This is a genomic window from Pseudomonas sp. B21-028, assembly GCF_024749045.1.
Taxonomy (GTDB): domain Bacteria; phylum Pseudomonadota; class Gammaproteobacteria; order Pseudomonadales; family Pseudomonadaceae; genus Aquipseudomonas.
In genome coordinates this window covers 1,776,321-1,832,664 of record NZ_CP087184.1, presented here as the reverse complement: position 1 = coordinate 1,832,664, position 56,344 = coordinate 1,776,321, and the positions used below count along the sequence as shown (strand labels likewise).

General features: G+C 61.9%; 59 protein-coding genes and 1 pseudogene (2 of these 60 only partly in view). 10 read left to right on the top strand and 50 right to left on the bottom strand.

Features of this window, described 5'->3' with window-relative positions; genetic code table 11:
- The 3 genes from LOY35_RS08365 to LOY35_RS08355 form a co-directional block, all read right to left on the bottom strand.
- A protein-coding gene (locus LOY35_RS08365) for a rhodanese-related sulfurtransferase (protein ID WP_258631907.1) crosses the window boundary here: on the bottom strand, positions 1-161 show its 5' portion. It extends 781 nt beyond the left edge of the window; the window shows 161 of its 942 coding nt (coding positions 1-161); the start codon lies at positions 159-161; its stop codon lies beyond the left edge, outside the window.
- A gap of 347 nt (positions 162-508) precedes the next feature.
- On the bottom strand, positions 509-808 hold the full coding sequence (locus LOY35_RS08360) for a BolA family transcriptional regulator (RefSeq protein ID WP_041024552.1): 300 nt from the start codon (positions 806-808) through the stop codon (positions 509-511).
- Positions 809-820: 12 nt separating this feature from the next.
- Positions 821-1,348, bottom strand: coding sequence for a DUF2059 domain-containing protein (locus LOY35_RS08355; RefSeq protein ID WP_258631906.1), 528 nt, complete (start codon positions 1,346-1,348; stop codon positions 821-823).
- Positions 1,349-1,516: 168 nt separating this feature from the next.
- Between LOY35_RS08355 and LOY35_RS08350 the strand changes: the two genes are divergently transcribed.
- A complete protein-coding gene (locus tag LOY35_RS08350) occupies positions 1,517-2,911 on the top strand; it encodes a class II fumarate hydratase (RefSeq protein WP_258631905.1) in 1,395 nt (464 codons plus the stop codon).
- Positions 2,912-3,035: 124 nt separating this feature from the next.
- Here LOY35_RS08350 and LOY35_RS08345 read toward each other — a convergent pair whose 3' ends face one another.
- Complete coding sequence (locus LOY35_RS08345) at positions 3,036-3,998, bottom strand: DMT family transporter (RefSeq protein ID WP_258631904.1); 963 nt, start codon at positions 3,996-3,998, stop codon at positions 3,036-3,038.
- A 200-nt stretch (positions 3,999-4,198) separates the two neighbouring features.
- Here LOY35_RS08345 and LOY35_RS08340 point away from each other — a divergent pair, with 200 nt between their 5' ends.
- Complete coding sequence (locus LOY35_RS08340; RefSeq protein ID WP_258631903.1) at positions 4,199-4,396, top strand: DUF6316 family protein; 198 nt, start codon at positions 4,199-4,201, stop codon at positions 4,394-4,396.
- Positions 4,397-4,585: 189 nt separating this feature from the next.
- Here LOY35_RS08340 and LOY35_RS08335 read toward each other — a convergent pair.
- Together LOY35_RS08335 and pap are read right to left on the bottom strand one after the other, a co-directional pair.
- Positions 4,586-5,769: pseudogene (locus tag LOY35_RS08335) on the bottom strand (thiolase family protein).
- A 105-nt stretch (positions 5,770-5,874) separates the two neighbouring features.
- Positions 5,875-7,368 (bottom strand): polyphosphate:AMP phosphotransferase, encoded by a 1,494-nt coding sequence (gene pap, locus LOY35_RS08330; RefSeq protein ID WP_258631902.1) that lies wholly within the window; start codon positions 7,366-7,368, stop codon positions 5,875-5,877.
- 121 nt (positions 7,369-7,489) lie between these two features.
- Here pap and mnmC point away from each other — a divergent pair, with 121 nt between their 5' ends.
- The 5 genes from mnmC to LOY35_RS08305 all read left to right on the top strand — a co-directional run bounded on the left by mnmC (position 7,490) and on the right by LOY35_RS08305 (position 14,953).
- Positions 7,490-9,478 carry a bifunctional tRNA (5-methylaminomethyl-2-thiouridine)(34)-methyltransferase MnmD/FAD-dependent 5-carboxymethylaminomethyl-2-thiouridine(34) oxidoreductase MnmC gene (mnmC, locus tag LOY35_RS08325; protein WP_258631901.1) on the top strand — a complete coding sequence of 663 codons (1,989 nt, stop codon included), beginning with the start codon at positions 7,490-7,492 and terminating at the stop codon, positions 9,476-9,478.
- A gap of 272 nt (positions 9,479-9,750) precedes the next feature.
- Complete coding sequence (locus tag LOY35_RS08320; RefSeq protein ID WP_258631900.1) at positions 9,751-11,523, top strand: N-acetylglutaminylglutamine amidotransferase; 1,773 nt, start codon at positions 9,751-9,753, stop codon at positions 11,521-11,523.
- Positions 11,524-11,526: 3 nt separating this feature from the next.
- On the top strand, positions 11,527-13,272 hold the full coding sequence (gene ngg / locus LOY35_RS08315) for an N-acetylglutaminylglutamine synthetase (RefSeq protein ID WP_258631899.1): 1,746 nt from the start codon (positions 11,527-11,529) through the stop codon (positions 13,270-13,272).
- Positions 13,273-13,348: 76 nt separating this feature from the next.
- The gene (locus tag LOY35_RS08310) at positions 13,349-14,539 is read left to right on the top strand and encodes an osmoprotectant NAGGN system M42 family peptidase (RefSeq protein WP_408981192.1); all 1,191 of its coding nucleotides are present in this window, start codon (positions 13,349-13,351) and stop codon (positions 14,537-14,539) included.
- 186 nt (positions 14,540-14,725) lie between these two features.
- Positions 14,726-14,953, top strand: a complete 228-nt coding sequence (locus LOY35_RS08305; protein ID WP_024778700.1) for a YheU family protein — start codon at positions 14,726-14,728, stop codon at positions 14,951-14,953.
- On the opposite strand, the gene csrA is transcribed toward LOY35_RS08305, so the two are convergent.
- From csrA to LOY35_RS08290, 3 genes are all read right to left on the bottom strand, one after another.
- Complete coding sequence (gene csrA, locus LOY35_RS08300) at positions 14,954-15,142, bottom strand: carbon storage regulator CsrA (RefSeq protein ID WP_055128366.1); 189 nt, start codon at positions 15,140-15,142, stop codon at positions 14,954-14,956.
- Between the two features lie 150 nt (positions 15,143-15,292).
- Positions 15,293-15,625, bottom strand: a complete 333-nt coding sequence (locus tag LOY35_RS08295; RefSeq protein WP_258631898.1) for a YnfA family protein — start codon at positions 15,623-15,625, stop codon at positions 15,293-15,295.
- A 57-nt stretch (positions 15,626-15,682) separates the two neighbouring features.
- A complete protein-coding gene (locus LOY35_RS08290) occupies positions 15,683-16,498 on the bottom strand; it encodes an SDR family oxidoreductase (RefSeq protein ID WP_258631897.1) in 816 nt (271 codons plus the stop codon).
- Positions 16,499-16,771: 273 nt separating this feature from the next.
- On the opposite strand from LOY35_RS08290, the gene LOY35_RS08285 reads away from it, so the two are divergent.
- Complete coding sequence (locus LOY35_RS08285; protein ID WP_018606531.1) at positions 16,772-16,924, top strand: DUF3309 family protein; 153 nt, start codon at positions 16,772-16,774, stop codon at positions 16,922-16,924.
- Positions 16,925-16,979: 55 nt separating this feature from the next.
- Here LOY35_RS08285 and LOY35_RS08280 read toward each other — a convergent pair whose 3' ends face one another.
- The 12 genes from LOY35_RS08280 to ccmA all read right to left on the bottom strand — a co-directional run bounded on the left by LOY35_RS08280 (position 16,980) and on the right by ccmA (position 27,917).
- Positions 16,980-19,073 (bottom strand): LTA synthase family protein, encoded by a 2,094-nt coding sequence (locus LOY35_RS08280; RefSeq protein WP_258631896.1) that lies wholly within the window; start codon positions 19,071-19,073, stop codon positions 16,980-16,982.
- 390 nt (positions 19,074-19,463) lie between these two features.
- Positions 19,464-20,339 (bottom strand): polyamine aminopropyltransferase, encoded by an 876-nt coding sequence (gene speE / locus LOY35_RS08275; protein ID WP_258631895.1) that lies wholly within the window; start codon positions 20,337-20,339, stop codon positions 19,464-19,466.
- 190 nt (positions 20,340-20,529) lie between these two features.
- Entirely contained in the window at positions 20,530-20,937 is a 408-nt protein-coding gene (locus tag LOY35_RS08270) for a hypothetical protein (protein ID WP_258631894.1), read from the bottom strand.
- Between the two features lie 14 nt (positions 20,938-20,951).
- Positions 20,952-22,154: a c-type cytochrome biogenesis protein CcmI gene (ccmI, locus tag LOY35_RS08265; protein WP_258631893.1), complete on the bottom strand. Its 1,203-nt coding sequence runs from the start codon at positions 22,152-22,154 to the stop codon at positions 20,952-20,954.
- Positions 22,147-22,620, bottom strand: a complete 474-nt coding sequence (locus LOY35_RS08260) for a cytochrome c-type biogenesis protein (RefSeq protein ID WP_258631892.1) — start codon at positions 22,618-22,620, stop codon at positions 22,147-22,149. The genes ccmI and LOY35_RS08260 overlap by 8 nt, the downstream gene beginning before the upstream one ends.
- On the bottom strand, positions 22,617-23,153 hold the full coding sequence (locus LOY35_RS08255; protein ID WP_258631891.1) for a DsbE family thiol:disulfide interchange protein: 537 nt from the start codon (positions 23,151-23,153) through the stop codon (positions 22,617-22,619). The genes LOY35_RS08260 and LOY35_RS08255 overlap by 4 nt, the downstream gene beginning before the upstream one ends.
- Positions 23,150-25,138, bottom strand: a complete 1,989-nt coding sequence (locus LOY35_RS08250) for a heme lyase CcmF/NrfE family subunit (RefSeq protein WP_258631890.1) — start codon at positions 25,136-25,138, stop codon at positions 23,150-23,152. The genes LOY35_RS08255 and LOY35_RS08250 overlap by 4 nt, the downstream gene beginning before the upstream one ends.
- Before the next feature lie 3 nt (positions 25,139-25,141).
- Positions 25,142-25,597 carry a cytochrome c maturation protein CcmE gene (gene ccmE / locus LOY35_RS08245; RefSeq protein WP_024778689.1) on the bottom strand — a complete coding sequence of 152 codons (456 nt, stop codon included), beginning with the start codon at positions 25,595-25,597 and terminating at the stop codon, positions 25,142-25,144.
- Positions 25,594-25,770, bottom strand: coding sequence for a heme exporter protein CcmD (gene ccmD, locus LOY35_RS08240; protein WP_042729135.1), 177 nt, complete (start codon positions 25,768-25,770; stop codon positions 25,594-25,596). Before ccmD ends, ccmE begins: the two co-directional genes overlap by 4 nt.
- Positions 25,767-26,522, bottom strand: coding sequence for a heme ABC transporter permease (locus tag LOY35_RS08235; RefSeq protein WP_047701622.1), 756 nt, complete (start codon positions 26,520-26,522; stop codon positions 25,767-25,769). Before LOY35_RS08235 ends, ccmD begins: the two co-directional genes overlap by 4 nt.
- Positions 26,523-26,616: 94 nt before the next feature.
- Positions 26,617-27,285: a heme exporter protein CcmB gene (gene ccmB, locus LOY35_RS08230; protein WP_003183957.1), complete on the bottom strand. Its 669-nt coding sequence runs from the start codon at positions 27,283-27,285 to the stop codon at positions 26,617-26,619.
- Positions 27,282-27,917, bottom strand: a complete 636-nt coding sequence (gene ccmA, locus LOY35_RS08225; RefSeq protein ID WP_258631889.1) for a cytochrome c biogenesis heme-transporting ATPase CcmA — start codon at positions 27,915-27,917, stop codon at positions 27,282-27,284. The genes ccmB and ccmA overlap by 4 nt, the downstream gene beginning before the upstream one ends.
- A gap of 198 nt (positions 27,918-28,115) precedes the next feature.
- On the opposite strand from ccmA, the gene LOY35_RS08220 reads away from it, so the two are divergent.
- On the top strand, positions 28,116-29,687 hold the full coding sequence (locus LOY35_RS08220; protein ID WP_258631888.1) for a flagellar hook-length control protein FliK: 1,572 nt from the start codon (positions 28,116-28,118) through the stop codon (positions 29,685-29,687).
- Positions 29,684-30,013 (top strand): EscU/YscU/HrcU family type III secretion system export apparatus switch protein, encoded by a 330-nt coding sequence (locus LOY35_RS08215; protein ID WP_258631887.1) that lies wholly within the window; start codon positions 29,684-29,686, stop codon positions 30,011-30,013. Before LOY35_RS08220 ends, LOY35_RS08215 begins: the two co-directional genes overlap by 4 nt.
- A gap of 94 nt (positions 30,014-30,107) precedes the next feature.
- Here LOY35_RS08215 and LOY35_RS08210 read toward each other — a convergent pair whose 3' ends face one another.
- The 29 genes from LOY35_RS08210 to fliH all read right to left on the bottom strand — a co-directional run.
- Positions 30,108-30,500, bottom strand: coding sequence for a DUF2802 domain-containing protein (locus tag LOY35_RS08210; protein ID WP_258631886.1), 393 nt, complete (start codon positions 30,498-30,500; stop codon positions 30,108-30,110).
- Positions 30,501-30,986, bottom strand: a complete 486-nt coding sequence (locus LOY35_RS08205; protein ID WP_024778681.1) for a chemotaxis protein CheW — start codon at positions 30,984-30,986, stop codon at positions 30,501-30,503.
- A gap of 70 nt (positions 30,987-31,056) precedes the next feature.
- Positions 31,057-31,929, bottom strand: a complete 873-nt coding sequence (locus tag LOY35_RS08200; RefSeq protein WP_258631885.1) for a CheW domain-containing protein — start codon at positions 31,927-31,929, stop codon at positions 31,057-31,059.
- A gap of 80 nt (positions 31,930-32,009) precedes the next feature.
- Positions 32,010-32,801 carry a ParA family protein gene (locus LOY35_RS08195; protein WP_258631884.1) on the bottom strand — a complete coding sequence of 264 codons (792 nt, stop codon included), beginning with the start codon at positions 32,799-32,801 and terminating at the stop codon, positions 32,010-32,012.
- A gap of 49 nt (positions 32,802-32,850) precedes the next feature.
- On the bottom strand, positions 32,851-33,735 hold the full coding sequence (motD, locus tag LOY35_RS08190; RefSeq protein WP_258631883.1) for a flagellar motor protein MotD: 885 nt from the start codon (positions 33,733-33,735) through the stop codon (positions 32,851-32,853).
- A 15-nt stretch (positions 33,736-33,750) separates the two neighbouring features.
- Entirely contained in the window at positions 33,751-34,491 is a 741-nt protein-coding gene (locus LOY35_RS08185; RefSeq protein ID WP_041022218.1) for a flagellar motor protein, read from the bottom strand.
- Positions 34,491-35,615 carry a chemotaxis response regulator protein-glutamate methylesterase gene (locus LOY35_RS08180; protein ID WP_258631882.1) on the bottom strand — a complete coding sequence of 375 codons (1,125 nt, stop codon included), beginning with the start codon at positions 35,613-35,615 and terminating at the stop codon, positions 34,491-34,493. The genes LOY35_RS08185 and LOY35_RS08180 overlap by 1 nt, the downstream gene beginning before the upstream one ends.
- Before the next feature lie 48 nt (positions 35,616-35,663).
- A complete protein-coding gene (locus LOY35_RS08175) occupies positions 35,664-37,946 on the bottom strand; it encodes a chemotaxis protein CheA (RefSeq protein ID WP_258631881.1) in 2,283 nt (760 codons plus the stop codon).
- 24 nt (positions 37,947-37,970) lie between these two features.
- Positions 37,971-38,759 carry a protein phosphatase CheZ gene (locus LOY35_RS08170; protein WP_258631880.1) on the bottom strand — a complete coding sequence of 263 codons (789 nt, stop codon included), beginning with the start codon at positions 38,757-38,759 and terminating at the stop codon, positions 37,971-37,973.
- 18 nt (positions 38,760-38,777) lie between these two features.
- Positions 38,778-39,149 carry a chemotaxis response regulator CheY gene (locus tag LOY35_RS08165; RefSeq protein ID WP_003183998.1) on the bottom strand — a complete coding sequence of 124 codons (372 nt, stop codon included), beginning with the start codon at positions 39,147-39,149 and terminating at the stop codon, positions 38,778-38,780.
- 166 nt (positions 39,150-39,315) lie between these two features.
- Positions 39,316-40,059, bottom strand: coding sequence for an RNA polymerase sigma factor FliA (gene fliA, locus LOY35_RS08160; protein WP_024778673.1), 744 nt, complete (start codon positions 40,057-40,059; stop codon positions 39,316-39,318).
- The gene (gene fleN / locus LOY35_RS08155; protein ID WP_003184001.1) at positions 40,056-40,886 is read right to left on the bottom strand and encodes a flagellar synthesis regulator FleN; all 831 of its coding nucleotides are present in this window, start codon (positions 40,884-40,886) and stop codon (positions 40,056-40,058) included. Before fleN ends, fliA begins: the two co-directional genes overlap by 4 nt.
- A 115-nt stretch (positions 40,887-41,001) precedes the next feature.
- The gene (gene flhF, locus LOY35_RS08150; RefSeq protein ID WP_258631879.1) at positions 41,002-42,351 is read right to left on the bottom strand and encodes a flagellar biosynthesis protein FlhF; all 1,350 of its coding nucleotides are present in this window, start codon (positions 42,349-42,351) and stop codon (positions 41,002-41,004) included.
- Between the two features lie 11 nt (positions 42,352-42,362).
- Positions 42,363-44,492, bottom strand: a complete 2,130-nt coding sequence (flhA, locus tag LOY35_RS08145) for a flagellar biosynthesis protein FlhA (RefSeq protein ID WP_258631878.1) — start codon at positions 44,490-44,492, stop codon at positions 42,363-42,365.
- A gap of 247 nt (positions 44,493-44,739) precedes the next feature.
- Positions 44,740-45,879 carry a flagellar biosynthesis protein FlhB gene (gene flhB / locus LOY35_RS08140; protein ID WP_258631877.1) on the bottom strand — a complete coding sequence of 380 codons (1,140 nt, stop codon included), beginning with the start codon at positions 45,877-45,879 and terminating at the stop codon, positions 44,740-44,742.
- Between the two features lie 3 nt (positions 45,880-45,882).
- A complete protein-coding gene (gene fliR / locus LOY35_RS08135) occupies positions 45,883-46,665 on the bottom strand; it encodes a flagellar biosynthetic protein FliR (RefSeq protein ID WP_258631876.1) in 783 nt (260 codons plus the stop codon).
- Between the two features lie 4 nt (positions 46,666-46,669).
- Positions 46,670-46,939, bottom strand: a complete 270-nt coding sequence (fliQ, locus tag LOY35_RS08130; RefSeq protein ID WP_139647212.1) for a flagellar biosynthesis protein FliQ — start codon at positions 46,937-46,939, stop codon at positions 46,670-46,672.
- A gap of 21 nt (positions 46,940-46,960) precedes the next feature.
- On the bottom strand, positions 46,961-47,710 hold the full coding sequence (fliP, locus tag LOY35_RS08125; protein ID WP_258631875.1) for a flagellar type III secretion system pore protein FliP: 750 nt from the start codon (positions 47,708-47,710) through the stop codon (positions 46,961-46,963).
- Positions 47,710-48,120: a flagellar biosynthetic protein FliO gene (gene fliO / locus LOY35_RS08120; RefSeq protein WP_258633508.1), complete on the bottom strand. Its 411-nt coding sequence runs from the start codon at positions 48,118-48,120 to the stop codon at positions 47,710-47,712. Before fliO ends, fliP begins: the two co-directional genes overlap by 1 nt.
- A gap of 27 nt (positions 48,121-48,147) precedes the next feature.
- On the bottom strand, positions 48,148-48,606 hold the full coding sequence (fliN, locus tag LOY35_RS08115; RefSeq protein ID WP_041020352.1) for a flagellar motor switch protein FliN: 459 nt from the start codon (positions 48,604-48,606) through the stop codon (positions 48,148-48,150).
- A gap of 72 nt (positions 48,607-48,678) precedes the next feature.
- Positions 48,679-49,647, bottom strand: a complete 969-nt coding sequence (gene fliM, locus LOY35_RS08110) for a flagellar motor switch protein FliM (RefSeq protein WP_003184019.1) — start codon at positions 49,645-49,647, stop codon at positions 48,679-48,681.
- A gap of 9 nt (positions 49,648-49,656) precedes the next feature.
- Positions 49,657-50,160, bottom strand: coding sequence for a flagellar basal body-associated protein FliL (gene fliL, locus LOY35_RS08105; RefSeq protein ID WP_258631874.1), 504 nt, complete (start codon positions 50,158-50,160; stop codon positions 49,657-49,659).
- A 201-nt stretch (positions 50,161-50,361) separates the two neighbouring features.
- Positions 50,362-51,723 (bottom strand): flagellar hook-length control protein FliK, encoded by a 1,362-nt coding sequence (locus tag LOY35_RS08100; RefSeq protein WP_258631873.1) that lies wholly within the window; start codon positions 51,721-51,723, stop codon positions 50,362-50,364.
- Positions 51,724-51,825: 102 nt separating this feature from the next.
- Entirely contained in the window at positions 51,826-52,170 is a 345-nt protein-coding gene (locus LOY35_RS08095) for an Hpt domain-containing protein (protein ID WP_041020349.1), read from the bottom strand.
- Positions 52,171-52,201: 31 nt separating this feature from the next.
- Positions 52,202-53,908: a SpoIIE family protein phosphatase gene (locus tag LOY35_RS08090; protein WP_258631872.1), complete on the bottom strand. Its 1,707-nt coding sequence runs from the start codon at positions 53,906-53,908 to the stop codon at positions 52,202-52,204.
- Positions 53,909-53,917: 9 nt separating this feature from the next.
- Positions 53,918-54,298 carry an STAS domain-containing protein gene (locus LOY35_RS08085; RefSeq protein WP_258631871.1) on the bottom strand — a complete coding sequence of 127 codons (381 nt, stop codon included), beginning with the start codon at positions 54,296-54,298 and terminating at the stop codon, positions 53,918-53,920.
- A gap of 103 nt (positions 54,299-54,401) precedes the next feature.
- On the bottom strand, positions 54,402-54,851 hold the full coding sequence (fliJ, locus tag LOY35_RS08080) for a flagellar export protein FliJ (RefSeq protein WP_258631870.1): 450 nt from the start codon (positions 54,849-54,851) through the stop codon (positions 54,402-54,404).
- 6 nt (positions 54,852-54,857) lie between these two features.
- Positions 54,858-56,216, bottom strand: a complete 1,359-nt coding sequence (fliI, locus tag LOY35_RS08075; protein ID WP_144928253.1) for a flagellar protein export ATPase FliI — start codon at positions 56,214-56,216, stop codon at positions 54,858-54,860.
- On the bottom strand, positions 56,206-56,344 hold the 3' end of the coding sequence (gene fliH / locus LOY35_RS08070) for a flagellar assembly protein FliH (protein WP_041020345.1). Its footprint extends 692 nt past the window's final position; 139 of the gene's 831 nt are visible here — the last part of the coding sequence; the start codon falls outside the window, past its right edge; the stop codon is at positions 56,206-56,208. Before fliH ends, fliI begins: the two co-directional genes overlap by 11 nt.

Here is a 56,344-nt window from a genome sequence, read left to right as displayed (position 1 = left end):
CGGGTGCCGGAGACCGTGCCGTTGATGCCTTCTTCGGCGATCAGCAGGGTGCCTTTGATACCGTTATCGAGCATCGCCTTGAGCAAGGGCTCACGCAGCTCGACGTAGTCTTCCAGGGTGACGAACTTATACAGTGCCGCCACGACAATGGGTTGTGTCATGGGTATTTCTCCAGGTGGCTACCCTCGTAAGGGGTGAACCGGATGCAAAAAAACGCGCCCTTGCAGGGCGCGGTGCGGATTCTAGCAAAAAACATTGGCATTGCAGGACTGGGATGCCCCGGCTTGATACAAATCTCTGTGGCGAGGGGATTTATCCCCGCTGGACTGCGAAGCAGGCCCAACGGCAACGACTCAATCGGAGCTGATACATCGGGTGGCTGGATTTAGGGCTGCTTCGCAGCCCAACGGGGATAAATCCCCTCGCCACAGATAAATCCCCTCACCACAGATAAATCCTCTCACCGCAGATAAATCCCCTCGCCACAAAAGCACACGACTCCCGTCAATCAGTGCTTGCTGCCACCAGCACAGGTCGGCGAAGCCGGGGCGGCGTCGATCTGTGCCCACTCCTCGGGGGTGTAGGTGTGCAGCGCCAACGCATGGAATTCGCCCATCAGCTCACCCAGCGTGCCGTAGACCTTCTGGTGGCGCTTGACCCGATTGAGCCCCTCGAACTGTCGGCTCACCACCACTGCCTTGAAGTGGGTCTGTAGCCCACGGCTGTGCATGTGGCTTTCATCCAGCACTTGCAGGTGCTCGGGCTGCAGGAGGCCGAGCGTTGATTCGATGCGTTGTTGCATGCTCATACCTGGCTCCGCTTACGGCTTTTTCTTGGCTGGTGCAGGCGCAGCGGATTTCGGCTCGAGCTCGGCGGTCATGTCCGCCAGTAGCTTGTTCACCACCGGCACGGCGCTTTCCAGCTTGGCCTGGGTCAGTTGGGCCGACTGCTGGGTCAGCTGGGGCATTTTCTCCAGGACTTTCTTGCCCAGGGGCGACTGGTAGAAAGCCACCAGATCCTTGAGCTCCGACTCGCTGAAGTTGGTAGTGTAGAGCTTGACCATGTCCGGTTTGAGCTTGTTCCAGCCGATGGCCTGGTCAAGCGCGGTGTTGGCCTTGGCCTGATAGGTTTCCAGAGTGGCTTTCTTCGACTCGGGAGCCTTGGTCTGTTCGAAGCGCTGGGCGAACATCTGTTGCACCTGCATGTACACCGGGGTGCCCAGTTTGTCAGCGTGTGCCAGGGTCAGGAACGCTTCGGCGCTGGCATTGTGACTGGCGGTATCGGCGAGAACAGGGCCGCTGGCACACACCAGAGCAACTGCGGTACAGATGGCGCGAAGACGGGTCATCGAGTTTCCTTATCTAACTGGCGAGGTAGAACCCCAAGGGCGACCATTCTGCGCCTAACAAACGCCAGGCCTCAACCCCGGTGCTTATCAGTCCCGATTGACGGACGGAACCGGTACCGCCCGACAGGGCCTAAACTGCGCATTCAGACCTATCAGGAGTTTGACCCAATGAGCCGTATCGAAACCGACAGCCTTGGCCAGGTTGAAGTCCCGGAGGACGCCTACTGGGGCGCCCAGACTCAGCGTTCCATGATCAACTTCGCCATCGGTAACGAACGTATGCCGCTGTCGGTGCTGCATGCCCTGGCGCTGATCAAGAAAGCCGCCGCGCGGGTCAACGACCGCAATGGCGACTTGCCCGCCGACATCGCCCGGCTGATCGAACAAGCCGCCGATGAAGTACTGGCCGGCCAGCACGACGATCAATTCCCGCTGGTGGTCTGGCAGACCGGTAGCGGCACCCAGAGCAACATGAACGTCAACGAAGTGATCGCCGGGCGCGCCAACGAGCTGGCGGGCAACCCCCGCGGCGGCAAGACCCCGGTGCACCCGAACGATCACGTCAACCGCTCCCAGAGTTCCAACGACTGCTTCCCCACGGCCATGCACATCGCCGCCGCCCAGGCCGTCCATCAGCAATTGTTGCCGGCCGTCAGCGAATTGTCCGGCGGACTGGCGGAACTGGCGGCGCGCCACATGAAACTGGTCAAGACCGGCCGCACCCACATGATGGATGCCACGCCGATCACCTTTGGCCAGGAACTGTCAGCCTTCATTGCCCAGCTCGACTATGCCGAACGGGCGATCCGTGCCGCGTTGCCGGCGGTCTGCGAACTGGCCCAGGGCGGCACGGCGGTCGGCACCGGGCTCAATTCGCCCCACGGTTTCGGCGAAGCGATTGCCGCAGAACTGGCAGCGCTGTCCGGTCTGCCGTTCGTCACCGCGCCGAACAAGTTTGCAGCGCTGGCGGGGCACGAGCCCCTGACCACGCTGTCCGGCGCGCTGAAAACCCTGGCCGTGACCTTGATGAAAATCGCCAATGACCTGCGCCTGCTGGGCTCCGGGCCGCGAGCCGGCTTCGCCGAAGTGAAATTGCCGGCCAACGAGCCAGGCAGTTCCATCATGCCCGGCAAGGTCAACCCGACCCAGTGCGAAGCCTTGTCGATGCTGGCTTGCCAGGTCATGGGCAATGACGTGACCATCGGCTTTGCCGCCAGCCAGGGCCATCTGCAACTGAACGTGTTCAAGCCGGTGATCATCCACAACCTGCTGCAATCGATCCGGCTGCTGGCCGACGGCTGCAGCAACTTCCAGCAACACTGCATCGCCGGGCTCCAACCCGATGGCGAGCAGATGGCGGCGCACCTGGAGCGCGGGTTGATGCTGGTGACGGCGTTGAACCCGCATATCGGCTACGACAAGTCCGCCGAGATCGCCAAGAAGGCCTACAGCGAAGGGCTGACCCTGCGCGAGGCAGCGTTGCAGCTGGGCTACCTGACCGATGAGGAGTTCGATGCCTGGGTGCGGCCGGAAAACATGCTGGAAGCCGGTAGCCAGGGCTGAGTCCTGGTTGACAGGGAGCGAGCCTTCGCGAGCAGGCTCGCTCCCACAGGGGATCTTCAGGGTATTCAAATCCTGGGGTCGACCGGGGCTCCTTGTGGGAGCGAGCCTGCTCGCGATAAGGCCGCTATCGCCCTAAAGCCAACCGCTCACGCCGGGCCCTCAGCCCGGCCATCAGCGAAGGCCCCAACGCCACCAGCGCCGACCCCACCACCACCAGCACCGCCCCGCCATACCCCAACAGATTGATCTGCTCGGCATGCACATAGTCGGGCCACCACCACGCAGCCACGGCCACCGCCGCGAAGGTCACCAGCGGCGTGATCGCCAGGGTCGCGCTGACCCGTGAGGCTTCCCAGTGGGCCAGGGCTTCGGCAAATGCGCCGTAGGCAATCAGGGTGTTGAGGCAGCAGGCAAACAACAGCCAGCCTTGCAGCGGGCTCAGCTGCAGCGCTTCCAGCGGATGGACCCACGGCGTGAGCAGCAACGCGCAGAACAGGTAGATCACCATCATCACCTGTAACGAATTCCACACCGTCAACAACTGCTTCTGGCCCAAGGCGTAGAACGTCCAGACCGCCGACGCCAGCAACACCATCAAGACCCCGGTGGTGTATTGGCTCAGGGAGGTCAGCAACTCGGCGAGGCGCTGGTTGAAAAACAGCGTGAAGCCGATCAGCAGCACCAGCAGGCCAATCCCCTGCCCCAGGCTGAAACGTTCCTTGAACACAAAGAGGCTGGCGACCAGCAGCAGGATCGGTCCCATCTGCACCACCAGCTGCGCGGTGCCGGGGCTCAAGCGATTCAGGCCCATCAGGTACAGCACATAGTTGCCCACCAGCCCCAGCACCGCCATCGCCACCAACCAGCCACCCCGCGGACCGAGCACCTTGCGGCTGGGCAGGCGTCGGGTGGCAGCCAGATAAATGAACAGCAAGCCGCCGGACACCAGCAAGCGAAACCAGGTCACGGTGACCGGGTCCATCACCTGCAACACCTGCTTGAGCTTGATCGGCAGGATTCCCCACAACAGGGCGGTCAACAGGGCGAGAAACAGGCCATAGACCCAGCGACCGGACGAAATGTGCATGCAATCCCCGAGGCTCAAGAAAAGAGCGACTATTCTAGTGGGAGATGGCTCGGCGACACAGGGACAGTTACGCACTAACAGTTCAAAGGTCGTTCGCGGAAAGGGAAGGTGGCACATTGCCGCCTATCGGCTGGCCAAGCGCCATTTGATGCCAACGAATAAACTTCACTCAACCGATTTCTACGTTTCTTGGAGCCCCCATGCTTGGCAAACGCGCCCAGGACCTCGCCCCTGCGATGGTCTTTCCCAGTGACCGGATCTGCCGGATAAACGGTGAATTCTATTTCAGTACCCGGGAAGGCACCCAGGAAGGACCGTTTGCCAACCGCGAGGCCGCGGAGCAAGAAGTCGCGGCGTATATCGAGCGGATGCAGAAGGCGCTTGAGATCGCCAGCTGAACCACCGCTCAGCCTGCGACGAGGGGATTTATCTGGGGTGAGGAGTTTATCCCGCTGGGCTGCGTAGCAGCCCTATCACAGCTGACTCAATCTACCTGATACACCGAGTCGCCTGGTTTTGGGGCTGCTACGCAGCCCAGCGGGGATAAATCCCCTCGCCACAAATAGTGTCTTTCCTCGGCTTCGTGTTTAACGCACCGCCTCGAACAACCCTGTCGCCCCCATCCCGCCGCCCACGCACATGGTGACGATGCCGTAGCGCAACTTGCGCCGTTGCAGCTCTCGCACCAGATGGCCGACCTGGCGCGAGCCGGTCATGCCGAATGGATGGCCGATGGCAATCGAGCCGCCATTGACATTGTATTTCTCATTGTCGATTTCCAGGCGATCACGGCTGTACAGGCACTGGGACGCGAACGCCTCGTTGAGCTCCCACATATCAATATCAGCGACCCGCAATCCCTTGGCCTTGAGCAGTTTCGGCACCGAGAACACCGGACCGATGCCCATTTCGTCCGGCGCGCAACCGGCCACAGTGAAGCCGCGGAAAAACGCCTTGGGCTTGAGCCCCAGCGCCAGGGCCTTTTCCAGGCTCATCACCAAAGTCATCGAGGCGCCATCGGACAGTTGCGATGAGTTGCCCGCCGTCACCGAACCGTCTTCGGCGAACACCGGCTTCAGGCCGGCCAGGCTTTCGTAGGTGGTGTCCGGGCGGTTGCAATCGTCACGGTCGACCACGCCATCAAGCATCTGCACGGCACCGGTATTTTTATCCTCCACCTTGTACTTGACCGCCATCGGTACGATCTCGTCTTCGAACAGCCCTGCCGCCTGGGCCCGGGCAAGGCGTTGCTGGCTCTGCAAGGCATAGCGGTCCTGCGCCTCGCGGCTGACCTGGTAACGGCGGGCGACGATCTCGGCGGTCTGGCCCATGGGGAAATAGATCCCGGGTATCTGCTCCTGAAGCAGCGGGTTGATCAAGTTGTCGGTATTGACGCTTTTCATCGTCAGGCTGATGGATTCCACACCCCGGCGACGATGATCTCGCTGCACCCGGAGGCGATCTGGTTGGCGGCAATAGCGATGGCTTGCAGGCCCGAGGAACAGAAGCGGTTGAGGGTCATGCCGGCGGTGCCGATGCCCAGGTGGGAAAGCACCGCCACATTACGGCCGATGTTGTAGCCCTGTGCCCCCTCGTTGGAGCCGGCACCGACAATGCAGTCTTCGACACTGGCCGGGTCGATGTCATTGCGCGTCAACAGTGCGTTGACGCAATGGGCCGCCATGTCGTCCGGGCGGGTCATGTTGAACTTGCCGCGAAACGACTTGGCCAGGCCGGTCCGTACGCTGTCGACGATCACTACTTCACGCATGGCTGTTCCTCATTGCTGTAGGCGGTCAAGAATGGATCGAGCATAAATCCACCGCATAACCGACTGCGACAATCATTCACCCCGCATATGCGACCTCATCGCCAGTTACTTCCCGCTGCGCTTGAACGCCGCCTCCAGCGCCTCATTGAGGGTGCGCAACACCTTGACCCGGGCCCAGCGCTTGTCATTGGCCTCCACCAGGGTCCAGGGCGATATTTCGGTACTGGTGCGGTCGACCATGTCGCACACCGCCGACCGGTAGGCGTCCCACTTGTCACGGTTGCGCCAGTCGTCCTCGGTGATCTTGAAGCGCTTGAAGGGGATTTCCTCGCGCTCCTGGAAGCGCTCGAGCTGAGTCTCCTTGTCGATGGCCAGCCAGAACTTGACCACCACCACGCCGGCGTCGGCAATCTGCTCTTCAAAATCATTGATCTCGCCATAAGCCCGCAGCCAGTCGGCCCGACTGCAGAAGCCTTCGACCCGTTCCACCAACACCCGCCCATACCAGGAACGGTCGAATACGGTGAATTTGCCCCGCGCCGGAATATGCCGCCAGAATCGCCACATGTAGGGATGGGCCCGCTCTTCTTCGGTGGGCGCGGCAATCGGCACGATGCTGTACTGGCGCGGATCGAGCGCCGCCGCGACCCGCCGGATCGCTCCGCCCTTGCCCGCCGCATCATTGCCTTCGAACACGGCCACCAGGGCGTGCCGGCGCATGCGTTTGTCCCGCAGCAAGCCGGCAAACCGGGCCTGCTCGGTGATCAGTTGTTCCTCATAGTCGTCCTTGTCCAGCCGCAGGGTCATGTCCAGGCTGTCGATCAGGGTGATCTGATCATCCAGCGCTGGCAGCGGTGCCACGCTGACCTTTTCCGGCTTGATCTTCGGCCGGTCCAGCGCCTGGCGCATGCCTTCGAGCAGGATCCTGCCCACGGTGAGACTGCGGTAACAGGTGTCCACGCCCTCGATCACATGCCACGGCGCGTAATCGCGACTGGTCCGGCGCAGCACCCGCTCGCCGTACTTGACGAACTTGTCGTAGGTCTGGGATTGCTGCCAGTCCAGCGGACTGATGCGCCAACTGTGCAACGGATCATCCTTGAGCCCCTTGAGCCGCGCTTTCATCTGCTTCTTGGACAGATGAAACCAGAATTTGAAGATCAGTGCGCCTTCATCGCAGAGCATTTTTTCCAGGCGCTCGGCGGCATTGATCGCCTGATCGAGCCGAGGGTCCTTGAACTCGCCGTGAACCCGGCCCTGGAGCATCTGGCTGTACCAGTTGCCGAAGAAAATCCCCATGCGCCCCTTGGCCGGCAGCATCCGCCAGTAACGCCAGGCGGGTGGCCGGGCCAGTTCTTCGTCGGTCTGCTGGTCGAACGTGCGCACTTCGATCAGCCGCGGGTCCATCCACTCGTTGAGCAACTTCACCGTCTCGCCCTTGCCCGCGCCCTCGATACCGTTGATCAGCACAATGACCGGGAAACGGCTCTGCTGATGCAACTCGAACTGGGCTTCGAGCAGTGCTTCACGCAGTGCCGGCACTTCGGCCTCAAAGGTGTCTTTATCGATGGCGTGACCGATTTCGGCGGATTCGAACATAGGCAGCTCCTTCCTGGGATTGGGCCAAGACTAGCGGATTGGATGCCGCGGTGTGTAGGAGCTCCTGCGCAGTGACCCAGCCTCGGGCTAGAATAGCGTCCCGGATTTCACCGAGCCTGCCATGCCCCCCGTACAGCACCACGCCCAACTCGACTGGGATGACCAGGGTCTGCCCCGTTCCCGGGTGTTCGACGATGTGTATTTCTCCGACCAGTCGGGTCTGGAAGAAACCCGCTATGTGTTCCTTGAACAGAACAACCTGGCCGAGCGCTTCGCCGCGCTGCCGGACAATGGGCGGCTGGTGATCGGTGAGACCGGGTTCGGCACCGGGTTGAATTTCCTCTGTGCCTGGCAGTTGTTCGAGCAATGCGCGCCCACCGGAGCGCGACTGCATTTTGTCAGTGTCGAAAAATACCCCTTGAGCCCTCCAGACCTGCGCCGGGCCCTCGCCCTGTGGCCGTCACTCAAGCTTCAGGCCGATCAGTTACTGGAGCAATACGTTGCGATCCATCAGGGTTTCCAGCGCCTGACGCTGGCGGGCGGACGGGTGACGTTGACCTTGATGATCGGCGATGCCCTGGAGCAGCTGCCGCAACTGGACGGACACATCGATGCCTGGTTCCTGGATGGCTTCGCACCGGCCAAGAACCCCGACATGTGGACCGCCGAGCTGTTCGCCGAACTGGCCCGGCTGGCGGCGCCGGGGGCCACCCTGAGCACCTTCACCAGCACCGGTTGGGTGCGGCGATTGTTAAACGCGGCGGGCTTCAAGATGAAGCGCACACCGGGCATCGGGCATAAATGGGAAATCCTGCGGGGCGTGTTCCTCGGCTGGCCGGAATCACAGGAACAGCCCGCCCCCCTCCCGGCAAAACCCTGGTACGCCCGCCCCGCACCGCCCACCGGCGAGCGCCGGGCCCTGGTGATCGGCGGAGGGCTGGCCGGTTGCGCCAGCGCGGCGAGCCTCGCGGCCCGTGGCTGGCAGGTCACCTTGCTGGAGCGGCATGCCGGGTTGGCCGAGGAAGCGTCGGGCAACCCCCAGGGGGTGTTGTACCTCAAGCTGTCCGCCCACGGCACGGCGTTGTCGCAGATGATCCTCAGCGGTTTCGGCTACACCCGGCGCTTGCTGGAACACCTGCAACGGGGCATGGACTGGGACGGCTGCGGTGTCTTGCAGTTGGCCTTCAACCACAAGGAAGCCGAGCGCCAGGCGCAACTGGCCGCCGCGTTCCCGGCCGATCTGCTGCACACAATGGAGCAACCCGAAGCCGAGGCGCTGTCCGGTATCGGCCTGGCCTGTGGCGGTCTGTTCTACCCTGAAGGGGGTTGGGTACATCCGCCGGCGCTGTGCCGATGGCAGGCCTCAGGCCCGTTGGTCGAAGTGTTGCCTCACCATGAAGTGCTGGATCTGCGCCGCGTCGATGGCCAGTGGCAAGCCTGGGATGGCGAACGTTGCGTGGCCAGCGCCCCGGTGGCGATCCTCGCCAGCGCCGCCGAGATCAAGCGTTTCGAAGCGGCCGCCGACCTGCCCCTCAAGCGCATACGCGGGCAAATCACCCGTCTGCCGCAGACCGACCGCAGCCAGGGCCTGCGCACGGTGGTCTGCGCCGAAGGCTACGTGGCCCCGCCGCGAATGGGCGAACACACCCTGGGCGCCAGTTTCGACTTCAAGAGCGATGACTTGACGCCCACCGCCGCCGAACACGCCGGCAACCTGCAAATGCTCGAAGAAATCTCTCTGGACCTGGTGAACCGCCTGGACGCCGGCATCCTGGATCCGGAGCAGCTCGACGGCCGTGTGGCGTTCCGTTGCACCAGCCCGGACTATCTGCCGATTGTCGGGCCGTTGGCGGACAGCCGGGCATTTACCGAGGCGTATCACGCCCTGAGCAAAGATGCCCGTCAGGTCCCGGACAGCCCTTGCCCCTGGCTCGATGGCCTGTACGTCAACAGCGGCCACGGCTCCCGCGGCCTGATCACCGCGCCGCTGTCCGGTGAACTGATCGCCGCCTGGCTGGACAACGAACCCCTGCCACTGCCCCGCAGCGTGGCCGAAGCCTGCCATCCGAACCGCTTTGCCCTGCGGGCATTGATTCGCGGCAAGGCCTGACGCAGCTGAACATCCACCGTCAACACCTGTGGGAGCGAGCCTGCTCGCGATAGCGATGAGTCAGCTTGCATCAATGTTGGCTGTATCGCCGCCATCGCGAGCCGGCTCGCTCCCACAGGGTCCCTGCGCCCCCCTGCCAAGCCGTGCCCGCCGATCGGCTTATAACGCATCGATCTAAAACTCACGGCAATCCCATCGGTCAGTTCCAGGGTACCCGCCATTTCGGCGTGTACCGTTTGCCCCCTCCCCAACGGAAAAACCGGTAAGGACTTATGTGCGGATTAGCTGGAGAGTTACGTTTCGATCAACAACCTGCGGACCTTGCGGCCGTAGAACGAATGACCCATCACCTGGCCCCTCGCGGCCCCGATGCGTGGGGTTTTCATAGCCAGGGCCCGATTGCCCTGGGCCATCGGCGCCTGAAAATCATGGACTTGTCCGATGCCTCGGCCCAGCCGATGATCGACAATCAATTGGGCCTGTCCCTGGCCTTCAACGGCGCGATCTACAACTACCCGGAACTGCGAGCCGAACTGGAAGCGTTGGGCTACGCCTTTTATTCCGGTGGCGACACCGAAGTGTTGCTCAAGGGCTATCACGCCTGGGGCGAAGCGCTGCTGCCCAAGCTCAACGGCATGTTCGCCTTTGCCATCTGGGAGCGCGATGCCAAGCGCCTGTTCATCGCCCGCGACCGTCTCGGCGTCAAGCCTTTGTACCTCTCCCGTACCGGCCAGCGCCTGCGCTTTGCCTCGGCGTTGCCGGCGCTGCTCAAGGGCGGCGACATCAGCCCGATGCTCGACCCGGTCGCCCTCAATCACTACCTGAATTTCCACGCCGTGGTCCCGGCGCCCCGTACTCTGCTGGCCGGCATTGAAAAACTGCCGCCTGCCACCTGGATGCGGGTTGAAGCCGATGGCAGCAGCGAGCAGAAAACCTGGTGGACCTTGCCCTACGGCCCACGGCCCGATGAGCAGGACCTGAACCTGGAAGACTGGATCGACCGCGTGCTCGACAGCACCCGAGAAGCCGTTGCCATTCGCCAGCGAGCCGCCGTGGATGTGGGGGTGCTGCTTTCCGGCGGCGTGGACTCGAGCATGCTGGTGGGCTTGCTGCGTGAAGTCGGCGTGGACGACCTGTCCACGTTCTCCATCGGTTTTCAGGATGCCGGCGGCGAACGGGGTGACGAGTTCCAGTATTCGGACCTGATCGCCAAGCACTACGGCACCCGCCATCACCAACTGCGCATCGACGAAAAAGAAATCATCGAGCAACTGCCGGCGGCCTTCCGCGCCATGAGCGAGCCCATGGTCAGCCATGACTGCATCGCTTTTTACCTGCTGTCGCGGGAAGTCGCCAAGCATTGCAAAGTGGTGCAAAGCGGCCAGGGTGCCGACGAGCTGTTTGCCGGTTACCACTGGTATCCACAGGTGGACGGCGCCAGCGATCCCTACGCGGCCTATCGCGCGGCGTTCTTCGACCGCAGCTACGAGGAATACGCCGCCACGGTGCAGCCGAAATGGCTGACGGCCAACGACGCCGCCGGTGACTTCGTCAAAGAGCATTTTGCCCAACCGGGCGCCGATGCGGCGGTGGATAAAGCCTTGCGCCTGGACAGCACCGTGATGCTGGTGGACGACCCGGTCAAGCGTGTCGACAACATGACCATGGCTTGGGGCCTGGAAGCCCGCACGCCGTTCCTGGATTACCGGCTGGTGGAACTCTCGGCCCGGGTTCCGGCGAAATTCAAGTTGCCCGATGGCGGCAAGCAAGTCCTCAAGGAAGCCGCCCGGCGGGTGATTCCCGGCGAAGTGATCGATCGCAAGAAAGGCTATTTCCCGGTGCCGGGCCTCAAGCACCTGGAAGGCAACACCCTGGCCTGGGTCCGCGAACTGCTGCTGGACCCGAGCCAGGATCGCGGCCTGTTCAACCCGGCCATGCTCGACCGCTTGCTCACCGACCCCAACGGCCAGCTTACCCCGCTGCGCGGCTCCCGCCTGTGGCAACTGGCGGCGCTGAACCTGTGGCTCAGCGAGCAAGGAATCTGATCGATGAAACCCCACACGACGCTTCACAACCAACGGCTGCTGCGCGGCCAGGCGCCTTCGTATGAACGCTTGCAGGCGCGCCTGGCGGTAGACGGCAGCGAATTGGGCGCCGATCCCATTGCGGTGCATTGTGGTTGGGGCCGATTGCTGATCGGCCATACCTTCCCGGACCCGGCGACCCTAGGCCAGGAACTGCTCAACGAACAACCCGGCGAACGTGACATTGCCCTGTACGTCGCGGCCCCCCAGCAAGTGCTGGGGCTGGAGCCGGCGCAATTGTTCCTCGACCCTTCCGACACGCTGCGCCTTTGGTTCAGCGACTATCGGCAAGCCACGCGGGTGTTTCGCGGCTTCCGGATTCGCCGGGCCCAGAACGACACCGATTGGCAAGCCATCAACCAGCTCTACCAGGCCCGCGGCATGCTGCCGATCGATCCCCAGCGCTTGACGCCGCGCCATCAGGGCGGGCCGGTCTACTGGCTGGCCGAAGACGATGACAGCGGCGCAGTCATTGGCAGCGTCATGGGCCTCAATCACCAGAAAGCCTTCAACGATCCGGAAAATGGCAGCAGCCTCTGGTGTCTGGCGGTGGACCCGCAGTGTTCACGGCCCGGTGTCGGAGAAGTGCTGGTACGTCATCTCATCGAACACTTCATGAGCCGTGGCTTGAGTTACCTCGACCTGTCGGTGCTGCATGACAATCGCCTGGCCAAGAATCTCTACGCCAAGCTCGGTTTCCGCAACCTTTCGACCTTCGCCATCAAGCGCAAGAACGGCATCAATCAGCCGCTGTTCCTGGGACCAGGACCCGAGGCCCAGTTCAATCCTTATGCGCGGATCATCGTCGAGGAGGCGCACCGCCGGGGCATCGAAGTGCAGGTGAACGATGCCGAAGGCGGGTTGTTCACCCTGATCCATGGCAGCCGCCGGGTACGGTGTCGCGAATCCCTGAGTGACCTGACCAGCGCCATCAGCATGACCTTGTGCCAGAACAAGAGCCTGACCCATAAAGTGCTGAAGAACGCCGGCCTGAACCTGCCGGCGCAACAGTTGGCGGGCAATGCCGACGACAACCTGGCGTTTCTCGATGAACACGAACGGGTGGTGGTCAAGCCGCTGGACGGTGAACAGGGCCAGGGCGTGGCGGTGGACCTGCGCACCATCGAAGAGGTGCAGAGCGCCATCGAAGCGGCCCGGCAGTTCGACAGCCGAGTGTTGCTGGAAAGCTTTCACGAAGGGCTCGACCTACGCATCCTGGTGATCAACTTCGAAGTGGTGGCCGCGGCGATCAGGCGTCCCGCGGAAGTCATCGGCGACGGCCAGCACACCATCGGCGCCCTGATCGAGGCCCAGAGCCGTCGACGGCAAGCGGCCACCGGAGGAGAAAGCAAGATTCCAATGGACGCCGAAACCCAGCGCACGCTATGTGCCGCGGGGTATGACTACGACAGTGTGCTGCCGGCCGGCGAGCATCTGTTCGTACGACGCACCGCGAACCTTCATACGGGCGGCGTCCTGGAAGATGTCACCGGTATTCTTCATCCGACCCTGGCCGATGCGGCGGTACGCGCGGCGCGCGCCCTGGACATCCCCATGGTCGGCCTCGACCTGCTGGTACCGGCCGCTGATCAACCCGGATACGTGTTCATCGAAGCCAACGAGCGCGCCGGCCTGGCCAACCACGAACCACAACCCACTGCCGAGCGCTTTGTGGACCTGTTGTTTCCCCATAGCCAGGGGGTGGCCTGACACTCAGTGTACCGATCGTTCCCACGCTCCGCGTGGGAACGATCGGACCCACTTAACTGTTCCGAGAGGAGTTTCCATGATCAGCAAAATCCCCGAACCGAATCTCGAATACCTGCAAAAAGTCCTGCTGGAAATGCTCGCCATCCCCAGCCCGACCGGCTTCACTGACACCATCGTGCGCTATGTCGCCGAACGCCTCGAAGAGTTGGGTATACCTTTCGAAATGACCCGTCGCGGTACGATCCGCGCCACCCTCAAGGGTCGCAAGAACAGCCCCGACCGGGCCGTATCGGCCCACCTGGACACCATTGGCGCCACCGTGCGGGCCATCAAGGACAACGGCCGCCTGACCCTGGCGCCGGTAGGCTGCTGGTCCAGCCGGTTTGCCGAAGGCAGCCGGGTCAGCCTGTTCACCGACACCGGCGTGATCCGCGGCAGCGTGTTGCCCTTGATGGCGTCCGGGCACGCCTTCAACACCGCCGTGGATGAAATGCCCATCAGTTGGGATCACATCGAATTGCGCCTGGACGCGTACTGCGCCACCCGTGCCGACTGCGAAACCCTGGGGGTGGGCGTCGGCGATTACGTCGCCTTCGACCCCTTGCCGGAATTCACCGAGAGCGGCCACATCAGCGCCCGTCACCTGGACGACAAGGCCGGGGTCGCGGCGTTGCTGGCGGCGCTCAAGGCGATTGTCGACAGCGGCGAAGAGCTGCTGATCGACTGCCACCCATTGTTCACCATCACCGAGGAAACCGGCAGTGGCGCGGCCGCCGCGCTGCCCTGGGATGTCAGCGAGTTCGTCGGCATCGACATCGCCCCGGTCGCACCCGGCCAGCACTCCAGCGAACACGCCGTGAGCGTGGCGATGCAGGACTCCGGTGGGCCCTACGACTATCACCTGTCACGGCATTTGCTGAAACTGGCCAAGGAGAACGAACTGCCGGCACGGCGCGATCTGTTCCGCTACTACTTCAGCGACGCCCACTCGGCCGTCACTGCCGGTCACGACATCCGCACCGCCCTGCTGGCCTTCGGCTGCGATGCCACCCATGGCTACGAACGCACCCATATCGACAGCCTGGCCGCCCTCAGTCGGTTGCTCGGTGCCTACATCCTCAGCCCGCCGGTATTCGCCAGCGATGCGCAACCGGCCCAGGGTTCACTGGACCGCTTCAGCCACCAGATCGAACACGATACGCAGATGGAAAGCGACACCCGGGTGCCTTCGGTGGATAGCCTGGTGGGCCAGCGTTCGGGTAACTGACAGAGGGTCTCACCGTCCGGGAGGTTGCCATCGCGAGCAGGCTCGCTCCCACAGGGGCGCATGGCGTAGATCCACTGTGGGAACGAGCCTGCTCGCGATGGGGCTGGAACAGCCACCGCAATCCAAGGCTAGCCGCAAAGGCCCATAGGCCGTAGCATCTGCGACATTGTCCAGCCGAGGTCCCCCATGCTGATCCCCCACGACCAACTCGAAGTCGACACGCTCACTCGCCTGATCGAGGACTTCGTGACCCGCGACGGCACCGACAACGGTGACGACACGCCCCTGGAAACCCGTGTGCTACGGGTCAGGCAGGCTTTGACCAAGGGCCAGGCGATGATCGTCTTCGATCCGGAGAGCGAGCAATGTCAATTGATGCTCAAGCATGACGTGCCCAAGCACCTGTTTGACTGATCACGCCTTGCGGGCAACCTGATTCTTCTTTCTCTGGATCTTTTCGTATATCTCGAAGCGATGAACATCGATGTGCCGCGGCGCTTCCACGCCAAACCGCACGGTGGTGCCGCTGACCGACAGCACACGAACGGAAATATCATCACCGATGGAAATCAGTTCACCCACGGCACGGCTGAGTACGAGCATGGTTCTTGTCCTTAAGAAGGTCTGGACCTTGACCATGCCCGGCCTGTTTCCTGTTCACAAGACGCGGGCAAGAATTCAGTAAACCCCTACAAACAAGACTCTGGGAACTGAAGGAAACTTCCTGCAAAAACGGGTCGGACCACGCCGTTTTCAAGGCCCAGAGAAACGAGGGCCGAACAGAATCACACTGGCGCCCAGCATGCACAGCGCCACGCCGATCCAGTCGGACCCCAGTGGTCGCACCCGCTCCACCACGGCCAGCCAGGCGATGGAGGCGATGATGTAGATACCGCCATAGGCGGCGTAGGCACGACCGGCATAGGTCGCTTCAACGCGGGTCAGCAACAGGGCGAACAGGGTGAGGCTGAGCAATGCCGGTGCGATCCACCAGGCGCTCTTGCCCTGGCGCAACCACATCCAGAATGCGTAGCAGCCCGCGATTTCGAACAGCGCGGCGAGAAAGAACCACAGATAGTTGAGCATGCAGGTGTCCATCAGGAAGGCCGGATGGCGCCATCCTGAGGACACCGCATAGCAAGGTCAAGTTGGGTTCTGTCGGGCCTTGGCGCGCATCTTGTCGGCCATGACGGTCATTTCGTCGTACAGCAACCGCGGGTTCTTCTGCTTCATCGCCCAGGCCATGCGTCCCTGTTCGTGGGGCAGGATCATGAACTCACCCTGGGCGACCTGCTGGAAGATGTAGTCTGCGATGTCGGCGGCGGTGATGGGCGAACTTTCCAGCAACTTGCCCACTTGGACCTTCATGGCCGGGGTCGGACCACGGAAGGAGTCCAGCAGGTTGGTCTGGAAGAAAGACGGACACACCACATGCACGTCGATCTCCTGCTGCGCCAGTTCGACCAGCAGGCTTTCCGACAACGCCACCACGCCAGCCTTGGCGACGTTGTAGTTGCTCATCGCTGGCCCCTGCATCAGCGCCGCCATGGAAGCGATGTTGACGATCTTGCCGCGGCTCTTTTCCAGCAACGGCAGGAACGCCTTGCAACCCTTGACCACCCCCATCAGGTTGATCGCAATCTGCCAGTCCCAGTCCTCCAGCGACAATTCACTGAAGAAACCGCCCGAGGCCACGCCGGCGTTGTTGACGATGATGTCGATGCCGCCGAGTTTTTCTTCGCAGGCCTGGGCGAACGCCGTCAGCTGACTGTAATCACGCACATCGCAGCGCTGGACAAAGCCGTCGGCGCCGGCATCGCGCACCAGCCTGAGGGTTTCCTGGAGGCCTGGCTCACTGACATCCGACAACGCCAGGCGCCAGCCTTCGCGGGCCCAGCGCAGCGCGATTTCGCGGCCCAGGCCCGAGCCGGCACCGGTGATCATCATGCGATTTTGCATAGGAAACAGCCTTGTTGTTCCGGGAGAGATGGGCCGAGTGTAGCGAAGGAGCCAGCGGTGCCCACGCTCCATCAGATTGCTGAATGGCGGGGGCAAACCACAAAGGGTTTTGATTGAGGGGATGCTTTTGTGGCCCGGCCGTTCAGGCACCAAAAAACTTTGAATTTTTTACAGGACGTTACGGTCGGACTTATTAAGCCGCCCGGATTTAATGCAGCGTGCTGGCAGTTGAAAGTTGTATCACTCCAAAACTGACCAATAAGGAAATCAACAATGGGCACAATACTCATCATTATCCTGATCCTCCTGCTGATCGGCGGCCTGCCGGTCTTCCCGCACTCCAGAAGTTGGGGTTACGGCCCGTCCGGCATCATCGGCGTAGTGTTGGTAGTGCTGTTGATACTGCTGTTACTGGGCAAGATATAAATCAATGGCAAAAAAAAGAGGCCTTTTTCAAGGCCTCTTTTTTATTTGCCGATCATCAGTCCGGCTTTCCATCCAACACACCAGCGGTGTTATCCAGCAGGCTCTTGGTGGCGGTTTGCAGGAAAGACTCAAGCTTGAGCTTCATCTGGGCGCTATCCGGTGCGTCCGGGATGACTTCCGCACGCGGGTTGGCCCCCAGTTCATAGCGGAACATCTTCGGCCCCATTTCCTTTTCCTTGGGCAGTACCAGGATCCGGTCGCCCTGGATGATCGCCGTAGTCTGATCACTGCCCGACGGCTTGATCACACCGAAACCGGTATCGCCCTGTGGCAGGTTCAACAGGTCACGGCCCCAGCACTGATGGCGCACCTGTCCGCCGATCCGCCCCATGATGGTGGGGACGATGTCGACCTGGGTACCCACGGTGTGGTTACGCTGGCCGAATTTTTCCTGGACACCCGGACCGATCAACAACATCGGCACGTTGAAGCGGCCCAGGTCCATCTCGGTGATCTGGCGTTCGTTACCGAAACCATGGTCGCCAACCACAACGAACAACGTTTCCTTGAAGTAAGGCTCCTTGCGTGCCTTCTCGAAAAACTGGCCCAGCGCCCAGTCCGAGTAGCGCATGGCGGTCAGGTGTTCGTTCAGGCTGCCGCGGTCGGTGACCCGCTCTACCGGCAGCGGTGTCGGCAACGCATACGGCGTGTGGTTGGACAGGGTTTGCAGCAAGGCATAGAACGGCTTGCCGTTTTCCCGCGCCTTGAGTTCGATCAGGCCACGGTCGAACATGTCCTGGTCGGACACGCCCCAGGTCGGATCGGAAAACACCGGGTTGACGAAGTCGTTTCGCCCGATGAAGTTGGTCATGCCCTGGTTGCTGAAGAAACCCGACTGGTTGTCCCAGGCGAAATCGCCGTTGTAGACATACACATCGTCGTAGTCACGGGCGCTGAGCAGCTGGGGCAGGCCCGACAGCTTGTGGCTGCCTTCCGGCGTCTGCATCAGGTATTCGAAGCCGGGCAGGTTCGGGAAGCACGCCATGGTGGCGAACATGCCCTGGTGGGTATGGGTGCCGTTGGAGAAGAAGCGGTCGAACAACAGGCCTTCCTTGGAGAGCTTGTCCAGGTAAGGCGTGATGTTGCCCGGTGCGCCCAGGGCGCCTACCGAGTGACCGGCCATGCTTTCCATGAGGATCACGACCACGTTCTTGATCGGCAGGGTCTTGTCGGCTGGCGGCGTGTAATCGCGGCGCACGGCAGCAGTGGCGGTATCCACAAGCTTGTCGTCGGGCAATACCAGCATGTCACGCACGGTCTGCTGTGCCAGTGGCTGCTCGAGGGTGGCTTTCCAGATGTTGTCACGGTCTTCGGACATGCGGCTCTTGGCCGCCGCCACCAGCGACAGCGTGCCATTGAGGCCCAGCTGGTTGGCGAAGTTCGAATCGGTGGTATAGACGTCACCCCAACGCAGCGGCGGGCCTTGACGCAAGGTGCCACGCGCCGCGGCCACCGCCACCAGCAGGCAGACGACGAACACCGCCACCCGGCCGTACCACGGGGCGATCTGGCGGGTGCCGATGCTGCCGCCGCTGAACGGGCCGCGCGGGCGGGTTGCACGGTCCGCGCCCTTGAACGCCAGGCTCAGGATGATGGTGCCGCCGGCCCAGGCCAACAGGTAGCGCACCACCGGGAATCCGTACCAGAGCATGCTCATCACGGTTTTCGGATCTTCCTTCACGTATTGGAAGACCAGGCCGTTGAGGCGCTGGTGGAACTCACGATAAAAGTCCATCTCCATCAGGCCCAGGAACAGCGCAATGCTGGAGGTGACGGTCAGCCAGAAACGAAAGAAGCCGCGGGCCGCCATGGCGCGGACGCTGAACAGCGCCAGCAGCAGCGGAATGCTGAGGTAGACCACCAGGCGCAGGTCAAAACGCAGGCCATTGGCGAAGGCTTCAACGAAAGTCGAGGCCGGTGTATCGAGGATCATTTGGCGGTTATAGACCAGCAGCGCCACACGCAGCAGGCTGAACATCACCATCATCACCAGGGCGCAGAGCAATGTGTAGGCCAGGTGCGATTTGACGGTCGGTTGCAGCAGGCGATGGGTGCTTCGCTGCTGACTCAGGGCGTCCGGGATTGCCATGTCGTTTGAGGACCCTATTGGAGTTGGAGTGACAAAAAGTACAAAGGCGCACCCTCCGCTGGCCAAAGCCTGGCCCGGGGGTTGCGCAAGAGCGCAGATGTTGCACGAACGGCTACGGCATTGCCATTAAATAACCGGCGGCAATAACGGCGCGAGGATTGTCCGCAAGATTTTGTGAAAAATTCGTTCAATGAATATCTGGAAACACAAAATGCCGGCCCCCAACATGAGGCCGAACCCGATTGTGGCGAGTGGATTTATCCCCGCTGGGCTGCACAGCAGCCCCATTCCAAACAACTCAATCAACCTGACACACCGAGTTGCAATTGGTGGGGCTGCTTCGCAGCCCAGCGGGGATAAATCCCCTCGCCACAAAAAGCCCCAACCAAATCAGTCGTTACTCGGCTTGTTGATCGCCTGCAACACATACTGCGGCATCGCAAACGCACCGAGATGAATCTCGGGGTTGTAGTAACGGGTGACGATGCCACTGCCAATGAACCGCTCGTGCAGGGTTTCACGGGAGAGTTTGCGGTAAGCGCTGTCGGTCGAACCCCAGGCGAAAGTCATGGCGCCGCCGATGTAGGTCGGCACGGCTGCCTGGTAGAAGTGCCAGTCGGCAAACAGGCCACGCAGCCGGCCGGCGGTGGTCTGCACTTCGCCCAGCTGCATGAACGGCGTGCCGTTCTGGGTCACCAGGATGCCGCCGTCGTTCAGGCAGCGATGGCAAGCCTGGTAGAAATTTTCCGAGAACAACACTTCACCCGGGCCGATCGGGTCGGTGGAGTCGGAAATGATGACGTCGAACTTCTCCTGGGTGCTGGAAACGAAGCGCATGCCGTCGTCGATCACCAGGTTCAGTCGCGGATCGTCGTAGGCGCCTTTGGAATGGTTGGGCAGGAACTCCTTGCACATGTCCACCACGGTGCCGTCGATCTCCACCATGGTGATGTGCTCGACGCCCAGGTGCTTGGTGACTTCACGCAACATGCCGCCATCACCGCCACCGATGATCAGCACACGCTTGGCCTTGCCGTGGGCGAGGATGGGCACGTGGGTGAGCATTTCGTGGTAGATGAACTCATCGGCCTCGGTGGTCTGGATCACGCCATCGAGCGCCATCACCCGGCCCATGCGCGGGTTTTCGAAAATCACCAGGTGCTGGTGTTCGGTACGCACTTCGTGCAGCAGCTTGTCCATCCGGAAACGTTGGCCATAGCCTTCGTAGAGGGTTTCCAGGTAGTCGCCGGCCGGGGTGGTCGTCATGGTCAGGTGCTCCGATAGCTCACAAAGGCGCGCATTCTACGACGATGGGGATGACAGGTCGAACCTTGTAGGAGAGATGCAGGAGCTGTCGAGCGAAGCGAGGCTGCGATCTTTCCCCGGACAATTGAGTCTCGGAGCGAAAAGATCGCAGCCTTCGGCAGCTCCTACAGGTCGGAGGAGCAAGCACTCTCTAGTGGAACTGGCGCCCCAAGCCCCCTGGTACGCCTTCGATGGTGGTGTCTTCCCAAGGCCCGTTCGGGCTGACGGAGCGGCTCCAGCCGTTGTTCCAGCGATAGTAGGTGCGCTGGCGGTAAAAGGTGTTGGGCTGGTTATCCAGTACATAGACCCCGAGCTTGGCGTCCCAGTGGCTGTTGCCCCCAGGCGGTGGGGCGAAACTGGCGGACGTGCGCGGCAACGGCTTGGCCGGTTTGTTCGGGGTGACCGGTTTGCCCGGCGCGGTGGACGGCACCGGTTTGGTGGTCGGCGTCGAAGGCGGAATGGGTGGCAGCGGCGTCGAGGGCTCCGGCGGACGATGGACCGCACAAGCGCTCAACCCCAGAACGAGTGTCAGCAGAGTGATACGAGCGATGGCGGTCATGGTGCAAATTCCTGTCATTGGTCCGGGCTGTCGATGGTCAGTTGTTGCGGCGTCGTGGTGCTGCTGGCCAGGGGCTGGCTGCGGCCGATCCACTCACCGGAAGTCGGTTGCCCGGCCCGGGAGATACGCGCCACCAGTTGGACTTCAGGGAAGTTCGACAGTTTCAGTTGCGGCATCATCGCATCCGCGTCCCCCAGCTCGACGCTGACGGGCAGGTCGGCGACTGTCAGGCGCTTGGCCGCCAATGGCGCAGGCGGGCCGGAAACGGCACGGGCAAAGATGAATACGCTATCGCCCGGCTGCACCTTGGCCTTGAGTGCAGGCGCCAGGTCGACACGAACCTTAAGCAATGCGCCGGCCTTGACCGCCGGAGCCTGAGCCACCTTGCCGCCGCTGGCTTGCAGCTTCTCGGTGGCCCGGGCAATGCCGCCTTGCAGCGCCTCGCGGGATTTGTCGCCCTCCGGCAGTTGCGCCAGCAGGCGCCCCCAGTAATCGATCGCGTCCTGATACCGCTCGCCTTCAAACGCAGCGATGCCCAACAGGCCCAAGCTGGTGACTTCCTTGGGATCGAGCTTCAGAGCCTCATCGGTCAAGGCCTGGACCTTGTCCGACCATTTCTTGCCATCGGCAAAATACTGCGCCTGGGCCCATTGCCCCAGCAGTTCGGGCTGCCGACCCGCCAGCGCCACGGTGCGCTCGAAGATCTTCGCCGCATCCGCCGGCCGATCCTGGGCCATGTAGGTACGCCCGAGGAAATACAAGCCCTCGGCGGAATCCGGCTGTGCCGCCACCGCCCTCTCCAGGCGCTGGGTCATTTCTTCCATCGATTGCGGTGCCTGGGCGAATTCACGGGTCAGTTCGACCTTGTCGCTCGCGCCGAAGTGCAAGTACAAGCCCAGGCCCAACACCGGCACCAGCACGGCGGCAAGCAACGGCAGTGGCTTGCCCATGCGCGATTCGCGCGGCGCCTCGGCGCCCTCGGTATCGGCGAGCAGTTCCCGGGCGGCTTCGGCGCGGCCCGTGTCCAGTTGCGCGGCATTGAGCACACCCTCCGCCTGCTCGGCCTGCAACTCGGCGACACGTTCCTGGTACAGCGCCACATTGAGCGCGGTTCGGTCCTCCTCCCGTTGGGCGCGACGGACCCGCAGCACGGGGATCAACAGGAAACTCAGGGCAATCAGGAGAAGCAGACCTGCGGCGAGCCAGAAATCAATCATGCTTGGTGTTATCCAACAGTTGGTCGAGGCGCTGGCGCTCCTCGACGGAAAGCGTGTCCGGGGCGGCGGTGCGCTGTACCCGGCGGCGGCGCACGATCAGCGCGATGACGACGAAGCCGCCGAGCAACAACCCGGCGGGGCCGAACCAGAGCAGCGCGGTCTTGGAGGTCAGGGCCGGGTTGTAGCGCACGAACTCACCGTAGCGATCCACCATGAAGTCGATGATCTGCTGGTTGTCCTTGCCCTCGCCGAGCATGCGGAAGATTTCCTTGCGCAGGTCGGCGGCAATCGGGGCATTGGAGTCGGCGATGTCCTGGTTCTGGCACTTGGGGCAGCGCAGTTCCTTGGTCAGTTCGCGAAACCGCTCGCGCTCGCCTTCGTTGGCGAATTCGTAGGTGTCGATGGCGGCATGGGCCACGCCCGCGAGACTCAACCCCAGGACGACGGCGGCTAACCAGCGCTTCATGGCTTGGCCTCGTCCACCAGTGCCTGGTATTTGCCAGCCAGTTTCTCCCGCCAGACCTGCTCGTCGATCACACCGACGAACTTGTCACGGATCACGCCCTTGGCGTCGATGAAGAAGGTTTCCGGAGCCCCGTAGACCCCCAGGTTCAGGCCCAGGGAGCCTTCTTCATCACGAATGTCCAGCTGATAGGGGTTGTGGAACTCGGCGAGCCATTTCAAGGCATCGACGTTGACGTCCTTGTAATTGACGCCGTAGATCACCACGCCTTTCTCGGCCAGTTTATTCAGCACCGGATGCTCAACCCGGCAGGAAATGCACCAGGTGCCCCAAACGTTGACCAGCGCCGGCTTGCCCAGCAGGTCGGCCCGGGTCAGCGTCTTGTCGCCCTGCACCGACGGCAGGGTGAACTCCGGGAACGGCTTGCCGATCATCGCCGAGGGCAACTCGGACGGGTCCAGGAAAAGCCCCCGGTACAGAAAGACCGCCACCACCAGGAACAGCGCCAGCGGCAATACCATCAACCAACGTCTCATGCAGTGGCTCCCGTCACGCCCAGGGCTTCGCGCACCCGGGTTTTCACCTTGACCCGATAACGCCGATCCAGCGCCGCCAGCCCCCCGCCCAGTCCGGTCAACAGACCACCGAACCAGATCCAGCGCACGAACGGCTTGACGTGTACCCGCACCGCCCAGGCGCCGTCGCCCAGGGACTCGCCCAATGCCACATAGAGATCGCGGGTGAAACCGGCATCGATCCCGGCTTCGGTCATCACCGAGTTCTGTACGGTGTAAAGGCGCTTCTCGGGATGCAGCACCGTCACTTCCTGGCCGTCACGAATAACCCGCACGGTGCCTTTATCGGACGTGAAGTTCGGCCCTTCGAAATGCTTGGCCCCCTCGAAAACAAACTGGTACCCGCCCAGGTCCATGGACTCTCCCGGCGCCAGGCGCAGGTCGCGTTCGGCGCTGTTCTGGCTCGATAGCACCACGCCCAGGGCACAGACGGCGATACCCAGGTGGGCGATCTGCATGCCCCAGTAGCTGCGGGTCAGGGTTGGCAGGCCCTTGACCAGGCCCTTGTGACGGGTCTTGTCGAAAATGTCCCGTACACCGGCCAGCAATACCCAGGCGGCCAGCACAAAGGTCGCCAGCACGGCCCAGTTGAAGTCGCCATAAGCGATCCCGGCCACCACGGCCAGGGCGGCGGTGCCCAGCAGCACCGGCGTCAGCATGCCCAGCAGCCATTTGACCGGCGTGTCTTTCCAGCGCACCAGCACGCCGACGGCCATCACCACCATCAGGATCGCCATCAGCGGGATGAACAGCGCATTGAAGTACGGCGGCCCGACCGACAGCTTGGCCCCGGAGAGCGCATCGAGCACCAGCGGGTACAACGTTCCCAGCAGGATCATCGACGCGGCCACCACCAGCACCAGGTTGTTGCCCAGCAGCAGCGTCTCCCGGGACCAGAGGTTGAAACCAACCTGACTCTTGACCACGGGTGCCCGCAAGGCGAACAGCGTCAGTGAACCGCCGACCACGAACAGCAGGAACATCAGGATGAACACCCCACGCTCGGGGTCCGAGGCAAAGGCATGCACCGACGTCAGCACGCCGGAACGCACCAGGAAGGTTCCCAGCAGGCTCAGGGAGAACGCGGCGATCGCCAGCAGCACGGTCCAGCTCTTGAATACGCCGCGCTTTTCCGTGACCGCCAGGGAGTGAATCAGTGCGGTGCCCACCAGCCAAGGCATGAACGAGGCGTTTTCCACCGGATCCCAGAACCACCAGCCGCCCCAGCCCAGCTCGTAATAGGCCCACCACGAACCGAGGGTGATGCCGATACCGAGGAAGGCCCAGGCGACGATGGTCCATGGACGTGACCAGCGGGCCCAGGCGGCATCGAGGCGACCGCCCAGCAGCGCGGCGATGGCAAAGGCAAACGCCACGGAAAAACCGACGTAGCCCATGTAGAGCATCGGCGGGTGAACGATCAGGCCGATGTCCTGCAGCAGCGGATTGAGGTCGCGGCCATCCATCGGCATCTGCGGCAGGATCCGCGCGAACGGGTTGGACGTAACGATCAGGAACAGCAGGAAACCGGTGCTGATCATGCCCATTACCGCCAGCACCCGGGCGAGCATCACCTGGGGCAACTGCCGGGAGAACACCGAGACGGCGAAAGTCCAGCCGGCGAGAATCAAGGCCCAGAGCAGCAGCGACCCTTCATGGGCGCCCCACACCGCACTGAACTTGTAGTACCAGGGCAAGGCGCTGTTGGAGTTGCTCGCGACATAAGCCACGGAAAAATCATCGGTCATGAAGGCGTAGGTCAGGCAACCGAAGGCGAACACCATGAAGGCGAACTGTCCCCACGCCGCCGGCTGGGCCAGGCTCATCCACAGGCGGTCGCCGCGCCAGGCACCGAGCAGCGGCACCACGGCCTGCACCAGGGCCAGGCACAGGGCCAGGATCATCGCCAGGTGACCCAGCTCGGGAATAAAGATGCCAGTGTTCATCGATCAGCCCTCCTTCACGGGAGCGGGCGCCGACTGACCACTGTCTTTCAGAGCCTTGGTCACTTCCGGCGGCATGTATTTTTCGTCGTGCTTGGCCAGCACTTCGTCGGCCACCACCACGCCATCGGCGTTGAGCTTGCCCAGGGCGACGATGCCCTGTCCTTCACGGAACAGGTCCGGAAGGATGCCACGATAAGTGATGGTCACGGTCTTGTTGAAATCGGTGACGTTGAATTTCACGTCCAGCGAATCCCCGGAACGTACCAGGGAGCCCTTCTCCACCATGCCGCCCGCCCGGATACGGGTGTCCTTGGGCGCCTCGCCATTGGCGATCTGGGTCGGGGTGTAGAACAGGTTGATATTTTGCTGCAGGGCGCTCAAGGCCAGGCCGACCGCGGCACCGACCCCCACCAGGATCGCCAGGATGATGACAAGACGTTTTTTGCGCAGCGGATTCACTGACCGTTCTCCCGGCGCAGACGACGCGCCTCTTGTTGCAGATACCGCTTGCGGGCCAGGATCGGCACCGCCACGTTGAGGGCCAGCACCGCCAGGCAGATGCCATAGGCCGACCAGACATACAGGCCATGATGGCCCATGGCGAGGAAATCGCCGAATGAAGCGAAACTCATCGAGCGGCCTCCAGGCTGTTCTGTACTTCGGCCTTCACCCAACTGGCCCGGGCTTCGCGCTTGAGCACTTCCAGGCGCATGCGCAGCAACAGCACCGCGCCGAAGAAACAGTAGAAACCCAAGGCGGTCAGCAGCAACGGCAGCCACATTTCCACCGGCATCGCCGGTTTTTCCGTGAGGGTGAATGTCGCGCCCTGATGCAGGGTGTTCCACCACTCCACCGAGTACTTGATGATCGGGATGTTGATCACGCCAACGATCGCCAGTACCGCGCAGGCCTTGGCGGCGCTCTCACGATTACTGATGGCATTGCCCAGCGCAATAAGACCGAAGTACAGGAACAGCAGGATCAGCATCGACGTCAGGCGGGCATCCCAGACCCACCACGAACCCCAGGTCGGTTTGCCCCAGATGGCCCCGGTGACCAATGCCACGGCGGTCATCCAGGCGCCGATGGGCGCGGCGCATTGCAGGGCCACGTCGGCCAGCTTCATCTTCCAGACCAGCCCGACCACGCCGCACACCGCCAGCATGACGTAGATGGACTGGGCCAGCATCGCCGTGGGCACATGGATGTAGATGATGCGGAAGCTGTTGCCCTGTTGATAATCCGGCGGCGCGAACGCCAGGCCCCAGACCACGCCGATGCCAATCAGCAGCAGTGCGGCGATGCTCAGCCAGGGCAATAATTTGCCGCTGATGCCGTAGAACCATTTGGGTGAGCCGAGCTTATGAAACCAGGTCCAGTTCATTGCTGTTTCCATCACGGTTGCGGCGCGCTGTCACGCGCCGCCGGGTCTGCCTTAACTTCACAGGAAGTGGTCGTTTTTTGACCAGGCCTCATTATTATTCGCCGACGCTGATCTTCAGGCCAGCAGCTATTGCAAAGGGTGTCAGGGTTATCGCCAGGGCAGTCAGGCTTCCCAGCCAGAGCAGATAACCGGTCGCCGGCATGCCCTGCAAGGCGGCTTGCAAGGCGCCACTGCCGAGAATCAACACCGGGATATACAGCGGCAAGATCAACAACGCCAGCAACAGGCCGCCGCGCTTCAAGCCCACCGTCAACGCCGCCCCTACCGCCCCGAGCAGGCTCAGCACCGGTGTACCCAGCAGCAGCGAAACCAGCAGCACCGGCATGCACGCGGCGGGCAACCCCAGCATCATCGCCAGCAACGGCGAGAGCAAGACCAGCGCCAGGCCGGAAAAAACCCAGTGTGCCAGTACCTTGGCCAAAACCAGAAGGGCCAGGGGGTGCGACGAAAGGACCCACTGTTCCAGGGAACCGTCTTCGAAATCACTGCGGAAAAGCCCGTCCAGCGAGAGCAGGACCGACAAAAGCGCTGCTACCCAGACCAGTCCTGGCGACAAGGTTTGCAACAATTGAGTCTCCGGTCCAACCGCCAGCGGAAACAGCGCAATGACGATCGCGAAGAACACCAGCGGGTTGGCCAGTTCGGCCGGACGGCGGAACAACAGGCGTGCCTCGCGGGCAAGCAGCAGGCCAAAGACACTCATACGGCCCAGGTCCCCAGATCAATGCTGCGATAACCGGACGGCATCCGGGCCAGGGTGTGGTGGGTGGTCAACAGCACCGTGCCTCCGCCCTCGCAATGCCTGGCCAGGTGTTCCTCGAGCTGCGCCACGCCCTGCTTGTCCAGGGCGGTGAAGGGTTCGTCGAGAATCCACAGCGGCGGGCTGTCCAGGTACAGCCGGGCCAGGGCCACGCGGCGCTGCTGACCGGCGGACAAGGTATGGCACGGCACGTCTTCGAAGCCGCGCAACCCCACCGTGGCCAACGCCTGCCAGATCGCCTCGCGGCCGGCGGGCCGATGCAGTGCACAAAGCCAACTGAGGTTTTCCTCGGGAGTCAGCAGATCCTTGATCCCGGCGGCGTGGCCGATCCAGAGCAGGTTGCGGGCCAGCTCGCTACGCTGGTCCTGCAAGGGCTGGCCGTTGAGCAACACCTGGCCGGCGGTCGGCTGCATCAACCCGGCCAACAGCCGCAGCAGGCTGGTCTTGCCGCTGCCGTTGGGGCCACTGACTTGCACCATATCGCCAGGCGAGAGTCTCAATTCGAGGTGTTCGAAAAGCAGCCGCAAGTCTCGCTCACAGGCGAGGCCGACAGTTTGCAAGAGAGGACTGGTCAAGGGATCGCGGGCCTTATACGGTTTAAGTCGGCGGTGCAGCGGCCGTTAAAGAGATGCAGCATAGATGCATTGATGGCCTGTTCCACAGAGCTGCGTCAAACAATTGCAAGGTTTTCGCCACGCCCTGAAAGACGGGCGGCATTATACATGCCATGCCCCCAAGGGGCGTTCTCAATTAGTTCCAGGGTAAGACCGCAGATGACAGGCGACATGAACATCCAGCCGCTGCCCCAGCCCACGGCAACGACACGTACGCCGGCGGTCGGTGGCGAGCTGCTCAAATTGCTGACGCCGGTCGAAGGCCTGATCGCTGCCGGCCAGACGGCCAATGCCGAAGTGCTGTCGCTCAAGCAGGCGGACCAGACTTTCCAGCTATTGCTCAAGGTCACCCTGGAAAGCGGTCGGCAGACCACGGTGCAGGCCACCAGCGCCCAGCCGTTGCCACAAGGCACCAGCCTGGCGGTGACCCAGCCGTCCGCCAGTAACCTGGCGATCGCCGTACAACAGGCCGTAGCCTCCAGCGTTGCGACCCTGACCCGGATCGACACCACGCAGCTGCCGGTCGGCACCCTGCTGCAAGGCAAGGTGGTTACCAGCCAGGCGTTGCCGCAGTTGCCGGGGCAACCGGCGGTGTATCGGTCGCTGGTGAGCCTGCTCAACACCGCCCAGGCCGGCAGCACCCTGGATATCGATAGCCCCCGGCCGCTGCGTATCGGCACGCTGTTGAGTGCCCAGGTGCAAGACGCCCAGACGTTGAAATTCATTCCGCTGAGCAACCGCCAGGAACAACTGGCGGTGAGCCAGCAACTGGTGACCCAGGTGAGTCGCCAGGGCTCGTTGGACAGCCTGATCAGCGCCCTGCAGGCGTTGCCCGCCACGGATGAGACCGGCGTCGAGTTACGTGCCGCGGTGACGCGCCTGCTGGCCAATCTGCCGGATGTGCAGCAATTGAGCACGCCCAAGGGCCTGGCCCAGGCCTTGGCTGCCAGCGGTGTATTCCTGGAAAGCAAACTGCTGGCCGGACAACCTCCGAGCGTGGCTGCGGACCTCAAGGGTGACCTGCTGAAGTTGATCGCTCAACTGACCACGACCCTGCCCGCGTCCACCAATCTCGGCGCAGTCATCGCCGCCAACACCCTGGCCCAGGCCTTGCCCAGCTTCGTGCGCAACGCCCTCGGTACCCTCGGCCAGGTCAGCGCCAAGCCGCAACCCACCGGTTTTCCCCTACCTTCGCGCCTGCTCAAGGGCCATGACGGTGAGGGCGACCTGGAACACCTGCTGCGCCTCGCCGCTGCCGCCGTGTCGCGCCTGCAAAGCCATCAGCTGTCGAGCCTGGAGCAAACCGGCCTGACCGACGATGGTCGGTTGATGAGCACCTGGCAACTGGAAATCCCGATGCGCAACTTGCAAGACATCGTGCCATTGCAGGTCAAATTCCAGCGAGAGGAAACCCCGCCCCGGGAGCAACCCGACGAGCGCCGGGAAGAACACGAAGCCAAACAGCAGCTCTGGCGGGTCGAGCTGGCATTCGACCTGGAGCCGCTGGGGCCCCTGCAGGTCCAGGCGCAATTGCTCAGCGGCAGCCTGTCCAGCCAGTTGTGGGCGGAACGGCCCTACACGGCGAACCTGATCGAACGCAACCTGACGGCACTGCGCGAGCGCCTGGTGACCTGCGGCGTGAACGTTGCAGACCTGGACTGCCATGTCGGCATCCCGCCTAAAGGCCCCAAGACCCGACTCGAACAACGCTGGGTGGACGAAACCGCATGACAACCCATACCGAACCACGCCAGGCCATCGCCCTCAAATACGACGGTCATCATGCCCCCACCCTCACCGCCAAGGGCGACGAAGCCCTGGCCGAGGAAATCCTGCGGATCGCCCGGGACAGTGAAGTGCCGATCTATGAGAATGCCGAACTGGTGAAGCTCCTGGCCCGGCTGGAGTTGGGGGAGAGCATTCCGCAGGAGTTATATCTCACCATCGCCGAGATCATTGCCTTTGCCTGGAAACTCAAGGGCAAATTCCCCAAGGGGTTCGACCCGCACGCACCGAGTGTCGAGAAGGATGTGACGGAGCGCGGGGAGGATTACTGATTCCACGCCACATGGCTGCAGCGAAGAAGGCTGTGGGAGCAAAGCTTGCTCCCACAGGTTCCAGGGCGTTTTGATCCTTGACTGGAACCGATGATCAGCCCCTGTGCAACTTGCTCATCAACTCCGCCTCGGCCTGGGTCAAGCCGCAGGCCTGGGTCAGTTCGTCGATACTGGCGCCCATGCCCACCAGCCGCGCGGCTTGGGCGAAGGACAGGCTCGAGGGGTCGCGCTGTTCCAGTTGGGCCAGTTTGTCCGGCAACGGGCTGAGCACGGCACGCAGCTCATGGATGGCTTCACCCATGCGCACGGTACCGTTCTGGTAATCGTCGACACGCTTGGCCAGGTCCTTGATGCGCTGATCGCGCAGCGCATCGCCCTGGGCCTGCTGAGCGGCGATCTGCCGCTGGCTACGTATGTACGCCAGGAATATCGCCAGCGTGCCTGCCCAGAAAAGGAACAGGACAATGACTGCTACCTCAAGAATCAATCAGATACTCTCCAGTTCCGACCACTCTTCTTCGCTCATCATTTTTTCCAGTTCGACCAGGATCAGCAACTCGTTGTTCTTGTTGCAGACGCCCTGGATGAACTTGGCCGATTCTTCGTTACCGACGTTAGGCGCGGTTTCGATTTCCGACTGACGCAAGTAAACCACTTCGGCAACGCTGTCGACCAGGATCCCGACCACTTGCTTGTCGGCCTCGATGATCACGATACGGGTGTTGTCGTTGACCTCGGTGGAGTTCAGGCCAAAACGCTGGCGGGTGTCGATCACCGTGACCACGTTGCCACGCAGGTTGATGATACCCAGCACGTAGCTTGGCGCACCCGGCACCGGGGCAATCTCGGTATAGCGCAGCACTTCCTGCACGCGCATCACGTTGATGCCGTAGGTTTCGTTATCGAGTTTGAAGGTGACCCATTGCAGGATCGGATCTTCGGAACCCTTGAGAGACGACGCCTTATCATTCATACCCTGACCCCTCGAAAAACCGCCTGTGGCGGTGTGTTCTGCGCCGTGACGCTGTGCGCCACCGACTGTGTTATTTCGGTTTCTGGACCGGCTTGGTGCCGCCCAGGTGTTTTGCCCCGCCACTGGCGATCAGCTCCGCCAGCTCGGAAACGTCCAGCAAGGCGCACATATGCTCGATCACCGTACCCGCCAGCCATGGCCGTTGCCCTCGATGGCTGCGCCACTTGATCTCGTTCGGGTCCAGGCGCAGCGAACGGCTGACCTGGTGCACCGCCAATCCCCACTCGTAACCTTGTACCGAAATCACGTATTGCAGGCCCTGGCGAAAATCATCGCGATAACGGTCCGGCATCACCCAGCGCGCGGTATCCAGTACCTTCAGGTTGCCGGCCTGGCTCGGCAGAATCCCGAGGAACCAATCCGGCTGGCCAAACAACGGCGTCAATTCGTGCCCGGCCAGGGAGTAAATCGACCCCAGGCATACCAGCGGCACCGCCAGGGTCAACCCGGCCACATCGAACAACAGACACTCGAACGGCTCCGCGGCCCAGGCCGGGCGGTCGTCAGTTTCTACCGGCGGCGGCGTGTTGCTCGGCGGCAGATGGACTTCCACCACTGGCGTCACCAGGCCCTGCAACAACGGTGCAACGGTGGAAACCGCCGCGAGCACCGGCGCAGGCGCCTCCATGACTTTCACCGGTGGCCTGGCGAACGGTGCCTCCACCGCTGCGACAACCACTGACTTGCGTGCATCACGGGCCTGCTCCTCGAGCACGGCCGCCTGAAACTCATCCAGCACACCTTCGGCTTCGACGGGCGCGGGCAAAGCCTCGGGCACGCTCGGTTCCGGTGGAAATTCTTCGGTCGCTTCCTGCAACAGCCCATCCAGGTAGGACTGCAAGGCCATTTGCGGACGCGAGGTTGTCTTGATCGGGCGGTTCATGAAAACAGTGCACCGCATATGAACGTTATCGGCATGAGTGCCATCAGACTTGAGCCTGCAGAGCGTTTAGAGGCGTTCAATCAGGCCACCTGCTGAGGAACAAGTTGCTGGGCCAGCAGGTGTTTGAGCAAGGCCCGGTAGGCCAGCACGCCACGGCTCTTGCCATCGAACTGGGAAGGGGTCACACCGGCGCGGCTGGCATCGCGCAAGCGCGTGTCGACCGGGATGTAGCCCTGCCAGATTTCATCCGGGTACATGTCCCGCAATACGCGCAAGGTTCCCATGGACGCCTGGGTACGACGGTCGAACAAGGTCGGCACGATGCTGAACGGCAGCGACTGTTTGCGTGAGCGGTTGACCATCGCCAGGGTGTTGACCATCCGCTCCAGCCCCTTGACTGCCAGGTGCTCGGTCTGCACCGGGATCACCAGTTGCTGGCTGGCCGCCAAGGCATTGACCATCAGCAAACCCAGCAGCGGCGGACTGTCGATGATCGCGTAATCGAAATCCTGCCACAGCTGCGCCAGACTCTTGGCGATCACCAGGCCCAAGCCGCCCTGCCCCGGCGACTGCCGCTCCAGGGTGGCCAGCGCGGTGCTCGACGGCAACAGCGAAATCCGCTCGTCGCTGGTGGACAGCAACAATTGTCCTGGCAGTCCCTCAGGCACATTGCCCCGGTGCAGGAACAAGTCGTAGTTGCTGTGCTCCAGGCTATCGGGATCGTAGCCAAAATAGCTGGTCATCGAGCCATGGGGGTCCAGGTCGACGATGACCACACGCTTGCCCGCCTCGGCCAGTAATCCGGCTAAAGCGATGGAAGAGGTGGTTTTACCCACCCCACCTTTTTGATTGGCAACTGCCCAGACTCTCATTCAGATCGTTCCTCCCGGCCGAAACAGGCTCGACCGAGAAATAGCTCGGTTATAAAGCGGGTGACGGAGAATTGACGGCACTCTGTCTTCCCGGTGTCTTGACCGGGGTCGGTGCAGTTTGTGTGCCAGCCCGCTTCAATGCAGCGTCCGGCTTTGCGTTGGCCGTGCCGGTACCGGTCAGGCTGCGGCGTACATCAAGGTTGCGCGACACCACCAATACCACGCGCCGATTTTTCGCCCGACCTTCGACGGTGGCGTTGTTGGCCACCGGCTGGAACTCGCCATACCCCACCGACGCCAGGCGGCCGGGGTTCACACCCTGCATCGCAAGCATGCGCACGATGCTCGCGGAACGGGCCGAAGACAATTCCCAGTTGGTTGGATACTGCGCGGTGCGAATCGGCTGGTCATCCGTGAACCCCTCCACATGGATCGGGTTATCGAACGGCTTCAGGATCGCCGCCACCTTGTCGATGATGTTGAACGCCATGTCGCTGGGCATGGCGTCGCCGCTACCGAACAACAGGCTGGAGTTGAGTTCGATCTCCACCCACAACTCGTTGCCGCGCACGGTCATCTGGTTGGAGCTGATCAGGTCGCCGAATGCCGCGCTGATGTCGTCGGCGATGCTTTTCAACGGGTCGCTGCCACCGGCAATGCCGGCATCGACCTGCTCGGCGTCACGGACCAGCGGCTTGGCCGGCGTGGTCGTCTTGGGCCGCTCGTCGCCAATGGGAATTGGCTTGAGGGCGCGGTCCGAGTCGGTAAAGACGCCGATCAACGCCTCGGAGATGACCTTGTATTTGCCCTCGTTGACCGAGGAGATCGAATACATGACCACGAAAAAGGCGAACAGCAATGTGATGAAGTCGGCGTAGGACACCAACCAACGTTCATGATTGACGTGCTCTTCATGATTCCGGCGACGCGCCATGGTCCATTACTCCCATTAATCCATGAAGCCCTGGAGCTTCAATTCAATGGAGCGCGGATTTTCACCTTCGGCGATCGACAGGATTCCTTCCAGCAACATTTCGCGATAACGCGACTGGCGCAAGGCAATAGACTTGAGTTTGGCGGCAATTGGCAACAACACCAGGTTGGCGCTGGCCACGCCATAGATAGTGGCCACGAACGCCACGGCGATGCCGCTACCCAATTGCGAGGGGTCAGCCAGGTTGCCCATCACGTGGATCAGGCCCATCACCGCACCGATGATGCCGATGGTAGGCGCATAACCGCCCATGCTTTCGAAAACCTTGGCCGCTTCGATATCGCGGCTTTCCTGGGTGTAGAAATCCACTTCCAGGATGCTGCGGATGGCTTCCGGCTCGGCGCCGTCCACCAGCAATTGCAGGCCTTTTCGCGAGTAGTTGTCAGGTTCGGCATCGGCCACGCCTTCCAGGCCGAGCAGGCCTTCCTTGCGGGCAGTCAGGCTCCAGTTCACGACACGGTCGATGCCGCCGGCCAGGTCGACCCGTGGTGGAAACAGAATCCAGACCAGCACCTGCATGGCACGCTTGAAAGCACTCATGGGCGATTGCAACAGCGCGGCGCCGATGGTGCCACCGAGCACGATCAGCGCCGCTGGGCCATTGGCCAGGGCGCCGAGATGACCGCCTTCCAGATAGTTGCCACCAATGATGGCGACGAACGCCATGATGATGCCGATCAGGCTGAGGACATCCATTACAGACACGCCTCGACCAGGTATTTACCGATGTCGTCCAGCCCGTACACCGCATCGGCCAGGTCCGCTTTGACAATCGCCATCGGCATGCCATAGATCACGCAACTGGCTTCGTCCTGGGCCCAGATAGCACTGCCGCCCTGCTTGAGCAGACGGGCGCCTTCGCGACCGTCGGCGCCCATACCGGTCAGCACCACCGCCAGAACTTTGTCACCGTAGGATTTGGCTGCGGAACCGAAAGTAATGTCCACACAGGGCTTGTAGTTAAGGCGCTCGTCGCCCGGCAGGATTTTCACCGCGCCGCGACCGTCGACCATCATCTGCTTGCCACCCGGAGCCAGCAGTGCCAGGCCCGGCCGCAGGATATCGCCGTCCTCGGCTTCCTTGACGCTGATATTGCACAGCTTGTCCAGGCGCTCGGCGAACGCCTTGGTGAAGGCCGCGGGCATGTGCTGGATCAACACGATGGGGGCTGGGAAGTTGGCCGGCAACTGGGTCAGGACCCGTTGCAGCGCCACCGGACCGCCCGTGGACGTGCCGATGGCAACCAGCTTGTAGGCCTTGCGCTTAGGTGCCGGCGACGACGCACTGGCCGGAGTCGGACGTGTGGGCGCAGGGGCCGGGGCACTGCGTACCGGGGGCGGATTGAAGCTGCCCGACGACGGCGCGGGACTCGGTGCAGCCACGGGCGCGGGGGCCGGTGGTGTGTAGGCACTCACACGGCGGTTGCTGCGGGAAATGCTGTGGACCTTCTCGCACAGCAACTGCCGAACCTTGTCGGGGTTGCGCGAGATGTCCTCGAAGTTCTTCGGCAGGAAATCCACCGCCCCGGCATCCAGCGCGTCGAGGGTGACACGGGCACCTTCGTGGGTCAGGGACGAGAACATCAATACCGGGGTCGGGCAGCGCTGCATGATATGCCGCACCGCCGTGATGCCATCCATCATTGGCATCTCATAGTCCATGGTGATCACGTCCGGCTTGAGTGCCAGGGCCTGATCGATTGCCTCTTTGCCATTGGTCGCGGTACCGACGACCTGAATCGTCGTGTCCGCCGAGAGAATTTCCGAGACGCGGCGGCGGAAGAACCCCGAATCGTCCACCACCAGGACTTTAACTACCATAAACACTCCGTTAGACGAGGCACGGCACTGGGCCGCGCCCCTCCAGAATCAAATACGCCGCGCGGCGTAACGCTTGAGCATGCTCGGTACATCGAGGATCAGCGCGATGCGGCCGTCGCCGGTGATGGTGGCGCCGGACATGCCCGGGGTGCCCTGGAGCATTTTGCCCAATGGCTTGATGACCACTTCTTCCTGGCCCACGAGCTGGTCGACAACGAAGCCGATCCGCTGGGTACCTACCGAAAGGATCACCACGTGGCCCTCGCCCTGCTCCACATGCGCCGCGGAGCTGACCAACCAGCGCTTGAGGTAGAACAATGGCAGTGCCTTGTCCCGCACGATCACCACTTCCTGGCCGTCCACCACGTTGGTACGCGACAGGTCGAGGTGGAAGATCTCGTTGACGTTGACCAGTGGGAAAGCGAACGCCTGGTTGCCCAGCATCACCATCAAGGTCGGCATGATCGCCAGGGTCAGCGGGACCTTGATGAGGATCTTCGAGCCCGAGCCCTTGACCGAGTGGATGTTGATCGAGCCGTTGAGCTGGGAAATCTTGGTTTTCACCACGTCCATGCCCACGCCACGACCCGACACGTCGGAAATCTCGGTTTTGGTCGAGAAGCCGGGAGCGAAGATCAGGTTGTAGCACTCGGTATCGCTCAGGCGGTCGGCAGCGTCCTTGTCCATCACACCGCGCTTGACGGCGATGGCACGCAACACTTCCGGGTCCATGCCTTTGCCGTCGTCGGAGATCGACAGCAGGATATGGTCGCCCTCCTGCTCGGCGGCCAGGATCACCTTGCCGCTACGGACCTTGCCCGCGGCTTCGCGTTCTTCCGGCGACTCGATGCCATGGTCGACCGCGTTGCGCACCAAGTGGACCAGCGGGTCGGCCAGGGCCTCGACGAGGTTCTTGTCGAGGTCGGTATCTTCACCCACCAGTTCCAGGTTGATTTCTTTCTTGAGCTGACGAGCCAGGTCACGTACCAGGCGCGGGAAGCGTCCGAAGACTTTCTTGATCGGCTGCATCCGGGTCTTCATGACCGCGGTCTGCAGATCGGCCGTGACCACGTCGAGGTTCGACACGGCCTTGGACATGGCTTCGTCCTGGCTGTTGAGGCCCAGGCGTACCAGACGGTTACGCACCAGCACCAGTTCGCCGACCATGTTCATGATCTCGTCCAGGCGCGCAGTGTCGACCCGAACGGTGGTTTCGGCTTCACTGGTCGGTTTTTCCGTCGGCGCAGATGACGCCGCCGCAGGTGTACGGGCAGGCGCAGGCGCAGCGGCCGCTGCAGCAGGCTTGGGTGCCGGGGCCGGTGTCTCGGCCTTGGGTTCCGGTGCCTTGGCGGCGGGTTTTGGCGCGGCCTTGGCGGCCGGTGCGGCAGCTGGCGCGACAGAGGCCGTGCCGACTTCGCTGAACTTGCCTTTGCCGTGCAGATCGTCGAGCAGCGATTCGAATTCCTGATCGGTGATCAGGTCGCTACCGGCCGCTGCGGCGGCAGGCTTGCCCGGAGCAGGCGTGGAGGCAATGGCCGACTCCAGGGCGTCAACGGCAAAAGTACCCTTGCCGTGCAGCTGATCGAGCAAGGCTTCGAATTCATCGTCGGTGATGTCGGAGCTGTCGCCCGCGGCTTTCGGCGCGGCAGGGGCTGGTGGCGGGACAACCGCATCGACGGCGAACTGGCCCTTGCCGTGCAGTTGATCGAGCAGTGACTCGAACTCCGCATCGGTGATTTCATCGCTGGCCGCGCCGGCATCGGCGGGCGCGGCAGCTACCGGAGCCTGGGCCTGGGCCTGAGCTTCGGCCTTGACGGCACTCAGGGAGTCCAGCAGCTGTTCGAATTCGTTATCGGTAATATCGCCCGATTCCTCGGCGACCGGCTCCTCGGCAACGGGTTCTTCAACCGTGGTCTCGACTGGAGCGGCTTCGTCAGCCGATTGCGGCTCGGCCAGGCGCGACAGCGCGGCGAGCAACTCAGGGGTGGCGGCGGTGATCGGCGAACGGTCACGCACCTCGTTGAACATGCTGTTGACCGCATCCAGCGCTTCGAGCACCACGTCCATCAATTCCGAATCCACGCGACGCTCACCCTTGCGCAGGATGTCGAACACGTTCTCGGCAATGTGGCAGCACTCCACCAGCTCGTTGAGCTGAAGGAAGCCGGCGCCTCCTTTTACAGTGTGGAAACCGCGAAAGATTGCATTGAGCAAATCCGCATCATCCGGTCGGCTTTCCAGCTCGACCAATTGCTCGGACAGTTGCTCTAGAATCTCGCCGGCCTCAACCAGGAAATCCTGAAGGATCTCTTCATCGGCGCCGAAGCTCATTAATGGGGTGCTCCTAAAACAGGGCTAAAATCCAAGGCTGGACAGCAAATCGTCCACATCGTCCTGACCGGACATAACGTCTTCTCTTTTATCGGCATGAATTTGCGGACCTTCACCCTGAGAGAGATGTTTTTGTGGATCTTTTTCAGCAAGTATCGCTTCACGGTCGTGTTCGATGCCCGCAAAGCGATCGACCTGGCTGGCCATCAACACCAGTTTGAGCAGATTGCTTTCGACTTCGGTGACCAATTGGGTGACGCGCTTGATCACCTGGCCGGTCAGGTCCTGATAGTCCTGGGCCAGCAGAATATCGTTGAGGTTGCTCGCGACAGAGCGGTTATCGGCGCTGCTGCGTGTCAGAAAACCGTCGACCCGACGCGCCAGGTCCCGGAACTCTTCCGCGCCGACTTCACGACGCATGAAACGGCCCCAGTCGACGCTCAAGGCCTGGGCTTCATCGCCAAGGCCATTGACCAGCGGCGTGGCACTTTCCACCAGGTCCATGGTGCGGTTGGCGGCAGCCTCGGTCAGCTTGACCACGTAGGACAGCCGCTCGGTCGCGTCAGTGATCTGCGAGACCTCTTCGGCCTGGGGCATGTTCGGATCGATCTGGAAGTTGACGATCGCGCTGTGCAACTCACGGGTGAGCTTGCCGACTTCCTGGTACAGGCCACGATCCCGGGTCTGATTGAGCTCGTGGATCATCTGGACAGCATCGCCGAAACGACCTTTTTCAAGGCTGTCGACCAGTTCGCGGGCATGTTTTTTCAGGGTCGATTCGAAATCGCCCATTGAAGCTTCATTATTCTCCATAGCTCCCCCGTGGCGCCGTTAACCGATGCGTTCGAAGATCTTTTCGATCTTTTCTTTCAACGCCTGGGCCGTGAAGGGTTTGACCACATAGCCGTTCACACCGGCTTGGGCCGCTTCGATGATCTGCTCGCGCTTGGCTTCGGCGGTGACCATCAGCACCGGCAGGTGCTTGAGTTTTTCATCGGCGCGCACATGGCGCAGCAAGTCGATACCGGTCATGCCAGGCATGTTCCAGTCAGTCACCAGAAAGTCGATGCTCCCGCTGTTGAGAACCGGGATGGCAGTGGTGCCATCGTCGGCCTCGACCGTGTTGGTGAACCCAAGGTCACGCAACAGGTTTTTTATGATCCGCCGCATCGTTGAAAAGTCATCAACGATGAGGATTTTCATGTTCTTGTCCAATTCGACCTCCAAGCAGTCTTAAACGCGTACAGCACCTGAACGCGCCATTTCAATCAATCCGGTACAGCATTCGACAACGGTGCGGGACGCAACGGATCGAGACTGCGCAACACGTGCCACGCAAACCCTGTCAGCAACCTCCCCGCACCGACTGTCAGCGCGCTCGCCACTCCCCCAAACGCCCCCGCAAACGGGCGGCGCACTGGCTGTGTAACTGACTGACCCGCGATTCGCTGACCCCCAGGACCTCACCGATTTCCTTGAGGTTCAGCTCTTCGTCGTAGTACAGCGCCAAGACCAGTCGCTCACGCTCCGGCAAATTGGCAATCGCATCGGCCAGCGCGCTCTGGAAACGTTCGTCTTCCAGGTCACGCGCAGGCTCCATGTGCGTACTCGCGCCATCCTCATGCAGCCCTTCATGATCGCCGTCCTGCAACAGGTCGTCGAAACTGAACAGACGGCTGCCCAAGGTATCGTTCAAAATCCCGTAATAATCATCGAGACTCAACTGGAGTTCGGCCGCAACTTCGTGATCTTTAGCGTCTCGTCCGGTTTTCGCTTCAATAGCGCGAATGGCGTCACTGACCATGCGGGTATTGCGGTGTACCGAACGGGGCGCCCAATCGCCCTTGCGGACTTCGTCGAGCATCGCGCCGCGAATGCGAATGCCGGCGTAGGTCTCGAAACTGGCGCCCTTGCTCGCGTCGTATTTGTTAGCCACTTCGAGCAGGCCAATCATGCCTGCCTGGATCAGGTCTTCGACCTGGACACTGGCCGGCAACCGCGCCAGCAAGTGATAGGCGATGCGCTTGACCAGGGGCGCGTATCGCTCGATCAACTCGTATTGGGCGTCCCGTGCCGATTTCTTGTAGAGGTGGTTGTAACCGCTGGCTGTCATAACACGGGCCCTGCTGTTTGTTGCACGAGACGCTCGACGAAAAATTCCAGGTGCCCGCGTGGGTTGGCCGGCAGTGGCCAGGTATCGACCTTCTGGGCGATTGCCTTGAACGCCAGCGCGCATTTGGAACGGGGAAAGGCTTCATAGACGGCACGTTGCTTCTGGACCGCCTTGCGTACGCTTTCGTCGTACGGCACGGCGCCAACGTACTGCAGGGCAACGTCCAGGAAGCGATCGGTGACCTTGGTCAACTTGGCGAACAGGTTGCGCCCTTCCTGCGGGCTCTGGGCCATGTTGGCCAGGACGCGGAAGCGGTTCATGCCGTAATCGCGGTTCAATAGCTTGATCAGGGCGTAGGCGTCGGTGATGGAGGTAGGCTCGTCGCAGACCACCAGCAGCACTTCCTGGGCGGCGCGCACGAAGCTGACGACCGAATCACCGATGCCCGCCGCCGTGTCGATCACCAGCACATCGAGGTTGTCGCCGATGTCGCTGAATGCCTGGATCAGGCCGGCGTGCTGGGCCGGGGTCAGATGAACCATGCTCTGGGTGCCGGAGGCGGCCGGCACGATGCGAATCCCGCCCGGCCCCTGCAACAACACGTCGCGCAGTTCGCAGCGGCCTTCGATCACGTCCGCCAGCGTGCGTTTGGGTGTGAGCCCCAGCAGCACGTCGACGTTTGCCAGGCCCAGGTCGGCGTCCAGCAGCATGACCCGTCGGCCAAGCTCTGCCAGAGCCAGGGACAAGTTCACTGACACGTTAGTCTTGCCGACGCCACCTTTGCCGCCGGTCACCGCGATCACCTGTACGGGATGCATGCTGCCCATGTTCGTTCTTTACCTGTCTTACTTAGACGGAGGCCACATTACTGGCTGCGCGTTCACATACGGAACATTGCCTGGCAGACCATCGATGTAGGTACAAAAAATATTCATGATTACCTCAGCCAACCTGCTTGGTCGGGCTGTGGTAGATATCAGCGAACATGTCAGCCATGGCTTCTTCGCTGGGTTCGTCCTGCATTTGCACACTCACGGCACGGCTGACCAGTTGGTGGCGACGCGGCAGATGCAAATCATCCGGGATCCGCGGCCCATCGGTCAGGTACGCCACCGGCAGATCGTGACCGATCGCCAGGCTCAATACCTCGCCCAGGCTTGCCGTTTCGTCCAGCTTGGTCAGGATGCAACCGGCCAATCCGCAGCGTTTGTAGCTGTGGTAGGCGGCGGTTAGAACCTGTTTCTGGCTGGTGGTTGCCAACACGAGATAATTTTTTGACTTGATGCCGCGCCCGGCCAGGCTTTCAAGCTGCATGCGCAGGGCCGGATCGCTGGCTTGCAGGCCCGCGGTATCGATCAGTACGACGCGCTTGCGCAGCAGGGGCTCCAGCGCCTGGGCCAGGGATTGGCCCGGATCCACATGGGTCACCGACACGTTGAGAATCCGGCCCAGGGTCTTGAGTTGCTCCTGGGCGCCGATACGGAAGCTGTCCATGCTGACCAGGGCAATGCTCTGGGCACCGTACTTGAGCACATAACGGGCGGCGAGCTTGGCCAGGGTGGTGGTCTTGCCCATGCCGGCCGGGCCGACCATGGCAATCACCCCGCCCTCTTCCAGCGGCTCGACTTCCGGCGTGGCGATCATCCGCGCCAGATGCGCCAGCAGCATGCGCCAGGCCTGGCGAGGCTCGTGAATATCATTGATCAGCGCCAGCAGGTCGCGGGCCAGCGGGCCGGACAGGCCAATGCGTTGCAGGCGGCGCCACAGGTTGGCCTGGGCCGGACGGCTGCCTTGCAGTTGGTTCCAGGCCAGCGAGCCGAGCTGGACTTCCATCAGTTCGCGCAAGCTGTTGAGTTCGAAACGCATCGAGTCCAGCGCACGCGGATCGACACCGGGAGCCGGTGCGGCAGGCGCCGGCGCCGGACGACGCGGCTCAACCGGGGTCGGCTCGATCAGCGGTTCGGCAGCGGTCAGTGGCAGGCCCGCGGTCAACGGCTGACCGGCAAACAATTGACGATTGGTGCCCGGCGCGGCCTCGCCTTCGCTGCTGCGCAGGCTCAACTCGGCCTGGGCGCTGGCGATGCGCGATTGGGTCTTGCGCAGCTCATCCTCAAGTTCCATGTTCGGAACCCGCGGGGCCAGCGCAGACAGCTTGTAGTCCAGAGCCGCCGTCAACTCGACACCACCGGCGATCCGGCGGTTGCCGATGATGGCTGCTTCGGCGCCCAGCTCGTCACGAACCAGTTTCATGGCCTGACGCATATCGGCGGCGAAAAAACGCTTCACTTGCATAACCCACTACCTCAGCCGTTGGGCCCTACTGTCGCAACAATGGTCACTTGCTTGTTGTCCGGTATTTCCTGGTACGCCAGCACATGCAGCCCCGGGACCGCGAGGCGACCGAATCGCGAGAGCATCGCACGAATCGGACCCGCCACCAGCAGGATCACCGGTTGGCCTTGCATCTCTTGCCGCTGGGCTGCCTCGATCAACGAACGTTGCAGCTTCTCGGCCATGCTTGGCTCCAGCAGAACACCCTCTTCCGAGCCTTGCCCTGCCTTCTGAAGACTATTGAGCAATATCTGTTCCAACCTTGGCTCCAGCGTGATCACAGGCAGCTCCGACTCAGTGCCTACAATGCTTTGGACGATTGCACGGGATACGCCGACCCGCACCGCGGCCACCATGGCGGCGGTATCTTGACTCTTGGAAGCGTTGTTGGCGATGGCTTCGGCAATACTGCGGATGTCGCGTACCGGCACCTGTTCGGCCAGCAGCGCCTGCAAGATCTTGAGCAACTGCGACAACGAAACCACGCCCGGCACCAGTTCTTCGGCCAGTTTCGGCGACCCCTTGGCCAGCACCTGCAGCAATTGCTGGACTTCTTCGTGGCCGATCAGTTCGCTGGAGTGTTTGTACAAAATCTGGTTCAAATGCGTCGCAACTACCGTACTGGCGTCCACCACGGTGTAACCGAGGGACTGGGCCTGGGCCCGCTGACTGATTTCAATCCACACCGCCTCCAGACCAAAAGCCGGGTCCTTGGCGGTAATGCCATTGAGCGAACCATAGACCTGACCTGGATTGATCGCCAGTTCGCGGTCCGGGTAGATCTCGGCTTCGGCCAGGATCACCCCCATCAGCGTCAGGCGATAGGCGCTGGGCGCCAGGTCGAGGTTGTCGCGGATATGCACGGTGGGCATCAGGAAGCCCAGGTCCTGGGACAGCTTCTTGCGCACCCCCTTGATCCGCGCCAGCAGTTGGCCGCCCTGGTTGCGATCCACCAGTGGAATCAGGCGATAGCCGACTTCCAGGCCGATCATGTCGATCGGGGTCACATCGTCCCAGCCCAGCTCCTTGGTCTCCAGGGCACGGGCCGGCGATGGCAGCAGTTCCTGCTGGCGCTTGACCTCTTGCAATGCCTGGACTTTCTGCACGTTCTGCTTCTTCCAGAACAGATAGGCGCCGCCTGCCGCCACGGCCGCCATGCTCAGGAAGGAAATGTGCGGCATGCCCGGGACCAGACCCATCACCGCCATCAGCCCGGCGGCCACGGCCAGGGCCTTGGGCGATGCGAACATCTGCCGGCTGATCTGCTTGCCCATGTCTTCGGAGCCCGAAGCACGGGTCACCATGATCGCCGCCGCTGTGGATAACAACAGTGATGGCAATTGCGCCACCAAACCGTCACCGATGGTCAGCAAGGCGTAAACCTTGCCTGCATCACCGAAACTCATCTGATGCTGGAAGATACCGACAGCCATGCCGCCGATCAGGTTGATGAACAGGATCAACAGGCCGGCGATGGCGTCACCGCGCACGAACTTGCTCGCACCGTCCATGGAGCCGTAGAACTCGGCCTCCTGGGCCACTTCCAGACGACGGAGCTTGGCCTGGCTCTGATCGATCAGGCCGGCGTTGAGATCGGCGTCGATCGCCATCTGCTTGCCGGGCATGGCGTCGAGGGTGAAACGCGCGCTCACTTCGGAAATACGCCCGGCACCCTTGGTGACCACCACGAAGTTGATGATCATCAGGATGGCGAAGACCACGATACCGACCACGTAGTTACCGCCGATCACCACCTCACCGAAGGCCTGGATCACCTTACCGGCGGCGGCATGACCTTCCTGACCGTGGAGCATGACCACGCGGGTAGACGCCACGTTCAGCGCCAGGCGCAACAGCGTGGCCACCAGCAAAATGGTCGGGAACACGGCGAAATCCAGCGGGCGCAGGGCATATACGCACACCAGCAGCACCACGATCGATAGGGCGATGTTGAACGTGAAGAACACGTCCAGCAGGAACGGTGGCACCGGCAGCATCATCATGGCGAGCATGACCATCAGCAACAGCGGGACGCCCAGATTGCCCCGACTGAGGTCTACGACGTTGCTGCGCGCGGTGCTGAGTAACTGAGAGCGATCCACCAAAATACCCCGTTCCTGTGAAGCAAACTTTTGACGCCCGATACAGGCGCAGACGGGGTATTGCAAGAAGCCTTCCAACTTTTGCCAGACCTTGGAATACAAGCCTCCAAGCCAGAACACGAATCCTGTGGGAGCGGGCTTGCTCGCGATGGCGGTGTATCAGTTGATAGATGCATGACTGGCACGACGCCTTCGCGAGCAAGCCCGCTCCCACAGGGTTTGTCAGTAGCAGGACCTGGCGCACGATTTATTCAGGATCGCGGCGCAGATCCGGCGGAATCGGCAAATCCTTGAGCGGATCGGGGCGCTTGCCCTTGCCGGCGCGGTGCTGGCGGATCTGGTAGACATAGGCCAGCACCTGGGCCACCGCCAGGTACAGCCCGCCCGGAATTTCCTGGTCGAGCTCGGTGGAGTAATAGATCGATCGCGCCAGGGCCGGCGACTCCAGCAGCATCACTTCATTGGCCACGGCAATCTCACGGATCTTCAGCGCCAGGAAATCGCTGCCCTTGGCCAGCAATACCGGAGCGTTGCCTTTGTCCGGGTCGTACTTGAGCGCTACGGCGTAGTGGGTCGGGTTGGTGATGACCACATCGGCCGTCGGGATCGCCGCCATCATCCGTCGCTGGGACACTTCGCGTTGCAACTGACGAATCCGCTGCTTGACCTCCGGCTTGCCCTCCTGATCCTTGTGTTCGTCACGAACCTCCTGCTTGGTCATCATCAGCTTCTGCTTGCTTTGGTACAGCTGGATCGGCACATCGATCGCAGCGATCAGCATCAGGCCGCAAGCCATCCACAAGGCGCTCCAGCCCACCAGTTGCACGCTGTGGATAATGGCCTGTTCCAGTGGCTCATGAGCGATGCGCAGCACATCGTCAATGTCCGACTGCAACACCGTCAAAGCCACGGACAAGACCAGCAGAAACTTCCCAAAGGCCTTGAGCAGCTCCATCAGGGCCGAGATGGAAAACATGCGCTTGAGGCCCGCCAACGGATTCATCCGACTGAACTTGGGGGCCAGGCTACCGGCTGCGAACAGCCATCCCCCCAGAGAGATCGGCCCGATAAAAGCTGCCAGGAGCAAGAAGATCAGGATTGGCTGCATCGCCACGATCGCGATCTTGCCCGAGTGCAGCAGGTACTGCGTCATGGCGCCCGGACTGAGCAGCACTTCACGCGGCAGGGAGAAATTCAGGCGCATGATTTCCAGCAGATCCAGGGCCAATCCGCCCCCATAGATGAGGAGCCCACCAGTGCCGGCCAACATCACCACAAGGGTATTGAGCTCCTTGGAGCGTGCGATCTCACCCTTTTCCCGGGACTCGCGCCTGCGCTTCTCCGTGGGGTCTTCTGTCTTGTCCTGGCCACTCTCGCTCTCGGCCATGCTTCAGCGCGCCTGTGCCATGTCGCGTAGCAGCTGCAAGGCCTGGGTGGCCAGCGGCTGATACTGATTGAGGATATCCCCCAGACTGACCCAGAAAATCACCATACCCAGCACAAGGGTCAGCGGAAAACCGATGGAAAAAATGTTCAACTGCGGCGCCGCCCGGGTCATCACGCCAAATGCAATGTTGACCACCAGCAAAGCCGTGATCGCAGGCAACACCAATATCATCGCCGCCCCCAGGACCCAGCCGAGCCTGCCGGCAACCTCCCAGAAATGATTGACCAGCAGCGCGCTGCCCACCGGCATCGTGGTGAAGCTCTCGGTCAGCACCTCGAACACCACCAGGTGTCCGTTCATGGCGAGAAACAGCAGCGTCACCAGCATCGTCAGAAATTGACCGATCACCGCCGTGTTCACGCCGTTGGTGGGGTCGATCATGGACGCGAAGGCCATGCCCATCTGGATCGAAATGATTTGCCCGGCCACCACGAACGCCTGGAAAAACAGCTGCAGCGAAAATCCCAGCAAGGACCCGATGAGGATCTGCTCGGCCACCAGCATCAGCGCACTGAGGTCCAGGGCATGAACCGGCGGCATCGGTGGCAACCCTGGCGCGATGACCACCGTGATAGCCAGGGCGAAATACAAGCGCACGCGCCTTGGCACCAGGGTCGTACCGAAGACCGGCATGCTCATCAGCACGGCAGTGACACGAAACAACGGCAGGACGAAAGCCGCCACCCAGGAGCCGATCTGGGTGTCCGTCAGCGCGAGCATCGACATCCGGTCAGCCGATCAACTGCGGAATACTGCCGTACAGCCGCAGGATGTATTCCATGAAGGTTTGCACCAGCCAGGGCCCGGAAACGATCAACGTCACCAGCATGACCAGCAGGCGTGGCAGGAAGCTCAGGGTCTGTTCGTTGATCTGGGTCGCGGCCTGGAACATCGCCACCAACAGGCCCACCAACAGGCTGGGAATCACCAGGATGGCGACCATCACGGTCGTCAGCCAGAGCGCTTCGCGGAACAGGTCTACCGCTACTTCAGGAGTCATATCGCCCTACCTGCAAATGGTCTAAACACCGCCGAAACTGCCCGCCAGGGTGCCGATGATCAAGGCCCAGCCATCCACCAGCACGAACAGCATGATCTTGAACGGCAGGGAAATGATCAGCGGCGACAGCATCATCATACCCATCGCCATCAATATGCTAGCGACCACCAGGTCGATGATCAGGAACGGGATGAAGATCATGAAACCGATCTGGAACGCGGTTTTCAGTTCGGACGTCACGAACGCCGGTACCAGGATGGTCAGCGGTGCCTGGTCGGCACTGGGGATGTCGGTGCGCTTGGACAGGCGCATGAACAAATCCAGGTCGCTGCTGCGGGTCTGGGCCAGCATGAAATCCTTGATCGGCACTTCAGCCTTGGCCACGGCGTCCTGGGCGGTGATTTTTTCCGCCAGGTAAGGTTGCAGCGCATCCTGGTTCACCCGGTCGAACACCGGCGCCATGATGAACATGGTCAGGAACAGCGCCATGCCGGTGAGGATCTGGTTCGACGGCGTCTGCTGCAACCCCAGGGCCTGGCGCAGGATCGAAAAGACGATGATGATCCGGGTGAAACTGGTCATCAGCATGACGAACGCCGGGATGAAACTCAGCGCAGTCATGATCAACAGGATCTGCAGGCTGACCGAGTATTCCTGGGCTCCTTGGGCATTGGTACCAAGGGTGATCGCCGGGATCGACAACGGATCGGCGGCGAACGCCAACGGCGCGGCCAGCATCAGGGCCAGCACCAACAGAATGCGCAGCGGCATTACTTCTTATCCTTCTGGTCTTTACCCAGCAGTTCCATGAGGCGCTGGGCAAATTCGGGGGTGGCCTGGTCGGTGGCAGGCACCTGCACCGGCTCCTTGAGGACATGCAGCGCAGTGATGGTGCCCGGACTCAGGCCCAGCAGGATCTGCTCGTTGCCGACCTGCACCAGCACCAGCCGGTCCCGCGGGCCGAGCGCGCGGGAGCCGACGATGTCGATGACCTGACCCTTGCCGGTGGGACCCGCCTGCTGCACGCGCCGCAGCAGCCAGGCCAGCAAAAAGATCACCCCCAGCACCAGCAACAGGCCAAGCACCAACTGCGCCAGTTGTCCGGCCAGGCCACTGCCGGCCGTCGACGCAATGGCCGCGGTGCTCGCGGGTTCGGCCGCCATCACGCTCAACGGCAACATCAGGGCGGTAGCGAAAAGACCTTTCACTCAGCGCAGCTTCTTGATGCGTTCGCTCGGGCTGATCACGTCCGTCAGGCGAATGCCGAACTTCTCGTTGACCACCACTACTTCGCCATGGGCGATCAGGGTGCCGTTGACCAGCACGTCCAGCGGCTCACCCGCCAGGCGATCGAGCTCGATCACCGAGCCCTGGTTGAGTTGCAGCAGGTTGCGGATGTTGATGTCGGTGCTGCCCACTTCCATGGAAATCGACACGGGGATGTCGAGAATCACGTCCAGATTAGGCCCGTCCAGCGTCACCTGCTCGTTGCTTTTCGGCACGCTGCCAAACTCTTCCATCTGCAAGCGATTGGACGCATGGGCACCGGTGTCCGCGGCCAGCAAGGCGTCGATGTCGTCCTGCCCGGTTTCACCGGCTTCTTCCAGGGCGGCGGCCCATTCATCAGCCAGCGACTGGTCGTCCTGGTTGTTCATATCATTAGCCATCATTTGTCCTCGGCGGGCAAAAATCAGTTGAAAACGTAAAATTCAGCTACAAACTAAAGCGTTCGACCTTGCTCAGCGGCGTTCGATCGGCTCGATCACCTGCAACGCCAGGTTGCCTTTGTGAGAGCCCATCTTGACCTTGAAGGCCGGTACGCCATTGGCACGCATGATCATGTCTTCCGGCATTTCGACAGGAATGATGTCCCCCGGCTGCATGTGCAGGATGTCCCGCAGGCGCAACTGACGCCGGGCAACCGTCGCACCGATCGGCACGTCGACATCCAGCACGTCCTGGCGCAACGCATTGATCCAGCGCTCGTCCTGGTCGTCGAGGTCGGACTGGAAACCGGCGTCGAGCATTTCACGCACCGGCTCGATCATCGAGTACGGCATGGTCACGTGCAGGTCTCCGCCACCACCATCGAGTTCGATGTGGAAGGTCGAGACCACGATGGCTTCGCTCGGACCGACGATGTTGGCCATGGCCGGGTTCACTTCCGAGTTGATGTACTCGAAGTTCACTTCCATGATCGCCTGCCAGGCTTCCTTCAGGTCGACAAAGGCCTGCTCCAGCACCATGCGCACGACCCGCAGCTCGGTCGGGGTGAATTCACGGCCCTCGATCTTGGCATGACGACCGTCACCGCCGAAGAAGTTGTCCACCAGCTTGAATACCAGCTTGGCATCGAGGATGAACAGCGCGGTGCCGCGCAACGGCTTGATCTTCACCAGATTGAGGCTGGTGGGCACATACAGCGAGTGCACGTACTCCCCGAACTTCATCACCTGCACGCCACCGACCGCTACATCGGCGGAGCGACGCAGCATGTTGAACATGCTGATGCGGGTGTAGCGGGCGAAACGTTCGTTGATCATTTCCAGGGTCGGCATGCGTCCGCGAACGATGCGATCCTGGCTGGTCAGGTCGTAGCTTTTGACGCTGCCCGGTTCAGCAGCGTTTTCGGTCTGCACCAGGCCGTCATCGACGCCGTGCAACAGCGCGTCGATTTCGTCCTGGGACAACAGGTCCTGCACGGCCATGGCGGGTTCCTACTGCAATACGAAGTTAGTGAAGAGCAACTGTTCGATCACCACTTTGCCGAGCTCTTTCTGAGCCACTTCCTGCACGCTGGCCGTGGCTTTCTGACGGAGCATTTCCTGGCCGACGGGGGTGGCGAGGGTGTCGAAATTCTGTCCGGAGAACAGCATCACCAGATTGTTGCGGATCAGCGGCATGTGCACCCGCAGCGCTTCCAGATCAGCCTGGTTGCGCCCCAGCAAGGTGATGCTGACCTGCATGTAGCGTTGACGGCCATTCTGGGTGTAGTTGGCGACGAAGGCAGGTGCCATGGGCTCGAAAATCGCTGGCTGCTTGCCCACCGGCGCGGCCTCGACCACTGCCGCCGGCTTGCTCTGAGCACTGTGCATGACATACCAGGTTGCCCCCACGGACACACCGATCGCCAGGAGCAAACCCACCACGATCAGGATGATCATCTTGAGTTTGCCTTTGGTTGCGGGGTCTTTTACAGCTGCTGCTTCGCTCTTCGCCATGCCAATAATCCGTCACTAATCGGGGGGTTTACGGTTGCATGGCAAGGCAGGAGCAAGTGTTATGCCAGAAGCAATTTGCAACACCCGAAAACACCTGTGGGAGCGAGCCTGCTCGCGATAGCGGTGGCTCAGACACTTTATGGGTGACTGGTCTACCGATATCGCGAGCAGGCTCGCTCCCACAAGGGGTTACCTCGCCGATCAGGCGTAGTAATCGACCGCGCTGGTGCCGATGACGCTGGTGGTAGCGGCCGCCACCTCAGCGACGCTGGCCGGCAGGGGTTCATCTGCCGAACCCACCCGCCCGCCGGAGGATGACGTGCGTCCGGCCTGGGCTTGCTGCTGCGCCTGCTGATCCGGGTTCTGCGAACCACGGGACTGATCGGACACGTTGACATCGACCTGGCCCATGCCCTGCTGGGCGAAACTGTCCCGCAGGCGATGCAACTGGCCTTCGAGGGCTTCGCGAACGCCGGAGTGGGCACTCATGAAGGTCACCTGGGTCTGTTGATCCGGCACCATGTTTACCCGGATGTCCAGGCGACCGAGCTCGGCGGGCTGCAGCTGGATGTCGGCAGCCTTGAGATTGGCGCTCGACAGATACATCACCCGGTTGACCACTTCTTCGGTCCAGCCACTCTGATTCATGGCGATGGGCTGGTTGACCGGCACCGCATTGGCGGTCTTGGGCGTAGCCGCCTGGGTCAGGGCCGCCAGACGGTTGGCGAAATCATCCACGCGGGTGTCACTGGAAGCCGAGCCCAGATCCTTGAGGCCCTCGCCGATCAGCCCGCTGAATGCCTTTTCCCCGCCCTGGCTGCCAGGACCGGTACTGTTCTGGTCAGCTTGCACAGTCAGCATGCTTGCCATGCCGGCGGCAAAGGTCTGGGCTGACGTCGGCTCACCGTCGAGAGGAGCCGGGGCGGCGGTCTTGGATTGGCTGGTAGCGGAAACGTGACCCCCCTGCTCCATTGCCAGTCGCAATGCCGGCAAGGCGTCGAGCGGGTCGGCCTCGGGGTCGAACTTCGGGTCCTCTGGCGGCGCGGCCGGGGCCAGCGGCACGACCGGAGTCGCCACCGCAGCCGCCACCTGCGGCACAGTCGAGGCATCCACCACAGGCGTAGGCACCACGTCGGCCTGGACCACAGGCGCAGCCACGTCCGGCGGCAACATCGGGTCGACGACAGTATCGGCAGGGGCCGCGTCCGCTACCGGGGTCTCGGTCTCGCTGTCGGCATCGGTGTCATTGTCTGCCGTGTCATCGGCCTTGACCGGCTTGTCGGCGGGCAAGGGTTTGCCGCTATCGGCAACGGCCGGCTCCGGGGCGGCAGCCGTTTCATCGCTGGCGTTCTTTTTGACGCTGCTGTCGGGGGTCTTGTCGCGCACCGGCTTCATCGCAGGCTCAGGGGCCGACGAGGATTTGACGGGGGCTTGCTGGGCGAAGACCTGGGCGAAGCTGGAGGCTCTATTGCCGAGGTCCGGCGCCGCTGCCGGCGGATTGACGGCGGCCTGCGGCTTGGCCTGCGCAGCGGCCTGAAGCAGTGTATTGGGCGTAACGGGCATAAAAAGGTCTCCGCTGCACTGAAATCATAGGTACAGTCGGAACTGGACAATGCAAGGGGCGGGCCAACGTCCGGACAGTGGCGACGCCTGACAGGTCATCACTCAGCAGTGAAAGCCTTCGCGCTCTTCCTGGCAGAGATTTCGGACATGGGCGAATTCGCTGTCGATTTCGCTGACCAGCTTCTCGATGCCGCCCAGGGAGGGCTGTTTGGCACGCTGCTCCAGCTCACCACACAGTTCGGCCAGGCGGATGGCGCCCATGTTGCTGCTGCTGCCCTTGAAACTGTGGGCGGTGGCGCTCAGCTTTTCGGCGTCGCGGGCTTCATGCAGCACGCGCAAGCGTGCCTCGGAGTCGTTGAGAAACGTATCCAGCAGCTCCAGATACCCTTCCTCCATGACTTCCTTCAACGTGCTGAGCACGTCGCGGTCCAGATGAATCTCGTTCACTTGTTCGCTCCCTGATCAAGAGTGGCGCGGATTATGCCAGAGCCTCCCAGAAAAACTCCGCGCGGACACTACGACCATCGTCTGACCAACAGGCCTGGTGGCTCAACTGACGCACCAGGCTGACACCACGTCCCGACAACCGATCACTGCTCAGCGGCTGGGCCAGCACACGGGCAACATCGAAGCCCTCACCGCTGTCTTCAACCTCGATCACTAGGCGACCACCGTCGCCGTGGGGCGTGACATGCAAGTGTACCCGGATGTGACCGGCGGCCAGTTCATCCAGTCGGCTGCTGCGCTCCATGTAATAGCGCGCAAAGCCGGAGGCATCACGCTTGATGCTCGAATCGAGCCCCAGCACTCCATGCTCCAAGGCATTGGAGTAGAGCTCCGATAGAACGCTGTAGAGCGCGCCACTTTGAGCCCTGAGCCCATGCACCTCAAGCAGCAATTGCAGCAAGTACGGCATCGGGTTGAAGCGCTTGAGGGTCTGGGCCCGAAACTCGAAACTCACCGACCAGTCCAGCGGACTGGACTGGCCGCTATCGGAATAGACCGGTGGTGGCGGATTGAGTTGCGTCGGCGCGACCATCCGCACTTCGACCATGCTGAAATCGTCGCGGGCCTCGCCACGAAAGTCCCGCAGGGCCTGCTGGATATCTTCAAAAAGACAATCGGGCTCACGGTTGGCGGCAAATACCTGCTGCAACCGCTCCACACCGAACAACTGGTCATCGTCATCGCTGGTATCGATCACGCCGTCGGACAGCAGGAAGACCCGGTCACCCAGCGCCATGGGATGCACTTCGGTACGATCATCGAACAGTTGAGGCGTGAGCACGCCCAATGGCAAGTGCCGCGCCGGCAATGGCGTGCGCACGCCAGTGAGACTGTCATGCAGGTACCCATCGGGCATGCCGCCATTCCAGATTTCCACCGTGCAGCGCTGGAAGCCCAGGCAAAGCAGCGTCGCGCAACAGAACATGTCCACCGGCAGGATGCGTTTGAGCTTGGCGTTCATTTCCCGCAGGATCTGCGCCAGGCCATAGCCTTTGGCGGTCATCCCGTAGAACACTTCCGCCAGCGGCATCGCCCCGACCGCCGCCGGCAGGCCGTGCCCGGTGAAATCCCCCAGCAGGATGTGCATGTCGCCGGCCGGATTGAACGCAGCCAGCAACAAGTCGCCGTTGAACAGGGCGTAGGGCGATTGCAGGTAGCGGATATTCGGCGCGCTCAGACAGCCGGAATGGGCAATCTTGTCGAATACGGCCTTGGCGACCCGCTGCTCGTTGAGCAGGTAATCGTGGTGCCGGGCAATCTGGTCACGCTGCTCCACGACCGTGGCCTGCAACCGGCGCAAACGATCCATGGCCTTGATCTTGGCGGCCAGGATCACCTGGTTGTAGGGTTTGGCCAGGAAATCGTCACCGCCAGCCTCCAGGCAACGGGCCAGGCCTTCGCTTTCGGTCAATGAGGTGAGGAAAATGATCGGCACCAACTGCTCGCCGGCCAACAGCTTGATCTTCTGCGCGGCCTCGAATCCGTCCATGACCGGCATCATCGCATCCATCAGCACCAGCTGTGGACGTTGCTCCGTATAGATGTCGACCGCTTCGGCGCCATCGGCAGCGGTGAGTACGTGATGCCCCTGGCGACGGACAATGGTCGAGAGCAGCAGTCGGTCAGCGGCGCTGTCTTCGGCAATCAGGACCGTCAGCGATTCGAGATCGGAAAACATGGCTGTCGATCAGACTTTGCCCGATCTGAGTTTATCCTGATGGTGATGACCCAGCCCGTCCTTCTCTTCCGCTTTGTCTTCTTTCGGATAGATATCAAACAGCTTGTCGAAGTTGGAAATCCCAAGGATCTTCTTCACATCGCTGTTGCTGTTCACGATCCGAATATCTGACTCGTCGCCACCCGCGTGATCGCGCAATAGCAGGAGCATGCCCAAGGCGGAACTGTCGAGATAAGTGGCCTCTTTCAAATCCACCACTATGGACTCAGGCTTCGTATTGAGCCTCTCATAAGACTCACGAAACTCCTGATGCTTTCCGAAATCGAATCGACCCTTGATCGAAATCGTCAGCTTCTGTCCATCATCGGATACTTCGGTAACGACTGACATAGTTGGCTTCCCTGTCATGGACATACGTGTACAAGGTTTAGCATCTGGTAAAGGACTGAGCAAGGTTTTGGCTCATCCAACCGACAAAATCCCGACTTCATGATCAAAACGAATCCTGGCGTGGCAAGCGTTGGGATAATTCATCCAGCAGTTTTTGCTCGCGCTTGTCTTCCAGTTGCCTCGCCTCATCGATATAGCGCTGCACCAGTTTGCGCAGCCCCTCCACCCGGGCAAAGGCTTCCTGCCAGCTCTGCCGGGCCCTTTCCAGGTTGTTCTGGTGCCAGACCAGGCTCTGGCGCTGCTGGTCGATGGCGGTCCCCAACTGCGCCAGAAAGCCTTGGTAACCCAACAGCCACTGACCGGAGACGCCATGGCTGCCGCGAGCGATCCATTGCTCCTGGTATTCGAGGCGGAAATTCTCGAGGTCCGCCAACTTGCTTTCGGCGACGGCCACCTGCCCCTGGAAATAGGCCAGCCGCTGGACCGCGGTTTTCTCGGCCTTTTCGGCCATGTCCACCACCGGCGCCAGGCGCGCCGCACGACTCGTGGCCACGGCCGATTACCCGCCGGCGACCGGAGCGAAGATGGTTTGCAGGTGCGCTTCGCTGGCGCCCATGCCGATGTTGTCGTTCAGGCTCTGGCGCAGGTAAACGGCCATCGCCGGATAGAGATTGATCGCCGTATCGGTTTCACGGTCGCCGCCGGGCACATAGGCGCCGACGCTAATCAGGTCGCGGCTTTGCTGGTAGCGCGACCAGTATTGCTTGAACTGTTGGGCACGCTTCATATGTTCGGCGCTGATGACCGACGGCATGACCCGACTGATGGATGCCTCGATGTCGATGGCCGGGTAATGACCTTCTTCGGCCAGGCGCCGGGACAACACGATGTGGCCGTCGAGCACGCCTCGCGCCGAGTCGGCGATGGGGTCTTGCTGGTCGTCGCCCTCGGACAGCACGGTGTAGAACGCGGTGATCGAACCGCCGCCCTTCTCGGCGTTGCCGGCACGCTCCACCAGCTTCGGCAGCTTGGCGAACACGGAAGGCGGATAGCCCTTGGTGGCCGGAGGTTCACCGATGGCCAGGGCGATTTCCCGCTGAGCCTGGGCAAAACGGGTAAGCGAATCCATCAGCAACAGGACATTCTTGCCCTTGTCGCGGAAATACTCGGCAATCCGGGTGCAATACATGGCGGCCCGCAGGCGCATCAGGGGCGCGTCATCCGCCGGCGATGCCACTACGACGGAACGCTTGAGGCCTTCTTCACCGAGAATGTGCTCGATGAACTCCTTCACCTCGCGACCCCGCTCGCCAATCAGCCCCACCACGATGATGTCGGCTTCGGTGAAGCGGGTCATCATGCCCAACAGCACACTCTTACCCACACCGGTACCGGCGAACAGGCCGAGCCGCTGGCCGCGCCCGACCGTCAGCAAACCGTTGATGCAACGAATGCCCACATCCAGCGGTACGCTGATGGGGTCGCGCTTGAGGGGGTTGATGGTCGGGCCATCCATCGGCACCCAGTCTTCGGCCTTCATCCCGCCCTTGCCGTCCAAGGCCCGCCCGGCCCCGTCCAGCACCCGGCCGAGCATGCTCATACCCATGGGCAAGCGACCGGTATCGGCCAGGGGGACCACTCGCGCGCCGGGGGCAATGCCGGCCACGCTGCCCACCGGCATCAGGAATACCTTACTGCCGGCGAAGCCCATGACCTCGGCCTCGACCTGTACCGGGTGGTAACTGTCGTCGTTGATCACCAGGCAGCGACTGCCCATGGCGGCGCGCAGGCCCTCGGCTTCGAGGGTCAGGCCGACCATGCGTAACAGGCGTCCTTCGAGAATCGGCTGGCCGGCCAGCTCGGTGGCCTCGGCGTAGCTGCCCAGGCGCTTGCCGAAGCTGGTGCGTTCAAGACGCATCGCGGCCGTCCGGCTCAGCAGCAATCAACTCGGCACCGTCCGGATCGACGGGCGAAACGGCCGGGGGTTCGTCCGGCAACTCCAGGCTCAGATCGGCAGCGGCCGGGTGCAAGGCCTGTTCGTGTAAT

Coding starts and splice junctions, on each gene's coding strand:
- LOY35_RS08360 (WP_041024552.1), bottom strand. CDS start 808: ATGAGCATGCAACAACGCATCGAATCAACGCTCGGCCTCCTGCAGCCC.
- LOY35_RS08355 (WP_258631906.1), bottom strand. CDS start 1,348: ATGACCCGTCTTCGCGCCATCTGTACCGCAGTTGCTCTGGTGTGTGCC.
- LOY35_RS08350 (WP_258631905.1), top strand. CDS start 1,517: ATGAGCCGTATCGAAACCGACAGCCTTGGCCAGGTTGAAGTCCCGGAG.
- LOY35_RS08345 (WP_258631904.1), bottom strand. CDS start 3,998: ATGCACATTTCGTCCGGTCGCTGGGTCTATGGCCTGTTTCTCGCCCTG.
- LOY35_RS08340 (WP_258631903.1), top strand. CDS start 4,199: ATGCTTGGCAAACGCGCCCAGGACCTCGCCCCTGCGATGGTCTTTCCC.
- pap (WP_258631902.1), bottom strand. CDS start 7,368: ATGTTCGAATCCGCCGAAATCGGTCACGCCATCGATAAAGACACCTTT.
- mnmC (WP_258631901.1), top strand. CDS start 7,490: ATGCCCCCCGTACAGCACCACGCCCAACTCGACTGGGATGACCAGGGT.
- LOY35_RS08320 (WP_258631900.1), top strand. CDS start 9,751: ATGTGCGGATTAGCTGGAGAGTTACGTTTCGATCAACAACCTGCGGAC.
- ngg (WP_258631899.1), top strand. CDS start 11,527: ATGAAACCCCACACGACGCTTCACAACCAACGGCTGCTGCGCGGCCAG.
- LOY35_RS08310 (WP_408981192.1), top strand. CDS start 13,349: ATGATCAGCAAAATCCCCGAACCGAATCTCGAATACCTGCAAAAAGTC.
- LOY35_RS08305 (WP_024778700.1), top strand. CDS start 14,726: ATGCTGATCCCCCACGACCAACTCGAAGTCGACACGCTCACTCGCCTG.
- csrA (WP_055128366.1), bottom strand. CDS start 15,142: ATGCTCGTACTCAGCCGTGCCGTGGGTGAACTGATTTCCATCGGTGAT.
- LOY35_RS08295 (WP_258631898.1), bottom strand. CDS start 15,625: ATGCTCAACTATCTGTGGTTCTTTCTCGCCGCGCTGTTCGAAATCGCG.
- LOY35_RS08290 (WP_258631897.1), bottom strand. CDS start 16,498: ATGCAAAATCGCATGATGATCACCGGTGCCGGCTCGGGCCTGGGCCGC.
- LOY35_RS08285 (WP_018606531.1), top strand. CDS start 16,772: ATGGGCACAATACTCATCATTATCCTGATCCTCCTGCTGATCGGCGGC.
- LOY35_RS08280 (WP_258631896.1), bottom strand. CDS start 19,073: ATGGCAATCCCGGACGCCCTGAGTCAGCAGCGAAGCACCCATCGCCTG.
- speE (WP_258631895.1), bottom strand. CDS start 20,339: ATGACGACCACCCCGGCCGGCGACTACCTGGAAACCCTCTACGAAGGC.
- LOY35_RS08270 (WP_258631894.1), bottom strand. CDS start 20,937: ATGACCGCCATCGCTCGTATCACTCTGCTGACACTCGTTCTGGGGTTG.
- ccmI (WP_258631893.1), bottom strand. CDS start 22,154: ATGATTGATTTCTGGCTCGCCGCAGGTCTGCTTCTCCTGATTGCCCTG.
- LOY35_RS08260 (WP_258631892.1), bottom strand. CDS start 22,620: ATGAAGCGCTGGTTAGCCGCCGTCGTCCTGGGGTTGAGTCTCGCGGGC.
- LOY35_RS08255 (WP_258631891.1), bottom strand. CDS start 23,153: ATGAGACGTTGGTTGATGGTATTGCCGCTGGCGCTGTTCCTGGTGGTG.
- LOY35_RS08250 (WP_258631890.1), bottom strand. CDS start 25,138: ATGAACACTGGCATCTTTATTCCCGAGCTGGGTCACCTGGCGATGATC.
- ccmD (WP_042729135.1), bottom strand. CDS start 25,770: ATGAGTTTCGCTTCATTCGGCGATTTCCTCGCCATGGGCCATCATGGC.
- LOY35_RS08235 (WP_047701622.1), bottom strand. CDS start 26,522: ATGAACTGGACCTGGTTTCATAAGCTCGGCTCACCCAAATGGTTCTAC.
- ccmB (WP_003183957.1), bottom strand. CDS start 27,285: ATGAGTGTCTTTGGCCTGCTGCTTGCCCGCGAGGCACGCCTGTTGTTC.
- LOY35_RS08220 (WP_258631888.1), top strand. CDS start 28,116: ATGACAGGCGACATGAACATCCAGCCGCTGCCCCAGCCCACGGCAACG.
- LOY35_RS08215 (WP_258631887.1), top strand. CDS start 29,684: ATGACAACCCATACCGAACCACGCCAGGCCATCGCCCTCAAATACGAC.
- LOY35_RS08205 (WP_024778681.1), bottom strand. CDS start 30,986: ATGAATGATAAGGCGTCGTCTCTCAAGGGTTCCGAAGATCCGATCCTG.
- LOY35_RS08200 (WP_258631885.1), bottom strand. CDS start 31,929: ATGAACCGCCCGATCAAGACAACCTCGCGTCCGCAAATGGCCTTGCAG.
- LOY35_RS08195 (WP_258631884.1), bottom strand. CDS start 32,801: ATGAGAGTCTGGGCAGTTGCCAATCAAAAAGGTGGGGTGGGTAAAACC.
- motD (WP_258631883.1), bottom strand. CDS start 33,735: ATGGCGCGTCGCCGGAATCATGAAGAGCACGTCAATCATGAACGTTGG.
- LOY35_RS08185 (WP_041022218.1), bottom strand. CDS start 34,491: ATGGATGTCCTCAGCCTGATCGGCATCATCATGGCGTTCGTCGCCATC.
- LOY35_RS08180 (WP_258631882.1), bottom strand. CDS start 35,615: ATGGTAGTTAAAGTCCTGGTGGTGGACGATTCGGGGTTCTTCCGCCGC.
- LOY35_RS08175 (WP_258631881.1), bottom strand. CDS start 37,946: ATGAGCTTCGGCGCCGATGAAGAGATCCTTCAGGATTTCCTGGTTGAG.
- LOY35_RS08170 (WP_258631880.1), bottom strand. CDS start 38,759: ATGGAGAATAATGAAGCTTCAATGGGCGATTTCGAATCGACCCTGAAA.
- LOY35_RS08165 (WP_003183998.1), bottom strand. CDS start 39,149: ATGAAAATCCTCATCGTTGATGACTTTTCAACGATGCGGCGGATCATA.
- fliA (WP_024778673.1), bottom strand. CDS start 40,059: ATGACAGCCAGCGGTTACAACCACCTCTACAAGAAATCGGCACGGGAC.
- fleN (WP_003184001.1), bottom strand. CDS start 40,886: ATGGGCAGCATGCATCCCGTACAGGTGATCGCGGTGACCGGCGGCAAA.
- flhF (WP_258631879.1), bottom strand. CDS start 42,351: ATGCAAGTGAAGCGTTTTTTCGCCGCCGATATGCGTCAGGCCATGAAA.
- flhB (WP_258631877.1), bottom strand. CDS start 45,879: ATGGCCGAGAGCGAGAGTGGCCAGGACAAGACAGAAGACCCCACGGAG.
- fliR (WP_258631876.1), bottom strand. CDS start 46,665: ATGTCGATGCTCGCGCTGACGGACACCCAGATCGGCTCCTGGGTGGCG.
- fliQ (WP_139647212.1), bottom strand. CDS start 46,939: ATGACTCCTGAAGTAGCGGTAGACCTGTTCCGCGAAGCGCTCTGGCTG.
- fliP (WP_258631875.1), bottom strand. CDS start 47,710: ATGCCGCTGCGCATTCTGTTGGTGCTGGCCCTGATGCTGGCCGCGCCG.
- fliO (WP_258633508.1), bottom strand. CDS start 48,120: ATGTTGCCGTTGAGCGTGATGGCGGCCGAACCCGCGAGCACCGCGGCC.
- fliN (WP_041020352.1), bottom strand. CDS start 48,606: ATGGCTAATGATATGAACAACCAGGACGACCAGTCGCTGGCTGATGAA.
- fliM (WP_003184019.1), bottom strand. CDS start 49,647: ATGGCCGTGCAGGACCTGTTGTCCCAGGACGAAATCGACGCGCTGTTG.
- fliL (WP_258631874.1), bottom strand. CDS start 50,160: ATGGCGAAGAGCGAAGCAGCAGCTGTAAAAGACCCCGCAACCAAAGGC.
- LOY35_RS08100 (WP_258631873.1), bottom strand. CDS start 51,723: ATGCCCGTTACGCCCAATACACTGCTTCAGGCCGCTGCGCAGGCCAAG.
- LOY35_RS08090 (WP_258631872.1), bottom strand. CDS start 53,908: ATGTTTTCCGATCTCGAATCGCTGACGGTCCTGATTGCCGAAGACAGC.
- LOY35_RS08085 (WP_258631871.1), bottom strand. CDS start 54,298: ATGTCAGTCGTTACCGAAGTATCCGATGATGGACAGAAGCTGACGATT.
- fliI (WP_144928253.1), bottom strand. CDS start 56,216: ATGCGTCTTGAACGCACCAGCTTCGGCAAGCGCCTGGGCAGCTACGCC.